This is a genomic window from Nocardiopsis prasina DSM 43845 (assembly GCF_000341265.1).
GTDB lineage: Bacteria > Actinomycetota > Actinomycetes > Streptosporangiales > Streptosporangiaceae > Nocardiopsis > Nocardiopsis prasina.
In genome coordinates, this window is record NZ_ANAE01000181.1 from 57,672 (window position 1) to 115,045 (window position 57,374).

Annotated in this window: 47 protein-coding genes; 21 read left to right on the top strand and 26 right to left on the bottom strand. The window is 71.1% G+C overall.

Going from position 1 to position 57,374, the window contains the following annotated elements; translation table 11 throughout:
* The first annotated feature begins 243 nt into the window (after positions 1-243).
* The gene (locus D452_RS0122215; protein ID WP_017546344.1) at positions 244-2,259 is read left to right on the top strand and encodes a dipeptidyl-peptidase 5; all 2,016 of its coding nucleotides are present in this window, start codon (positions 244-246) and stop codon (positions 2,257-2,259) included.
* 101 nt (positions 2,260-2,360) lie between these two features.
* Here the strand turns inward: D452_RS0122215 and D452_RS0122220 are convergent, their stop codons facing one another.
* From D452_RS0122220 to D452_RS29890, 4 genes are all read right to left on the bottom strand, one after another.
* Positions 2,361-2,993 (bottom strand): class I SAM-dependent methyltransferase, encoded by a 633-nt coding sequence (locus D452_RS0122220; protein ID WP_017546345.1) that lies wholly within the window; start codon positions 2,991-2,993, stop codon positions 2,361-2,363.
* Positions 2,994-3,092: 99 nt separating this feature from the next.
* Positions 3,093-3,686 carry a regulatory protein RecX gene (locus D452_RS0122225; protein WP_017546346.1) on the bottom strand — a complete coding sequence of 198 codons (594 nt, stop codon included), beginning with the start codon at positions 3,684-3,686 and terminating at the stop codon, positions 3,093-3,095.
* Positions 3,679-4,797 carry a recombinase RecA gene (recA, locus tag D452_RS0122230; protein ID WP_017546347.1) on the bottom strand — a complete coding sequence of 373 codons (1,119 nt, stop codon included), beginning with the start codon at positions 4,795-4,797 and terminating at the stop codon, positions 3,679-3,681. The genes D452_RS0122225 and recA overlap by 8 nt, the downstream gene beginning before the upstream one ends.
* Before the next feature lie 181 nt (positions 4,798-4,978).
* Positions 4,979-5,173, bottom strand: coding sequence for a DUF3046 domain-containing protein (locus D452_RS29890; protein WP_026129574.1), 195 nt, complete (start codon positions 5,171-5,173; stop codon positions 4,979-4,981).
* A gap of 121 nt (positions 5,174-5,294) precedes the next feature.
* Between D452_RS29890 and D452_RS0122240 the strand changes: the two genes are divergently transcribed.
* The 3 genes from D452_RS0122240 to D452_RS31120 all read left to right on the top strand — a co-directional run bounded on the left by D452_RS0122240 (position 5,295) and on the right by D452_RS31120 (position 12,173).
* Positions 5,295-9,860 (top strand): ATP-dependent helicase, encoded by a 4,566-nt coding sequence (locus D452_RS0122240; protein WP_017546349.1) that lies wholly within the window; start codon positions 5,295-5,297, stop codon positions 9,858-9,860.
* Positions 9,861-9,965: 105 nt separating this feature from the next.
* Entirely contained in the window at positions 9,966-10,445 is a 480-nt protein-coding gene (locus D452_RS0122245) for a GNAT family N-acetyltransferase (protein WP_017546350.1), read from the top strand.
* Between the two features lie 75 nt (positions 10,446-10,520).
* The gene (locus D452_RS31120) at positions 10,521-12,173 is read left to right on the top strand and encodes a serine/threonine-protein kinase (RefSeq protein ID WP_051061349.1); all 1,653 of its coding nucleotides are present in this window, start codon (positions 10,521-10,523) and stop codon (positions 12,171-12,173) included.
* A gap of 102 nt (positions 12,174-12,275) precedes the next feature.
* Here the strand turns inward: D452_RS31120 and D452_RS0122255 are convergent, their stop codons facing one another.
* The gene (locus D452_RS0122255; protein WP_026129575.1) at positions 12,276-13,490 is read right to left on the bottom strand and encodes an ROK family transcriptional regulator; all 1,215 of its coding nucleotides are present in this window, start codon (positions 13,488-13,490) and stop codon (positions 12,276-12,278) included.
* A 257-nt stretch (positions 13,491-13,747) separates the two neighbouring features.
* Here D452_RS0122255 and D452_RS0122260 point away from each other — a divergent pair, with 257 nt between their 5' ends.
* The 5 genes from D452_RS0122260 (at position 13,748) to D452_RS0122280 (ending at position 19,328) form a co-directional block, all read left to right on the top strand.
* A complete protein-coding gene (locus D452_RS0122260) occupies positions 13,748-15,025 on the top strand; it encodes an extracellular solute-binding protein (RefSeq protein ID WP_017546352.1) in 1,278 nt (425 codons plus the stop codon).
* 91 nt (positions 15,026-15,116) lie between these two features.
* The gene (locus D452_RS0122265) at positions 15,117-16,097 is read left to right on the top strand and encodes a carbohydrate ABC transporter permease (RefSeq protein WP_017546353.1); all 981 of its coding nucleotides are present in this window, start codon (positions 15,117-15,119) and stop codon (positions 16,095-16,097) included.
* Positions 16,094-17,065 carry a carbohydrate ABC transporter permease gene (locus D452_RS0122270; protein WP_017546354.1) on the top strand — a complete coding sequence of 324 codons (972 nt, stop codon included), beginning with the start codon at positions 16,094-16,096 and terminating at the stop codon, positions 17,063-17,065. Before D452_RS0122265 ends, D452_RS0122270 begins: the two co-directional genes overlap by 4 nt.
* A gap of 87 nt (positions 17,066-17,152) precedes the next feature.
* Complete coding sequence (locus D452_RS0122275) at positions 17,153-18,622, top strand: glycoside hydrolase family 3 protein (RefSeq protein ID WP_017546355.1); 1,470 nt, start codon at positions 17,153-17,155, stop codon at positions 18,620-18,622.
* A 241-nt stretch (positions 18,623-18,863) separates the two neighbouring features.
* Positions 18,864-19,328 (top strand): RrF2 family transcriptional regulator, encoded by a 465-nt coding sequence (locus tag D452_RS0122280; RefSeq protein ID WP_026129576.1) that lies wholly within the window; start codon positions 18,864-18,866, stop codon positions 19,326-19,328.
* A 115-nt stretch (positions 19,329-19,443) separates the two neighbouring features.
* Here D452_RS0122280 and D452_RS0122285 read toward each other — a convergent pair whose 3' ends face one another.
* The 9 genes from D452_RS0122285 to D452_RS0122325 form a co-directional block, all read right to left on the bottom strand.
* Positions 19,444-19,800, bottom strand: a complete 357-nt coding sequence (locus D452_RS0122285; RefSeq protein WP_017546357.1) for a helix-turn-helix domain-containing protein — start codon at positions 19,798-19,800, stop codon at positions 19,444-19,446.
* A gap of 158 nt (positions 19,801-19,958) precedes the next feature.
* Positions 19,959-20,495, bottom strand: coding sequence for a CinA family protein (locus D452_RS0122290; RefSeq protein ID WP_017546358.1), 537 nt, complete (start codon positions 20,493-20,495; stop codon positions 19,959-19,961).
* 4 nt (positions 20,496-20,499) lie between these two features.
* Positions 20,500-21,108: a CDP-diacylglycerol--glycerol-3-phosphate 3-phosphatidyltransferase gene (gene pgsA / locus D452_RS0122295; protein WP_017546359.1), complete on the bottom strand. Its 609-nt coding sequence runs from the start codon at positions 21,106-21,108 to the stop codon at positions 20,500-20,502.
* The gene (gene rimO / locus D452_RS0122300) at positions 21,105-22,538 is read right to left on the bottom strand and encodes a 30S ribosomal protein S12 methylthiotransferase RimO (RefSeq protein WP_017546360.1); all 1,434 of its coding nucleotides are present in this window, start codon (positions 22,536-22,538) and stop codon (positions 21,105-21,107) included. The genes pgsA and rimO overlap by 4 nt, the downstream gene beginning before the upstream one ends.
* A gap of 196 nt (positions 22,539-22,734) precedes the next feature.
* Positions 22,735-23,856, bottom strand: a complete 1,122-nt coding sequence (locus tag D452_RS0122305; protein ID WP_193374267.1) for a helix-turn-helix domain-containing protein — start codon at positions 23,854-23,856, stop codon at positions 22,735-22,737.
* Positions 23,857-23,989: 133 nt separating this feature from the next.
* Positions 23,990-26,479 (bottom strand): DNA translocase FtsK, encoded by a 2,490-nt coding sequence (locus D452_RS0122310; RefSeq protein ID WP_026129578.1) that lies wholly within the window; start codon positions 26,477-26,479, stop codon positions 23,990-23,992.
* A gap of 427 nt (positions 26,480-26,906) precedes the next feature.
* Entirely contained in the window at positions 26,907-28,592 is a 1,686-nt protein-coding gene (locus D452_RS0122315; protein ID WP_017546363.1) for a ribonuclease J, read from the bottom strand.
* Positions 28,589-29,560, bottom strand: coding sequence for a 4-hydroxy-tetrahydrodipicolinate synthase (gene dapA / locus D452_RS0122320; protein ID WP_017546364.1), 972 nt, complete (start codon positions 29,558-29,560; stop codon positions 28,589-28,591). Before dapA ends, D452_RS0122315 begins: the two co-directional genes overlap by 4 nt.
* Before the next feature lie 419 nt (positions 29,561-29,979).
* Positions 29,980-30,360, bottom strand: coding sequence for a phage holin family protein (locus D452_RS0122325; RefSeq protein ID WP_017546365.1), 381 nt, complete (start codon positions 30,358-30,360; stop codon positions 29,980-29,982).
* A gap of 116 nt (positions 30,361-30,476) precedes the next feature.
* Between D452_RS0122325 and D452_RS0122330 the strand changes: the two genes are divergently transcribed.
* The 4 genes from D452_RS0122330 to D452_RS0122345 all read left to right on the top strand — a co-directional run bounded on the left by D452_RS0122330 (position 30,477) and on the right by D452_RS0122345 (position 33,243).
* Positions 30,477-31,031, top strand: coding sequence for a GNAT family N-acetyltransferase (locus D452_RS0122330; protein WP_017546366.1), 555 nt, complete (start codon positions 30,477-30,479; stop codon positions 31,029-31,031).
* Positions 31,032-31,121: 90 nt separating this feature from the next.
* Complete coding sequence (locus D452_RS0122335) at positions 31,122-31,994, top strand: 1,4-dihydroxy-2-naphthoate polyprenyltransferase (RefSeq protein ID WP_017546367.1); 873 nt, start codon at positions 31,122-31,124, stop codon at positions 31,992-31,994.
* A gap of 18 nt (positions 31,995-32,012) precedes the next feature.
* Positions 32,013-32,504, top strand: coding sequence for an NUDIX domain-containing protein (locus D452_RS0122340; protein WP_017546368.1), 492 nt, complete (start codon positions 32,013-32,015; stop codon positions 32,502-32,504).
* A gap of 58 nt (positions 32,505-32,562) precedes the next feature.
* Entirely contained in the window at positions 32,563-33,243 is a 681-nt protein-coding gene (locus D452_RS0122345) for a class I SAM-dependent DNA methyltransferase (protein WP_017546369.1), read from the top strand.
* A gap of 651 nt (positions 33,244-33,894) precedes the next feature.
* On the opposite strand, the gene dapB is transcribed toward D452_RS0122345, so the two are convergent.
* Positions 33,895-34,638, bottom strand: coding sequence for a 4-hydroxy-tetrahydrodipicolinate reductase (gene dapB / locus D452_RS0122350; RefSeq protein ID WP_083927591.1), 744 nt, complete (start codon positions 34,636-34,638; stop codon positions 33,895-33,897).
* Positions 34,639-34,707: 69 nt separating this feature from the next.
* On the opposite strand from dapB, the gene D452_RS0122355 reads away from it, so the two are divergent.
* Positions 34,708-35,412 carry a VIT1/CCC1 transporter family protein gene (locus D452_RS0122355; protein WP_017546371.1) on the top strand — a complete coding sequence of 235 codons (705 nt, stop codon included), beginning with the start codon at positions 34,708-34,710 and terminating at the stop codon, positions 35,410-35,412.
* 3 nt (positions 35,413-35,415) lie between these two features.
* On the opposite strand, the gene egtD is transcribed toward D452_RS0122355, so the two are convergent.
* The 10 genes from egtD to D452_RS0122405 all read right to left on the bottom strand — a co-directional run bounded on the left by egtD (position 35,416) and on the right by D452_RS0122405 (position 47,218).
* Complete coding sequence (gene egtD / locus D452_RS0122360) at positions 35,416-36,387, bottom strand: L-histidine N(alpha)-methyltransferase (protein ID WP_017546372.1); 972 nt, start codon at positions 36,385-36,387, stop codon at positions 35,416-35,418.
* 66 nt (positions 36,388-36,453) lie between these two features.
* Positions 36,454-37,194: an ergothioneine biosynthesis protein EgtC gene (egtC, locus tag D452_RS0122365; RefSeq protein WP_017546373.1), complete on the bottom strand. Its 741-nt coding sequence runs from the start codon at positions 37,192-37,194 to the stop codon at positions 36,454-36,456.
* On the bottom strand, positions 37,194-38,537 hold the full coding sequence (egtB, locus tag D452_RS0122370; protein ID WP_017546374.1) for an ergothioneine biosynthesis protein EgtB: 1,344 nt from the start codon (positions 38,535-38,537) through the stop codon (positions 37,194-37,196). Before egtB ends, egtC begins: the two co-directional genes overlap by 1 nt.
* Entirely contained in the window at positions 38,534-39,835 is a 1,302-nt protein-coding gene (egtA, locus tag D452_RS0122375; protein ID WP_017546375.1) for an ergothioneine biosynthesis glutamate--cysteine ligase EgtA, read from the bottom strand. Before egtA ends, egtB begins: the two co-directional genes overlap by 4 nt.
* 211 nt (positions 39,836-40,046) lie before the next feature.
* Positions 40,047-40,973, bottom strand: a complete 927-nt coding sequence (locus tag D452_RS0122380; RefSeq protein ID WP_017546376.1) for an arylamine N-acetyltransferase family protein — start codon at positions 40,971-40,973, stop codon at positions 40,047-40,049.
* A 195-nt stretch (positions 40,974-41,168) separates the two neighbouring features.
* The gene (locus tag D452_RS0122385) at positions 41,169-42,266 is read right to left on the bottom strand and encodes an ABC transporter ATP-binding protein (RefSeq protein WP_040694585.1); all 1,098 of its coding nucleotides are present in this window, start codon (positions 42,264-42,266) and stop codon (positions 41,169-41,171) included.
* On the bottom strand, positions 42,263-43,354 hold the full coding sequence (locus D452_RS0122390; protein WP_017546378.1) for an ABC transporter ATP-binding protein: 1,092 nt from the start codon (positions 43,352-43,354) through the stop codon (positions 42,263-42,265). Before D452_RS0122390 ends, D452_RS0122385 begins: the two co-directional genes overlap by 4 nt.
* Positions 43,351-44,319, bottom strand: a complete 969-nt coding sequence (locus tag D452_RS0122395) for an ABC transporter permease (protein WP_017546379.1) — start codon at positions 44,317-44,319, stop codon at positions 43,351-43,353. Before D452_RS0122395 ends, D452_RS0122390 begins: the two co-directional genes overlap by 4 nt.
* A complete protein-coding gene (locus tag D452_RS0122400) occupies positions 44,316-45,386 on the bottom strand; it encodes an ABC transporter permease (protein ID WP_017546380.1) in 1,071 nt (356 codons plus the stop codon). Before D452_RS0122400 ends, D452_RS0122395 begins: the two co-directional genes overlap by 4 nt.
* A complete protein-coding gene (locus D452_RS0122405; RefSeq protein WP_026129579.1) occupies positions 45,383-47,218 on the bottom strand; it encodes an ABC transporter substrate-binding protein in 1,836 nt (611 codons plus the stop codon). Before D452_RS0122405 ends, D452_RS0122400 begins: the two co-directional genes overlap by 4 nt.
* A gap of 236 nt (positions 47,219-47,454) precedes the next feature.
* Here D452_RS0122405 and D452_RS0122410 point away from each other — a divergent pair, with 236 nt between their 5' ends.
* The 6 genes from D452_RS0122410 to D452_RS0122435 all read left to right on the top strand — a co-directional run bounded on the left by D452_RS0122410 (position 47,455) and on the right by D452_RS0122435 (position 54,206).
* On the top strand, positions 47,455-48,168 hold the full coding sequence (locus D452_RS0122410) for a metal-dependent hydrolase (protein WP_017546382.1): 714 nt from the start codon (positions 47,455-47,457) through the stop codon (positions 48,166-48,168).
* An 88-nt stretch (positions 48,169-48,256) separates the two neighbouring features.
* Positions 48,257-48,916: an O-methyltransferase gene (locus D452_RS0122415; RefSeq protein WP_017546383.1), complete on the top strand. Its 660-nt coding sequence runs from the start codon at positions 48,257-48,259 to the stop codon at positions 48,914-48,916.
* A 74-nt stretch (positions 48,917-48,990) separates the two neighbouring features.
* Complete coding sequence (locus D452_RS0122420) at positions 48,991-50,148, top strand: exonuclease SbcCD subunit D (RefSeq protein ID WP_017546384.1); 1,158 nt, start codon at positions 48,991-48,993, stop codon at positions 50,146-50,148.
* Positions 50,149-53,145 (top strand): AAA family ATPase, encoded by a 2,997-nt coding sequence (locus D452_RS0122425; protein WP_017546385.1) that lies wholly within the window; start codon positions 50,149-50,151, stop codon positions 53,143-53,145.
* Between the two features lie 39 nt (positions 53,146-53,184).
* On the top strand, positions 53,185-53,613 hold the full coding sequence (locus D452_RS0122430) for a hypothetical protein (protein WP_017546386.1): 429 nt from the start codon (positions 53,185-53,187) through the stop codon (positions 53,611-53,613).
* 95 nt (positions 53,614-53,708) lie between these two features.
* Positions 53,709-54,206 carry a DUF3558 family protein gene (locus D452_RS0122435; protein ID WP_017546387.1) on the top strand — a complete coding sequence of 166 codons (498 nt, stop codon included), beginning with the start codon at positions 53,709-53,711 and terminating at the stop codon, positions 54,204-54,206.
* A 668-nt stretch (positions 54,207-54,874) separates the two neighbouring features.
* On the opposite strand, the gene D452_RS0122440 is transcribed toward D452_RS0122435, so the two are convergent.
* A complete protein-coding gene (locus D452_RS0122440) occupies positions 54,875-55,744 on the bottom strand; it encodes an alpha/beta hydrolase (protein ID WP_026129581.1) in 870 nt (289 codons plus the stop codon).
* Between the two features lie 302 nt (positions 55,745-56,046).
* Between D452_RS0122440 and D452_RS0122445 the strand changes: the two genes are divergently transcribed.
* Entirely contained in the window at positions 56,047-56,658 is a 612-nt protein-coding gene (locus D452_RS0122445) for a TetR/AcrR family transcriptional regulator (protein ID WP_017546389.1), read from the top strand.
* The last annotated feature ends 716 nt before the right edge of the window (positions 56,659-57,374 follow it).

A 57,374-nucleotide genomic window follows, 5' to 3' on the forward strand; every position in this document is an offset into this window, starting at 1 on the left:
GGTGTCGTCGAAGGTTCACACCGCTGTCGCCGACGCCCTGCCCGGTGGCGGTGGCGGCGGCGCCGTCTGTCCACAGGCGGCCCCGCCGGGACTGCACATGAAGCCCACGGAGCACTAAGGTCGACATGTCATCTGATCACACCCACGACCCTTCCTGAGCGGGACATGTCTGAACTGTCGAGCCCCCACGGCTCCTGGCCATCACCCATCAGTGCCGGTGACGTCGCCCGAGGAGTGCGCCAGATGGCGTATCCCTCCGTCCTGGGCGACGAGGTCTGGTGGGAGGAGTACCGACCAGTCGAGGAGGGCCGCACCACGCTAGTGCGCCGGGACGCGGACGGCACCGTACGCGACCTGCTGCCCGCACCGTGGAGCGTGGGCACGCGGGTGCACGAGTACGGCGGCCGCTCCCATCTCCCGGTCCCCCGCCGTGATGACAAGGCCATCGCCCGCGTGGGCGTGGTCTTCGCCAACTCCGAGGACCAGCGGCTCTACCTGCTCGAACGCGGAGCCAGGGAGCCCGTCCCGCTGACCCCCGACCCCGCCTCCCCCGGGGCTCTTCGGTACGCCGACCCGGCGCTGGGCGCCGACGGCAAACACCTGCTGTGCGTGCGGGAACAGCACGTCGACGGCACCGTGCGCCGCTCCATCGTGACGGTTCCCCTCTCGGGCCGGGGCGCTCACGACCCGTCCGCGATCCGCGAGCTGGTCTCCGGAGCGCACTTCTACGCCTCCCCCACGGTCTCGCCGGACGGCACCCACCTGGCCTACGTGCGCTGGAACCACCCGAGGATGCCCTGGGACGGCACGGAGCTGCGGGTGGGCGACCTCACCGAGAACGGCCTGATCGGCGAGTACACGCTCAAGGGCGGGGTGGACGAGTCCGTGCTCGCCCCCGTCTGGGCGAACGACTCCACGCTGTACCTGGCCTCGGACTGGCCCGGCTTCTGGAACCTATACCAGGCCGGACTGAAGGGCCAGGCCATCGCCCTCTACCCGGCCGAGGAGGAGTTCCACTCCCCGCCGTGGCGCCTGGGCGACCGCTGTTTCCGTCTGTTGGAAGACGGGCGGATCGTGACCCTGCACGGCGACACCGCGATGCGGCCGAGCGTGTACGATCCCGACACCCTGGACCTGGAGCCGGTCACCACCGAGCTGACCTCGTGGTCCCACCTGGACTCGGACGGCACCAGCGTGGTGGCCATCGCGGCCTCCTCGGACACCGCCGGGTGCCTGGTGCGGCTCGACCCGGACCGCCGTACCGTCGAGGTGCTGGTGCGCGGGGCCGAGGAACCCGTCGACCCCGCCTACCTTCCCGTCCCCCGCCAGGAGACGCTGCCCGGCCGTTACGGGGCGACGGTGCACGCCAACGTGTACCCGCCCACCAACCCCGAGGTCTCCCCGGACGGGCCGGCGCCCTACGTGGTGTGGGCGCACGGCGGGCCGGTGGGGCAGGCCACGCGCTCGCTGGACCTGGTCAAGGCCTACTTCACCAGCCGTGGGATCGGTGTCGTGGACGTGGACTACGGCGGTTCCACGGGTTACGGGCGCTCCTACCGCAAGCGTCTGCACAAGCAGTGGGGCGCGGTGGACGTCGAGGACTGCACCGCGGCCGCTCGGGCCCTGGTGGATCGTGGTCTGGCCGACCCCGAGCGCCTGGCCATCCGGGGCCCGAGCGCGGGCGGCCTCACCGCCCTGCTCGCCCTGACCGGTGACACCTTCGCCTGCGGGGTGTCGTACTTCGGCGTCGCGGACCTGCTGGGGCTGGTCAAGACCACCCACGACTTCGAGTCGCGTTTCACGGACACGCTGGTCGGCACCCTGCCGGGGTTCGTGGAGACCTACCGGGAGCGGTCGCCGATCAACCGGATCAGTGAGATCGGGGTCCCCGTCCTTCTGCTCCAGGGGTTGGAGGACAAGGTGGTCACCCCGGACCAGGCGAGCCGTATGGCCGCCGGGCTGAGCAGGCGCCAGGTGCCCTACGCGCTGCTGGAGTTCGAGGGCGAGGCCCACGGGTTCCGGTCCGAGGGCGCGCGCGTGCGCTCCCTGGAGGCGGAGCTGGCCTTCTACGCGGGGGTGTTCGGTTTCGCGCCGGACGTGGCCCCGTTGGAGCTCACCACCGAACCTCCCGAACCGCGCGCCGAGGACCCCGAGGTCGACATCCCGGTCGCGGAGCAGCTTCCCGAGGTGACCCCGGAGTCCGGTGTGACCGCCGGGACCGGTGAGCCGGTGGTCCGGGAGCACACGGAGCCGTCCTGACCGCCGGAACCCGACCGGGTGCGGGAGGCGCGGTGTTCGCCTCCGCCCCCGCCGGAGCGGGTCCGTCAGGGAGCGGTCCGCCCCCACGGTCGCCTCGGCGATCACCGGTCGAGGCGCGCCAACAGGTGGGCGTCGAGGAAGCCCCGTTCGGAGGCCGGATCATGGATGAGCCGGGCGAACACGGTGAGACCGGCCTCAGCCAGCAGTCCGGCGAACCGGTCCACCGGCCAGCTGTGAGCGGGGGCCACCTTGTGGTCGAAGCGGACCGGCTCGGGCCCGTCGGTGGCGAAGAACGAGACCAGGAGCAGACCCCCGGGCGCCAGTACGCGCACCTGCTCGTCCAGGAGCGCCGGCAGTTCTCCGGGCGGGGTGTGGATCATGGAGTAGTGGGCCAGTACACCGCCGAGCGCGTCGTCCTCGACCGGCAGGGTCTCCATCCGGGCCTCGTCGAACCGCAGGGAGGGGGACGCCCGCCGTGCGTGGGCGACCATGGCCGGGGAGAGGTCCAGGCCGAAGGCGTCCAGTCCCAGGTCGTTCAGCATGGCCGTCAGATGTCCGGGCCCGCACCCGACGTCGGCCGCCAGCGGGTTCCCCGTCCCGCGCACCAGCTCGGCGAAGGTGCCGATCATGTTCCGCGAGAACGGCTGTGTCTCCAACCGCCCCGCGAACATCGACGCGTACAGCTCGACGACCCCGTCGTAGGCGGCCCTGGTCTTGTCCTGGTGTTCCGTCACAGAAGAGGAAGCTAGCACCCGCGTAGCTTCGCGGTGCCCCCGGGCCGAAACGGCCCTGCCCGCCTGTGCCACGGGTTCGGCGGGGTTGCTGAGTGGGCGCTAGAAGTCGGGGTGGTCCGGGTCGGCCTCCAGGCCTTCCTGTTCCATCTCCTCACGGACGATGCGGTAGGACAGGCCCCCCGGGTAGCCCTTGCGGGCCAGGACGCCCAGGGCACGGCGGACGCGGGCCTCCTTCTCCTTGCTGCGGCTCCCGCGCAGGCTCTTGCGGGCCAGCGCGCGGGCGGCCTCCTGCTCGTCCTCGTCGCTGACCTCGGCGACCGCCTCACGGACGGTCTCCTCCTCCACCCCCCGGGTACGCAGCTCCTGGGTCAGGGCACGGCGGGACAGGTGCCTGCCGTACTGCCGGGAGGTGACCCAGGCCTGGGCGAAGGCGGCGTCGTCGATCAGCCCGGCCTCGTCGAGGCCGTTGAGGACCCCCTCCACCACCTCGTCCGGGTACTCCCTGCGGTGCAGGGAGCGCTCCAGCTGGGCCCGGGTGCGCGGTGAGTGGGTGAGCATCCGCAGGACCAGGTTCCTGGCCTTGTTCTCGAGGTCCGCTCCGGGCTGCCCGCCCGGAGCGGTCTCCTCGTCGGCGCTCACCGGATCGGCCTCGGCCGGTCCGGTGCGGTCGGGTGACCGGCGCCGCTCACGCATCCGGGGCGGCGGCCTTGGTGGTCTTGGCCGCGGCGCGCTTGGCGGGGGCCTTGGGCTCCTCGGCCTTGACCGGGTCGGCCTTGGGCTCGGCGGAGCTGGAGGCGCTGTCGTCACCCTGTCCGGGGATGCCCAGCTTCTCCTTGATCTTCTTCTCGATCTCCTTGGCCACGTCCACGTTCTCGCGCAGGAAGTTCCGGGCGTTCTCCTTGCCCTGCCCGAGCTGGGTGCCGTCGTAGGTGTACCAGGCTCCGGACTTGCGCACGATGGCGTGCTCCACGCCCAGGTCGATGAGGCTGCCCTCGCGGGAGACGCCGACACCGTAGAGGATGTCGAACTCCGCCTGCTTGAAGGGCGGCGCGACCTTGTTCTTGACGACCTTGACGCGGGTACGGTTGCCGACCGCGTCGGTGCCGTCCTTGAGCGTCTCGATGCGGCGTACGTCCAGGCGGACCGAGGCGTAGAACTTCAGCGCCTTGCCACCGGTGGTGGTCTCCGGCGAGCCGAACATGACGCCGACCTTCTCGCGGAGCTGGTTGATGAAGATCGCGGTGGTGCCGGTGGAGTGCAGGGCACCGGCGATCTTGCGCAGCGCCTGGGACATGAGCCGGGCCTGGAGGCCGACGTGGCTGTCGCCCATCTCGCCCTCGATCTCGGCGCGGGGCACCAGGGCCGCCACGGAGTCGATCACGATGATCGAGACGGCGCCGGAGCGGATGAGCATGTCGACGATCTCCAGCGCCTGCTCACCGGTGTCCGGCTGGGACAGGAGGAGGTTGTCGGTGTCGACGCCGATCTTCTTGGCGTACTCGGGGTCGAGCGCGTGCTCGGCGTCGACGAAGGCGGCGATGCCGCCCATCTTCTGGGCGCTGGCCACCGCGTGCAGGGCGACGGTGGTCTTACCGCTGGACTCGGGGCCGTAGACCTCGACGACCCGGCCCTTGGGCAGGCCTCCGATGCCCAGGGCGACGTCCAGCGCGATGGCGCCGGTGGGGATCGCCTCGATCGGCGGACGGTCGTCGTCCCCCAGCCGCATGACGGAGCCCTTGCCGAACTGCCGCTCGATCTGCGCGAGCGCTGTTTCGAGAGCCTTGTCTCGGTCTCCAGATGCCACGGGATTCCCCTGTTGGGTTGATGCCTTTTTCTTCATGATGCGCATGACGCTACGCGGTCGGTACGACAATCGCGACGCTCCACGTCCGCCCACCGAGAACCCAGACTACCCGAACTCATGTTCGAAATCCGGTACGAACCCCCGGCGTCTCGGTTTTTACGTGTGTCGGGAGGAGGTCGGCTCAGCGGACGGAGGCGGGAAGGTCGAACGCGTCACACACGGCCCGCCACACCTCCTTGGCCGAGGTCCCGTCGGCCAGCGCCTGGTTGACCGTACGGGAGCCGAGCTTCTCGATGACGTAGTCCTTGGCCAGGCTGTCCGCGTAGGCCTCGCCGAACTGGGCGTGCATGTTGTGCCAGAAAACAGTGAGTCTCATCGGCCCCAGTATGGGTGACCGGGGGGAGCCGCTGGGCCTCGTCCACAGGACGAGTTCCCGCCGGTCCGCGGTCCCGGGTGTCCTGCGGCGATCTGTCGGACCCCTTGGGCAGACTGGTGCGATGAGCGGAGCGACCGATCCCCTGGCACTCTTCGGCACGGCGACCCGGGCCTGGTTCGGTCGGGCCTTCCCGGACGGGCCCACGGCCGCCCAGACCGAGGCCTGGCGGACGGTCGCCTCCGGCCGGGACACGCTGGTGGTGGCGCCGACCGGCTCGGGCAAGACGCTGTCGGCCTTCCTGTGGTCCCTGGACCGGCTCACCCACGCCCCGGTGCCGACGGACCGCTCGAAGCGCTGCCGGGTCCTGTACGTGTCGCCGCTCAAGGCCCTGGCCGTGGACGTGGAGCGCAACCTCCGCCAGCCGCTCGCGGGGATCGCCGCGGCCGCCGAGGACGGTGGGGAGGTCCTGGCACCGGTCACCGTGGGGGTGCGCACCGGCGACACCCCCGCCCAGGAGCGGCGCCGGATGGCCACCCGTCCCCCGGACGTCCTCATCACCACGCCCGAGTCCCTCTTCCTTGTCCTGACCTCCAGGGCCCGTGAGGGCCTCTCCGGGGTGGAGACGGTCATCGTGGACGAGGTGCACGCCCTGGCCGGGACCAAGCGCGGCGCCCACCTGGCACTGAGCCTGGAGCGCCTGTCCGCCCTGCTGGACCGCCCGGCCCAGCGGATCGGCCTGTCCGCCACGGTGCGTCCGCGGGAGACCGTCGCCGCCTACCTGAGCGGCACCGGTCAGGGCGCCACCGGAACCGGCGGCGCCGTGATCGTGGCCCCGCCGGACACCCCCCGCATGGATCTGCGCGTGGAGGCGTCCGTGCCCGATCTGGACGAACCCGGGAGCCCGGCCGCCACGACCGAGGGCCTGCCCCCGGACCCGCGCGCGGGCAACACCATGAGCCGGGGCTCGGTCTGGCCGCACATGGAGCGCCGGGTGCTGGATCTGGTCGAGGCCAACCGCTCCACCATCGTGTTCACCAACGGCCGCCGCACCGCCGAGAAGCTGTGTGCCCGGCTCAACGACCTCCACGCCGAACGCGTCGACGGAACCCTCCCCGACGAGGAGGTGGCCGCCCAGGTGATCGGCCAGTCCGAGCAGAGCCGGGGCGGGGCGCCGGTGATCGCGCGCGCCCACCACGGCTCCGTGTCCAAGGCCGAGCGGGAGCTCATCGAGGACGACCTCAAGGCGGGGCGGCTGCGGTGTGTGGTGGCCACCTCCAGCCTCGAACTCGGGGTGGACATGGGCGCGGTGGACCTGGTGGTGCAGGTGGCCGCTCCCCCGTCGGTGGCCAGCGGCCTCCAGCGGGTCGGCCGCGCGGGCCACCAGGTGGGCGAGACCTCACGCGGGGTGTTCCTGCCGCAGTACCGGGGCGACCTGCTGGCGACCACCGTGGTGACAGAACGCATGCGCGCGGGCGGGATCGAACGGCTGGAGATGCCCCGCGACCCCCTGGACGTGCTGTCGCAGCAGGTCGTGGCCATGGTGGCGATGGACGACTGGACGGTGCCCGGGCTCGCGGCGCTGGTGCGACGCGCGGCGCCCTTCGCGGACCTGAGCGACGCGGTGCTGGAGTCGGTGCTGGACATGCTGTCGGGCCGCTACCCCTCGGACGAGTTCGCCGAGCTGCGCCCGCGCCTGGTGTGGGACCGGGACGAGGACGTGCTGCGGTCGCGGCCGGGCGCTCAGCGGCTGGCGGTGATCAGCGGCGGCACCATCCCGGACCGGGGCTTGTACGGAGTGCACCTGGCCTCGGAGTCGACGAGCAGGGCGCCGACCCGCGTCGGTGAGCTGGACGAGGAGATGGTCTACGAGTCCCGTGTGGGCGACGTGTTCGTGCTGGGTTCGACCTCGTGGCGGATCGAGGCGATCACCGCTGACCGCGTGATGGTCTCCCCCGCACCGGGACGGCCGGGTCGGATGCCGTTCTGGAAGGCGGACGCGCTCGGCCGCCCGGCGGAACTGGGCCGTGCGGTGGGCGCGATGACCCGTGAGCTTGCCGAACGCGGCCAGGTGGCGGGGCGTGAGCTGGCCACGACCGCCGGGCTGGACGACTGGGCCGCCGACAACCTCGTGGAGTACGTGGCCGACCAGCGGGAGGCGACCGGGAGCGTGCCCGACGACCGCACGGTGGTGATCGAGCGCTTCCGCGACCAGGTGGGCGACTGGCGCGCGGTGGTGCACTCACCGCTGGGGGCCCGGGTGCACGCGCCGTGGGCGCTGGCGATCGCCGGTCGGGCCAGGGAACGGTTCGGGACGGACGCCCAGGTGGTGCACGGTGACGACGGGATCGTGCTGCGGCTGCCGGACGTGGAGTCGGGCGGCATTCTGCGGGCGGGTGAGCTGGCCGACCTGGTGTCGTTGGACCCGGAGACCGTGGAGGCCGTGGTCGCCGACGAGCTCACCGGGTCGGCGCTGTTCGCGTCCCGGTTCCGCGAGTGCGCGGCTCGGGCGCTGCTGTTGCCCCGCCAGCGCCCGGACCGGCGGATGCCGTTGTGGCAGCAGCGGTTGCGGTCCCAGCACCTGTTGTCGGTGGCGGGCCGCTACGGGTCGTTCCCGATCGTGTTGGAGACGGTGCGCGAGTGTCTGCGGGACGTGTTCGACGTGCCCGCGCTCGCGGAGGTGCTCACCGACGTCCGGGCGCGCCGGATGAGGGTGGTGGAGGTGGAGACCCCGCAGGCCTCGCCGTTCGCCCGGTCGCTGCTGATGGAGTACACGGCGGCCTTCCTGTACGAGGGGGACGCCCCCGCCGCCGAACTGCGCGCGCAGGCGCTCACCCTGGACGCGTCGCTGTTGGCGGACCTGCTGGGCAGCGCGGACCTGCGGGAGCTGCTGGATCCGGAGGTGGTGGAACACACCGACGCCCTGTTGCAGCGGACCGCCGCACCGGTGCGGGATCTGGAGGGTGCGGCCGACCTGCTGCGGGAGGTGGGGCCGCTGACCACCGCCGAGGCGGTCGAGCGGGGTGCGCTGCGGGAGTGGCTGGAGGAGCTGGAGGGCGCCGGTCGCGTGGTGCGGATGCGGGTGGCCGGGGCCGAGCGGTGGTGCGCGGTGGAGGACGCGGCCCGGCTGCGCGACGCCCTGGGCGCCGAGCCGCCGCCCGGGGTCCCGGAAGTGTTCCTGGAACCGGTGGCGGAGCCGGTGGTGGACCTGGTGTCCCGGTACGCGCGCACGCACGCGCCGTTCACCTCGGCGGAGGCCGCCGGACGGCTGGGGCTGGACCGTGAGGTGGTGGAGGGCGCCCTGCGGGAGCTGTCCGGGCGCGGCCGGGTGGCCCGGGGCGGGTTCCGGCCCGGCGGCAGCGGTACCGAGTGGTGCGACGACGACGTGCTGCGCCGTCTGCGGCGGGGTTCGGTCGCCCGGTTGCGCAGGGAGGTCGAGCCGGTCGAGCCCCGGGCGCTGGCCCGGTTCGCGCCGCTGTGGCAGCGGGCGGTCCCCGACGCGCGCCTGCGCGGACCGGACGCGGTGTTCGAGGCGGTGGAGTCGCTGCGCGGTGCCCCGTTGGTGGCCTCGTCCCTGGAGTCGACGGTGCTGGCCGCCAGGGTGGAGGGTTACGCCCCCGTGGCCCTGGACTCGCTCACCCAGGCCGGGGAGGTCGTGTGGGCGGGGACCGGGGCACTGCCGGGTGAGGACGGCTGGTTGACGCTGGTCCCGGCGGACGAGGCTCCGCTGCTGCTGCCCGATCCGGTCCCGCCGGAGGAGGGCTCGCTCGCCGAGACCGTCCTGGGGGTGCTGCGGGAGGGCGGGGCGCTGTTCTTCCGGGACGTGTCCGACCGCGTCGCCCGCGCCATGGACGGGGCGGTGGTCTCCGACGCGGACCTGGTGGCGGCCGTGTGGCGACTGGTGTGGGCGGGGTGCGTCACCAACGACACCCTGGCCCCGCTGCGTGCCGTGCTGGGAGCGGGCCCCGTCACGCGGCGCGGCTCCTCCCGGGCCCGGCGGCGCCCGGTCATGCCCACGCGGTCCGGTCCCCCCACGGCGGCGGGCCGCTGGTCGGCTCTTCCGGTGCCCGACCCGGACCCGACCCGCCGCACGTTGGCGCGGGTGGAGGCGCGGCTCGAACGTGACGGGATCCTGCTCAAGGGGCAGCAGGGGCGGGGCATCTCCTCGGACGAGTACCGGGTGCTGCGCTCCATGGAGGAGGCGGGTCGGGTGCGCCGCGGCTACTTCGTGGAGGGGTTGGGCGGTGCGCAGTTCGCGCTGCCCGGCGCGGTGGACCGGCTGCGGGCGCTGTCCGATGAGGAGCCCGGCGGACCGACGCCGCCCGTGGTGCTGGCCGCCACGGATCCCGCCAACCCGTTCGGTGCCGCGCTGTCCTGGCCCGCGGGCTCGGCGGGTGTGGAGGCGTCCCACCGGCCGGGCCGGGTGGCGGGCGCGCTGGTGGTGCTGGACGGCGGTCGGCTGACCCTGTTCGTGGGTCGGGGCGGCCGGTCGGTGCTCACCTTCGGTTCCACCCCGGCGCTGCTGGGGCGGGCGGCCCGCACGGTGGCGGAGCTGGTGCTCTCGGGCGGCGTGGAGTCGTTGACGGTGGAACGCGCGGACGGTGCGGAGGTGTTCGGCACCCCGGTGGACACGGCCCTGGTCTCGGCCGGGTTCCACGTCACCCCGAAGGGGCTGCGGCTGCGGCGTTGAGTGCGGAGGAATCCACTGGCCGGGGAGCCGGGTGGTGCGCGAGGATCACCCTCGTTCGCACGAATCCGCACGCAGGAGGTGGCCTTGCCACTCGTCATCCGTCCCATGGGGCCCGAGGACACCAACGCCCTGGTGGAGGTGTCCCTGGCCGCGGACACGCTGTTCGCCCAAGCCGGGCTCGACCTCCCGCCGGACGACCCCCGGGAGATGCTCGACCACGTGGAGCGGGTCCTGGTGGCCGTCACCGGCCAGGGCGTGTGTGGCCTGGCCGCCACGGTCACCCTGGACGGCGCCGTCCACCTCGAACAGCTCGCCGTCCACCCCGACCACGGTCGGCGCGGGATCGGAGGGGCGCTCCTGGAGGCCGTCTGCGCCCGCGCGCGGGAGGACGGGCACGGGCGGGTCACCCTCACCACCTTCCGGGACCTGCCCTGGAACGGCCCCTGGTACGCGCGTCGGGGCTTCGAGGAGCTGCCGCGGGCGGAGTGGGGCCCCGCGCTGGAGCGGCAGTGGGAGGCCGAGGAACGGGCGGGGATCATGGTCCGCCCCAGGCTCGCGATGGCGCGGCCGCTCGGGGACGGCTGACGCGCGGGCCCGCACCTGCCCCGGGAGGACCACCTTCGCTTTCGTCCCGCTTCGCGGTTTTGAGAGAATGGGTCCATGCACCCCACCGATCCCCCGGACCCCTCGGGCCCCACCGCAAACCTCAACCAGCCCTCCCCGCGCGGGTCGGTCGGTCGTTACAGGTTCCTGGGGGAGCTGGGCAGCGGGGCCATGGGCACGGTGTGGCGCGCCCACGACACCGGCCTGAACCGGGAGGTGGCGGTCAAGGAGGTCCACCTCCCCCACGACATGCCCCCTCGTGAGCGTGAACGCGCCCGCGCCCGGATGGTGCGCGAGGCCCAGGCGGCGGCGCGTGTCTCCCACCCGTCGGTGGTGACCGTGCACGACGTCCTGGACGAGGGCGGGATCACCTACATCGTCATGGAGCTGCTGGACGGTGAGTCGCTGCGGGAGCGGCTCAGGCGCGCGGGCCCCCTGCCCGAAGCCGAGGTCGAACGGATCGCCCGCCCCCTGCTGGGCGCTCTGTGGGCCGCCCACCGGGCCGGGGTGATCCACCGCGACGTCAAGCCCGCCAACATCATGCTGAGCGAGGGCGGTGCCCGGCCGGTCCTGACCGACTTCGGCATCGCCAACCTGCCCGACCACGAGGGCACGGCGCTGACCGGCACCGGGACCATCCTCGGCACGGCCGCCTACGCGGCCCCCGAACGGCTGGAGGACGACGAGACCAGCGCGGTCTCGGACCTGTGGAGTCTGGGCGCCACCCTGTTCGCGGCGCTGGCCGGGGATTCCCCGTTCAAACGGGACACGCTCACCTCGACCCTCACCGCGGTGCTCACACAGCCCGTCCCACAGGTGCCCGCCCGGGGCCCGGTGGCCGCCGTGGTGAACGGGCTGCTGGTGCGGGACCCGCGGCGGCGCCTGCTCCCGGAGCGGGCGTTGGCGCTGCTCGACTCCCAGGCTTCCGGCCCCCAGGCACCCCCCGTGCGCCAGGCGCCACCGGTGGCGCCACCGACTCCCCCGGCCGCCCGCCCACGGCGTTCCCGTGCTCCGCTGTGGATCGGCGCCGCCGCGCTCGCGGCCCTGCTGGTGATGGGTGTTCTCACCCTCCCGGCTCTGCTGAACAGCGGGTACGGGCCCGACGCGGGGAGCGCGTCCCTGGAGGAACCGGCACCCGAGCCGAGCGGTGACCCCTCGGACTCCGCCACCGACCACGACCCCGAGCCCGAGTCCCTCTCCGACAACGCTCCCGAGGGGTTCGTCCGCCTCAGCGACGGCGTGGTCGAACTCGTCATGCCGCAGGACTGGGTGGTGCGCGACGGGGACCTCCAGGGCGGCGGCGAGTCGGCCACCCGCCTGTCGTCCTACGAGCTGGGGACCGGTGAGGAGGACGCGACCGCCACGGTCATCGCCACCGAGTACGACTTCCTGGTCCGCGACGCCGAGGGCTCCATGGTGCGGATGGAGGAGCTGCTCCAGGAGGACGAGGACTTCAGCGACGTCCGACAGCAGCGGTTGGAGACCGAGGAGCTGGGGGTCGGCGTCCGGAGCGCCGTCTACGAGGTGCTGTTCCGTCACGAGGAGCGCGACTCCCCCGAGCGGTGGATGTTCACCCGCGAGGTCAGCGACGACAACCGGGGGATCACCTACCGGATCAGCTTCAACTTCCCCGCGGACCTCCGTGGCGACCACCAGGACGAGTTCCAGGCGGTGATCGACTCCTTCGGGCCCGACACCGACGAGGACTGACACGCCGAGGACTGCCGATCCCGAGGCCGCCGCCGCTGGTTGGGACGCGGCCGCGCGCCCCGGCGGGTGAGGGTGCCGGGGCGCGCGGGCGGCGGGCGGAGTTCAGACCGTTGAGGAGAAGACCTCGTCGCGGGCGCGCTCCAGGGCGTGCAGGAGGGCGCCCCGCACCACCGGACTGCCCTCGACGGTGCCCATGGCCACCTCGGTGACGTTGGGTGCTATCCGGGCGGTGGCCGCCTGGACCCGCTCGGCGAGCCTGGGACCGCCCGCCTTCGCGACGTCGCCGCCCAGGACCACCAGCCCCGGGTCGATGATCACGCTGACCGCCGCCACGCCCCGGGCCAGCCGGTCGGCGAAGGCGTCGAGGAAGGCGTCGCTCTCGGGACTGTCGCTGCCCGAAGCGGCCGCCACGACCTCGGTGACGTCGTCGCCGACGATGCCGTGCTCGGCGGCGAGCTGGACCACCTGCTTGGCCTTGACCAGCGCCTGGAAGCCGTGCGGCAGCTCCCGGTCGCCCTGGGCCACATGGGAGTCGTACCCTCCGGACAGGCCGACGTCGACCGGCATGGGGGCGCCGGGCACCGGCAGGTAGCCGATCTCCCCCGCGCCTCCGGAGCGGCCCCGGAGGATGCGGCCGTCGATCATCGTGGACATGCCGACCCCGCCCGCCGCGCTGAGCCAGATCAGCACGAACTCGTCCGCGCCCTCGGCCGCGCCCTCGGAGTACTCGGCCAGCGCGGCCAGGTTCACGTCGTTCTCCAGCATGACCGAGCGCTTGAGGTCGGTGCGCAGAGCCTCCAGGACCCCCTCGTGCCAGGACATGAGGTCGAAGGAGAACCGGATGTCGCCGGTGCGCGGGTCGACCACGCCGGGCGTGCCGATCACACAGGCGCGGACCTTGTCGAGCGGGACCTCGGCGGTCTCGGCCAACCGCATCACGGCGGTGTGCACCAGAGCGACGGGGTCGTCGGAGGCGCTGGGGTCGACCGTGACGTCGCTGATGATCCGGCCGGTGATGTCGGCGATGGTGGCGGTGACCCGCCCCGCGCTGACATCGAGGGCCGCCACGTAGGCGCTCTCCGGAACGACCGCGTAGAGGGCCGCGTTGGGCCCCCTGCCCCCGGCCTGGCTGCCGACGACCCGTACGAGGTCGCGCTCCTCCAGCCGGGAGAGGAGCTGGGAGGCCGTCACCTTGGACAGGCCCGTCCTCGTTCCGAGTTGGGTCCTCGTCAGAGGACCGCCGGACAAGAGGAGTTCCAGTGCCGCGCGATCGTTGAGCTGGCGCAGCAGCCGGGGAGTCCCCGGACGTTGAGACATAACCGTGACACCTCACCCTGTTTTTATTAGGAAAGTTTCCTGTTAATTTAGCTGACAACCTCACAGGAGGTCACGTCCCGGCAGGTCCGAGGCTGTATTCGGGCCACCGGTTCCCGCGCCGGCGGGGCGGCCACAACCAGTGCTGTCCCAGCACACCCCCCATAAGAGACGTCGAGGCGCCCGGGTCCGTTCATGATCCCAGGTCGTTTCGAGCACAGGCGCCGAGCCCGGCGACGTGCGAAGGGAGATACGTTCACATGAGGTTCCCCAAGATCGCCCTGGCCTCGGCCGTGGTGATGCTCGCGGCCGCCTGCGGCGGTGGCGACGGCAACGCTTCCGGCGAGACCCCCGATTCCCTGACCGTGTGGGTCATGGGTACCTCCCAGGACGAGCTGGTCGCCTACTTCGAAGAGGCGGAGAGCCGTTTCCAGGAGCAGTACCCGGACACCTCCGTCAACGTCGAGTTCATCCCGTGGGGCGACGCCCAGGAGTCGATCACCAACGCCATCGCGGGCGGCGACGCTCCCGACGTCCTCGAGGTCGGCAACGACCAGGTCTCCAGCTGGGCCTCCCAGGGTGCCCTGCTCGACATCGGCGACCACGTCGGCGAGTGGGCCCCCGCCGCCGACATGGACCAGGAGGCCCTGGAGTACGGCACCTACAACGGCGTCCAGTACGGCATCCCGTGGTTCTCCGGTGTGCGCACCCTGTACTACCGCGCCGACTGGCTCCAGGAGATCGGCCACGAGGCCCCCGAGACCTGGGACGAGCTCATCGAGGTCTCCGAGGCCATCGAGGAGGAGTACGGCGTCCCCGGTTTCGCCGCGCCCACCGACTTCACCAACGGCATCGCCAGCTTCATCTGGGGCAACGGCGGTGAGATCGCCGAGCAGGAAGGCGAGGAGTGGACCGGCAGGCTCACCGATCCCGCCACCGTCGAGGCCGTCGAGTTCTACGCCGGTCTCACCACGGACGGCGTCTCCCCGCAGAGCTACGTCGGTGAGACCGAGCTGGTCGCGCTGGCCGATATCGCCAACAGCCAGCTCGGCATGTACATCGACGGCGGCTGGGCTCTGGGCTCCATGGAGGAGCAGGCCGAGGACCCGGAGGTCCTGGAGAACATCGCCGCCGCCCCGATCCCCGGCGCCGACGGCATCGCCCCGGTCTTCGCGGGCGGTTCGGCCCTGACCGTCTTCGGCCTCACCTCGTACCCGGACGAGGCCTTCGACCTGCTCGGTGTCCTGGGCGACCAGGAGGGCGGCAAGGCCTACGCCGACGTCGCGGGCTTCTTCCCGGCCTACCCGGAGCTGCTCGAGGCGGACGAGTACCAGAACGACCCCGCCCGCTCCGCCGCGGCCACCAGCATGCAGAACACGCGCTTCTTCCCCAGCACCCCGCGCTGGAACGCCGCCGACCTGGACAACAAGATCCTGCCCGGCGCCGTGCTCGACATCGTGCGGGGCGGCGACCCCGAGGAGGTCCTGGAAGGCGCCAACGAGCAGCTGACCACCATCCTCAACGAGCCGGTCGAGTAAAGAGCCCGTCCCTTCTGTGCACAGCCGTGGAGGGCGGGCGCGGGCACCGCGCCCGCCCTCCACGGTCGAACCCGCCCCGATTGAGAAGCCGATGCCGAGAACCGTCGACAAAGCGTCAGCCGAACCGGACGACGCCGTAGGTCAGGCCCCCGCCCGAACCAGGCGGCCGAAGCCGATCCCGTACCTGCTCATCATCCCGTCGGTGATCCTGCTCGCGGTCGTCCTGCTCTGGCCGATCGTGCAGATGGTCTGGTACTCGTTCACGAGTTTCACCACCCGCAACCTGATGCCCAACCAGCCGGGTCCGGAGTGGAACAACTTCGCTCACTACCAGAGCCTGCTCACCGACCCCTCGTTCTGGTCGATCCTGCGCAACACGGTCGTCGTCTGCGTCCTGATGGTCGGCATCACCATGGTGCTGGGGACGCTCATCGGCATCCTGCTGCACAAGCTGCCCAGGTGGTTCTCCACCTTCGTGGCCATCGGCATGATGCTCGCCTGGTCCACGCCGGCCCTGAGCGCCTCGCTGGTCTTCCGGTGGCTGTTCCTGCCCGAACGCGGCCTGGTCAACGTCGTCCTCGACCGCCTCCCGAACTGGCTGGTCGGCGACGGATGGCTCCAGTACAACTGGTTCCTCGAACCGCTGTCGCTGTTCAGCATCCTCATCATGGTGATCGTCTGGCAGTCGTTCCCGTTCGTCGCGGTGTCGGTGCTCGCGGGGCTCAAGAGCATCCCGTCCGAGCTCTACGAGGCCGCCCGAATGGACGGCGCGAACGCCTGGAAGTCGTTCTGGAACGTCACCTTCCCGATGCTGCGGCCGCTGTTCGCGCTGCTGCTGGTCCTCCAGATCATCTGGGACCTGCGCGTGTTCACGCAGCTGTACATCCTGGCGAACAGCTTCCAGAACAAGGACGTCTACCTGCTCTCCTACTACATCTACCAGCAGGGGTTCAGCGCCAGCCCGGCCAACTACGGCATGGGTTCGGCCATCGCGGTGGTCATGACCGTCATGATCCTCGCCGTCACCGCGTACTACCTGCGCATCATGATCCGCCAGGGGGAGACCCGATGACCGCCGTCGACAAGACAGCCCGGACCACGACCGCCGCCACCCGCGGTTCCTCCTCCGGTGGTTCCCACGGCCCCGGAAGCCCGCGGCGCGTTCACCGCCGCAGCCCCCTGCGCCGTCTGCGCGACCTCCCCCTCTACCTGGCCGGGATCGCCGTCTTCCTGTTCTCGGTCTTCCCCGTCTACTGGATGGTCTCCACGGCCTTCAAGCCGACCGGCGAGATCTTCACGCGGGACCAGCGGCTGTTCCCCCAGGCGCCCACGCTCGACCACTTCGACCGGGTGATCAACGGCCAGCTGATCCCCGGGGTGAACTTCGGGACCTTCCTCGCCAACAGCCTCCTGGTCACCCTCGGCGCCGTGACCATGGGAGCCCTGTTCTCCCTGCTGGCGGCGGTGGCCGTCGCCAGGTTCCGGTTCAAGCTCCGCTCCGCCTTCATCATGCTGCTCATCGTCATCCAGATGGTGCCGATGGAAGCGATGATCATCTCGATCTTCATCAACTTCCGGTCTCTCTCGGAAGCCACCGGGATGCAGCTGCTCGGCAACCTCTCCGGGCTGCTGATCGTCTACACCGCGGTGTCCCTGCCGATCACCATCCTGATGCTGCGGGGCTTCGTCGCCGCGGTCCCCAAGGAGCTGGAGGAGGCCGCGGCCATCGACGGCGCCAGCGGCTGGACCATCTTCTGGCGCATCCTCATGCCGCTCGTCGCACCCGGTCTGGTCGCCGCCAGCATCTTCGCGTTCATCACGGCGTGGAACGAGTTCATCGTCGCCCTGACCTTCCTGGGCCGGAGCACGGACAACTACACGCTGCCGCTGACCCTCTCGTACTACTTCGGCCGGTTCGGCACGGAGTGGGGTCCGATCATGGCCGCCTCGACCCTGCTGACCATCCCGGTGATGATCTTCTTCCTCTTCGTCCAGCGCCGCATGGTCTCCGGCCTGACCATGGGGGCTGTCAAGGGCTGACCGCCCGACACCGGCCGTCACACCACACCATCCCCGCTACGCGTCTGCCCTCCCATGGGCACCCTTGCTCACCGAACGGAGTTCGTCATGCCGCACGACCCGACACTGGAGCGTCTGGCCAACGCCACGCTGCTGGTGCCCTTCGAGTCCCTCCATGCCCCCCGATGGATCCTGGACGGGCTGGCGGACGGGATCTCCGGCGTCTGTCTCTTCCACAACAACCTGGAGAGCCCCGAGCAGGTCACCGCTCTCAACGCGAGCCTGTGCGGGGCCACGGACACCCCGCTGATCTCCCTGGACGAGGAGGGCGGCGACGTCACCCGCATCGGCCAGGCCCGGGGCAGCGACTACCCCGGCAACGCCGCCCTGGGCGCGGTGGACGACCCCGACCTCACCCGGGCCACCCTGCGCGCGCTGGGCCAGCAGCTCTCCGGCCTGGGCTTCAACCTGGACCTGGCCCCCTCAGTGGACGTCAACGTCGCCGACGACAACCCGGTGATCGGCACCCGCTCCTTCGGAGCCGACGCCGAACTGGTCGCCCGCCACGCCGCCGCCTCCGTACGGGGTCTCCAGGAGGCCGGGGTGGCCGCGTGCGCCAAGCACTTCCCCGGCCACGGAGCCACCTCCCAGGACTCGCACCACACCCTGCCCCGTGTGGAGGCCGACGCGGACCTGCTGCACCGTCGCGAACTGCTGCCGTTCCGGGCCGCCATCGACGCGGGTGTGCGCTCCATCCTGACCGCGCACATCGAACTGCCCGGTCTGGGTGGCGGCGACGGCCCGGCCACGCTCAACCAGGCCGTGCTCAACGATCTGCTGCGCGGGGAACTCGGGTTCGACGGGGTCGTGGTCAGCGACGCGATGGACATGCGCGGGGTCAGCGGTGAGATCGGCATCCCCGAGGCCAGCGTGCTCGCCGTGGCCGCCGGGTGCGACCTCCTCTGCCTGGGCCGGTTCGTGTACGCCGACCAGGTCGCCCAGGTCCGCACGGCGCTGGTCGAGGCCGTAGGCGACGGACGCCTGTCCGGTGAGCGTCTGGAGGAGGCGGCCGACCGCAACGCCCGACTGCGCCAGTGGATCCGGAGTTCGGCCGAGAACCGCGCGGACGCCGGGGACACCGAGCGGGTCGGCCTGACCGGGGCCCGCCGCGCCACCCGCGTGGACGGCGACATCCCGCCGCTCGAGAACCCGTACGTGGTCGAGGTGGACGCCCCCGCGGGGGTGGCCGTCGGCGACGTGCCGTGGGGCCTGGGTCCGTGGTTCAGCGACACCGTCCGGGTTGCGCCCGAGGCCGACGAGCCCGCCACCGTGCTGGCCGCCGCCTCCGACCGCGACCTGGTCGTCGTGGTGCGCGACGCGCACCGGTACCCGACCGCCCAGGCGTTCGTCAACGCCCTGCTCAGCGCCCGCCCGAAGGCTGTGGTGGTGGAGATGGGGCTCCCCATCTGGCGCCCCGACTGCGGCGCCTACGTGAGCACCTACGGGGCCGCCCACGTCAACGGGCTCAGCGCCGCCGAACTCCTGGGCTCCACGGGCGCGCTGGAGGCCGCCCGGTAGGACGGCCGTCCGCCGCCCCTCCCACGCGTACCCACCCCGTACGCCCCGCCTCGGCCCGGTCCCCGCCGCTACCAGGGACCGGGCCGAGGGTGTTCTCCGGTTCCGACGCGATGGCGAACATCACCCATGTCCTCGAAAGTCGGTAGGAGAAGTACCCTTGGCGTGTAGCACCCCGGCCGTCGGCAACACTCGTCGGCGCCCGGTGCCCCATTCGCCCTTCTAACCACGGCATAATCACAGCATGCGCCTTTCAGCCCGGGTCGACTACGCGCTTCGCGCGGCCGCAGAGCTCGCTGTCGCCAGCGACGGTCCGGTGACGGCCGAGCAGCTCGCACGCGCGCAGGCCATCCCCGGAAAATTCCTAGAGAACATCCTCACCCAGCTACGGCGTGCCGGTCTGGTACGCAGCCAACGGGGCCCCGTTGGCGGCTACTGGCTCGCCCGACCAGCGGCGGAGATCTCCCTCGCCGACATCATCCGGGCGGTCGACGGACCGCTCGCCAACGTACGCGGGGAACGCCCCGAGCACGTCGACTACGACGGGGCCGCCCGCAGCCTGCAACAGGTGTGGATCGCCCTGCGCGCCAGTGAGCGCTCCATCCTGGAGGGGGTCAACCTCCAGCACCTGGTCACCAACGAACTTCCCGAACAGGTGCGTGTGCTGGCCGAGGACCCCGAGTCCTGGGTCAACCACACCCACCGGTGACGGACGCCCCGCCGGGGCGCCGCCCAGCACACAGGAAGCCGGTCACCCCGAGGGGTGACCGGCTTCCTGAACGAGGACTACGGTCCGCGCTGGTGTGAGCGCGCGGGGCCTGGTGTCACACACCGGCCATGTCGGCGACCTGGGGAACACGATCCGGTACGGGCGCGATGCCGAGGTCCTGCGCGGGAACGGGGTCGTTCGTGACCGCGTCGCCCAGCAGTGCGGCCTCCTGGAGCTCGGCCAGGGCCAGCTGGTCGGAGACCTCCCTGAGGACCTGCGAGAGCGGGACCCCGAGGGCCCCACAGATCGAGGAAAGCAACTCGGAGGAGGCTTCCTTCTGTCCCCGCTCGACCTCGGACAAGTATCCGAGGGAGACCCGTGCATCGGCCGACACCTCACGGAGGGTGCGACCCTGGCGCTGGCGCAGCCGCCTGAGCACGTCACCAAGTAGGTGACGAAGCAGGACCATCATTCGCGCTCCCTCCCACCGGTAACGACCTTCATATACAACACCGTACCTGCCCCACGCCCAATTCGGGCACCTCTTGCCGTCCTGTTCGCTGGAGGGGGAACCTCGTCCGGGGGTGGTTTTGTTCCCGCGCCCCGGGGGAGGTGGACCAGCCGGAGGGATCAGGCCCGGGCGTTTCCCGTCACGTCCCCGCGAACGGCGGTCCTCAGGAGCCTCAGCGCACCCTCGACCGTGTCAAGGCGGATACCCGAACGATCCCCGGTGAAACTGAACCGGAGGACCCGTGTGTGTGAGCCCGGTCCCGCGACCGCGGCGTAGACGGTCCCCACGGGCTGTCCGTCCTGCGGCTCGGGCCCGGCCACACCGGTGACGGCGAGCCCGTAGTCGGCTCCGGTGAGGCGGCGCGCCCCGCGTGCCATGTGGACGGCGACGTCGGGGTGGACGGCTCCGTGCTCGGCGAGGAGGCCCTCGGGGACCCCCAGGACGGAGGACTTGGTGTCCGTGGCGTAGGTGACGGCTCCGCCCCGGTAGGTGGCGGAGGCACCGGGGACCGCGGTCAGGTGGGCGCCGATCAGTCCGCCGGTGAGGGACTCCGCGGTGGCGGCGGTGGCCCCGGCCTCCAGGAGGACGCGGTGGGCGGCCCGCGCGGCCTCCAGCGCCTCTCCCCCGATCCGGGTCTCCTCCCCCGCCGGGTCCACGGCCCTACTCCCCGCCGTTCGCGCCCTTGGCGCGCACGAGGCGGACGGCGTCGGCCACGTAGGTCAGGCCGGTCCAGAGCGTGACGGCCAGGGCGGCCGCCATGACTCCGTGCGCGATCCACGTGAACACGTCGGTGAAGGGCAGCAGTTGCAGCGGGAACAGGTAGATGCTGATCGCCACGATCTGGAGGACGGTCTTCAGCTTGCCGCCGCTGCTGGCGGGCATGACGCCGTAGCGCAGCACCGCGAAGCGCAGGGCGGTGATCCCCCACTCGCGCAGCAGGATGGCGCCGGTGACCCACCACCACAGGTCACCCTGGATGGAGAGCACGATCAGCGCGGCTCCGGTCAGCGCCTTGTCCGCGATGGGGTCGGCGATCTTTCCGAAGTCGGTGACGAGGTTCCGGCGTCGGGCCAGCTCGCCGTCGACGCGGTCCGTGATGGCGGCGACCACGAAGACGGCGAACGCGGCGAGCTGCCAACCGAGCCCGTCCAGGAACATGAACCAGACGAAGACCGGCACCATGACCAGGCGGCTCATCGTGAGGATGTTCGCGATGTTCCACAGTGGAGCTTGGGGGGCGGGCGAGGCCGCGGGGTCGTTGGTGCTCATCTGTCGGCGGCTTCCCCGTCCTGCTCAGCGACGAGGTCGGCCCCCATCGACTGGATGACGGTGGCGCGCACGAGGTCGCCGACGGCCAGGCCCTCGCCGTAGAGGATGGTGCTGCCGTCGACCTCGGGCGCCTGGTGCTCGGCGCGCCCCTCGTAGGCGCCGTCCTCCAGGACGGTCTCCACCAGGACGGTCACCTCGGTACCGATCCGCTCCTCGGCCCGCTGGACCATGAGCTCCTCGGCCAGGCGGTTGAGGGTGTCCACGCGCTCCTGGACGACCTCCTCGGCCACCTTCCCCTCGTGGTTCAGGGCTTCGGTGCCGTCCTCGTCGGAGTAGCCGAACACGCCGATGGCGTCCAGGCGGGCCTCGCTGAGGAAGGCCACCAGCTCCTGGAACTCCTCCTCCGTCTCGCCGGGGAAGCCGACGATGAAGTTGGAGCGCGCTCCGGCTTCCGGGGCGCCCTTGCGGGCGGTCTCCAGCAGCTCCAGGAAGCGCTCGCGGTCACCGAAGCGACGCATGCGGCGCAGCAGCGGGCCGCTGGCGTGCTGGAAGGAGAGATCGAAGTAGGGAACCACACCGGGGGTGGTGGTGAGCACGTCCACCAGGCCGGGGCGCACCTCGGCGGGCTGGAGGTAGCTGACCCGGACCCGCTCCAGGCCCTCGACGGCGGCCAGGCGCGGCAGCAGCTTCTCCAGCGCCCGCACGTCGCCCAGGTCCTTGCCGTAGGAGGTGGAGTTCTCGCTGACGAGGAAGACCTCGCGCACGCCCTCGCTGGCCAGCCACTCGGCCTCGCGGACGATCTCGTCGGGCTGGCGGGAGATGTAGGCGCCCCGGAAGGCGGGGATGGCGCAGAAGGTGCAGCGCCTGTCGCAGCCGGAGGCGATCTTGAGGTTGGCGACCGGGCCGCCGGTCAGGCGGCGGCGCGGGGTGGCCGCACGGTAGGGCAGCTCGGTGCCCTCGGCGCCCTGGGAGTCAGCGAAGGCCGCGTGCCCGGGCACGTGGACCTGGGAGGCGTCGCGCTCGGAGGGGCTGATCGGCAGCAGGGTGCGGCGGTCGCGCGGGTCGTGCGGCACCAGCGTGCGCCCGGCCACGACGTCGTCGAGCCGGTCGGTGATGGCCGCGTAGTCGTCGAACCCGATGACGTTGGCCTCGGGGAGGGCGTCCGCCAGCTCGGAACCGTAGCGCTCGGCCATACAGCCCGCAGCGATGACCTTCCCGCCGCCCTCGGCCGCCTCCAACAGGGTCTCGATCGAGTCCTGTTTGGCGGCGTCGATGAACCCGCAGGTGTTGACGACGGTCACGTCGGCCTTGGTGTCGTCGTCGACGAGGTCCCAGCCGCCAGCGGCAAGGCGTCCGGCGAGCTCTTCGGAGTCGACCTCGTTACGCGCACACCCCAGGGTGACGAGTGAGACAGTACGGCGCGATGACATGGCTTCCAAGCGTGTGGGAGAGCTACGGGTACTGCGGGGCGCGGCGCGGCCGAAGGCCGGGGTACCGGTCGGGTCGTGCTCGCACGAAGGCGTCGAATGTCGCCGCCCGCAGCCCCCCACACTACCGTGGTTGACCTACCCGCCCGTACCCCGGCCTCGTCTCGCGTGGTGCCGAGCCGCGCCGTGGAAGCGCCCGTCAGTCCTCCAGGCCCTCGGCGCCGATGGTGACCTCCCGGACCTCGCCGATCTGTCCGCTGGGGCCGTGGTCCTCGCCGTCCACGGTCACGTTGACCGAGCCCGCGTTGCCGACCCACAGGCTCAGCGGCTCCTCGGTGGTGAATTCCTGGGCCTCGCCCTCGAGGAGGAACCCGGTGAAGAGCGCCTCGCCGTCGACCTCGCTGACCTCGATCCAACTGCGGTCGGCGGCCGAGAGGGAGACGGTGAACTCGACCGGCTCCGCCTCGACGGGTGCCGTGTCCTCGGCGGCCTCGGCGCGCTCGACCGGAACGGGCGGGGCGTCGTTCGGGCGCAGGGCCGAGTCGACCCCGTCCTCACCGCTCGCCCGCGCCGACTCGAAGGCGGTCCGGACGGGGTTGCCCTCGTCCCAGCCCTGCCAGGTGCGGACGCCCACGAACACGGCAGCGATCAGGATGAGTCCGACCACGGCCCAGGGCCAGTGCCTCCGGACGGCCTCCGCGCGGCGTGTCCGGGTGCCGCTGACACCGCTCCGGGGCACGTTGGCGCGGGTGGCTCCCGGCCCAGGGCCGGGAGGCGGGCTCTGCGGTCTGCTGTGCCTGCCGGGCGAGCGCGGCCCCGGTACGGCCCCGGCCGTGGCCGGCACCCCCTTGGGCCGGTTGCGCCGTGGCGGCCGGGCGAGGCGCTGGTTGCGCTCGAAGTGGCCCCAGTTCTCCGCTCGCTGCTCCGGGTCCGCCTCCTCGTCCCCGAAACTGCGGGGGGCGCTCTGGGGCGCCTCGTGTTCGTCGGTCCCGGCGTGGGCCCGTCCCCCTTGTGCGGCGGCGACCCTGGCGGCCTTCGGCTGTGCCGAAGGGTGCCGGGGCAGGGGGATGAAGGCCGCCTTCTCAGGCGAGGCGTGTTCCCGTTCGTACTCCTCCAGGAGCGGTTCGGGATCCAGGCCGAAGAGCTTGCAGATCCTCCGGATGTGCCCGCGAGCGTAGAAGTCCCCACCGCAGGGGACGAAGTCCTCGTTCTCGATACCTCTCAGGACCTGCATACGGATACGTGTACGTGTGCTCAGGTTCTCCAAGGAGCAACCCGCCGCGATTCGTGCGGCGGACAGGGTCTGGCCGATCGTCGCCATGCGCACTCCCCCCGCGACTGTCTGTGCCTACGTCTACCCACTCTGCTACTAGGACACGGACAACGCAGGTCACCACGCCCCATGAAGGCCTCAAGAACGAGCCAAATCGGGCGTCACGGACGGGGATTCGCTCTCATCCGCCCCGGATGTCGGTGAGGACCGCGGCGAGTTCGTCGGGCTGCACGAGGACGTCGCGGGCCTTGGAGCCCTCACTGGGGCCGACGACGTCGCGGCTCTCCATGAGGTCCATCAGGCGGCCCGCCTTGGCGAAGCCGACCCGGAGCTTGCGCTGGAGCATCGACGTGGACCCGAACTGGGTGGTGACGACCAGCTCGACCGCCTGGAGCAGGAGGTCCATGTCGTCGCCGATGTCCTCGTCGATCTCCTTCTTCTTGGTGTCGACGACCGCGACGTCCTCGCGGTAGCTGGGCTCGGACTGCTTCTTGCAGTGGTCGACGATCCCCCGGATCTCCTTCTCCGCCACCCAGGCGTTCTGGAGGCGGATGGGCTTGCCCGCGCCCATCGGGAGGAAGAGCGAGTCGCCCTTGCCGACCAGCTTCTCCGCGCCGGGCTGGTCGAGGATGACGCGGCTGTCGGCGAGGCTGGAGGTGGCGAAGGCCAGCCGCGAGGGCACGTTGGCCTTGATCAGGCCGGTGACGACGTCGACACTGGGTCGCTGGGTCGCCAGGACCAGGTGGATTCCTGCGGCACGGGCCAGCTGGGTGATGCGCACGACCGCGTCCTCGACGTCGCGGGGGGCGACCATCATGAGGTCGGCGAGCTCGTCGACGATCACCAGCAGGTAGGGGTAGGGCTCGTAGACGCGTTCGCTGCCCAGAGGGGCGGTGAGCTCCCCGGTGCGCACGGCGGCGTTGAAGTCGTCGACGTGCCGGTACCCGGAGGCCGCGAGGTCGTCGTAGCGGCGGTCCATCTCCCCCACCACCCACTGGAGGGCCTCGGCGGCCTTCTTCGGGTTGGTGATGATGGGGGTGATCAGGTGGGGGATGCCCTCGTACATGGTCAGCTCGACCCGCTTGGGGTCGACCAGGATCATGCGCACCTCGTCGGGCGTGGCGCGCATCATCAGGGAGGTGATGAGCCCGTTGATGCAGGTGGACTTACCGGCTCCGGTGGCACCCGCGACCAGCACGTGCGGCATCTTGGCCAGGTTGGCCACGACGTTGGTGCCCTCGACGTCCTTGCCCAGGCCCACCAGCATGGGGTGGTCGTCCGAGGTGGCCGCCGAGGAGCGCAGCACGTCGCCCAGACTCACTATGTCCTTGTCGGTGTTGGGGATCTCCACACCGATCGCGGACTTGCCGGGGATGGGCGACTGGATGCGCACGTCGGCGCTCTTGACCGCGAGTGAGATGTTCTTGGACAGCGCCGTGACCTTCTCGACCTTCACCGCCGGGCCGAGCTCGATCTCGTACCGGGTGACGGTCGGCCCCCGGGTGAACCCGGTGACCTCGGCGTCGATCTTGAACTGCTGCATGACCCCGCTCAGGGCCGCGACCACGTCGTCGTTGGCCTGGGTGCGGGGCTTGACCGGGGTGCCCGGCTTGAGCATGGCCGGGGCGGGCAGCTCGTAGTCGCCCTCGACCACACGGGAGGGGATGGAGAGCTGCTCGGTGGTGACCGGCGGCGGCGTGGGGTCGGGGGTCGGGGCCTTGGCCTTCTTGCGGGCGGGCTTCTTCGCCTCGGCGGCCCCCGCCTCCTCCTCGTCGGTGAGGGCGGGGGCGATCGTCCCCTTCTCGGGCTCGCTGGGCAGAACCGGGCTGTCGTAGGGGCGCTCGTGGTCCCCCGCGACGGTCTGGGCCTCGGAGGTCTGCGCCTTGGGCTTGCGCTTGCGCGGCTTGGGCTTGGTCTCCTGGTCCGCACCGAGGAGGCCGATCCCGGCGTCGGGGCCGGCGTCGCGCTCCATGAGGGCGCCGAACAGGGTCTGGAGGCGATCCGGGATGCGACGGATGGGGGTGGCGGTCACCACGAGGATGCCGAAGACCAGGATGAGAGCCAGCAGGAGCCCGGTGATCCAGGGCGTGACCACCGAGCTGAGCGGGCCGGAGGCGACGAAGCCGATGACGCCGCCCGCGTCCTGGAGCCCCTCGATGCCGTCGACGGGCTGCGGGATGCCGTGGGCGATGTGGATGAGCCCGAGCAGGCCGAGCATGATCGCGGTGACCCCGATGAACAGCCGTCCCGCGTCGCCCTCCTTGCTGGTGCTCGGGGTGCGCATGAGCTTGACCGCGATGGGCAGGAAGAGCAGCGGCAGGATCGGGGAGAAGGTGCCGAAGCCACCGACCACCACGAAGCGGGTGGCCTCCAGCAGCGGGCCCTCGCTCTGCCACCACACGGCGGCGGCCACGAGGATCCCCAGGGCCAGCAGGATCAGGCCGATCCCGTCGCGGCGCAGGTCCGGGTCGAGACCGCGCGCGCTGCGTCCGACCGCGCGGGCCGCCCCGCCCACCGTGTGCGCGATGACCTTCCACACCACCAGCAGGAACTGGCCGAAGAGCGTGACCACATAGGCGATGGGCCCGTCGGGCATGCGCTTCTTCGCCGCGGGTTTGCGTGCGGCGGGCTTCTTGCGCCCAGCACCACCTGAGGAGGCACGCGTGGCCATCGGGGGGTCACCTCCACCGGGGACGGGGTCGATTCCGAGGGGCGGGCACAGCTGCCCGGCACGGCGGGAAGCCTACTAAGCCGTCCAACCCGGAGCACGCAGGAGGCACGGCGTGTTCCCTGTTTCCTTGGGGCCTTCGCTGTATCCCTTTGCATCTCCGCTCCGCATCGATGCGTGTTCAGGCGCCCAGAAAGCCAGGGATTCTTCATCGTCGTCCACGCCTGACTCGTTCCTCGCTGACGGCTTGACTCCTCCTGCACAACCCTGGCAGCGCCCGAACAAAAGCACCCCCCTGGCGGCAAAGGTGTTCAGACGGGATGGCCGAGGCATAGTGCAGGGGCTCGCGCCTGGGGCCGAAGCGGAGATGCACAAGGAAACGGCCCGGGAACGCGTACGTTCCCGGGCCGTGTCCCTGCTTCCCCTACGGTCAGACCTCGACCAGGACGGGGATGATCATGGGGCGACGACGGTAGGTCTCGTTGACCCAGCGCCCGGTGCTGCGGCGGATGAGCTGCCGTAGCTGGTGCGGGTCGTTGACCCCGTCGGAGGCCGCCTTGTCGAGAGCGTCCTGGATCTTGTCGATGACGTCGTCGTAGGCCTCGGCGCCCATGCCGGCGCCCCGGGTGTGGATCTCGGGGTCACCGAGGATCTTCCCGGAGTTGGAGTCCACCGCGACGACGACGGAGATGAAGCCCTCCTCGCCGAGGATGCGCCGGTCCTTGAGGGCGGCGTCGGTGACGTCGCCGACCGAGGAGCCGTCCACGTAGACGTATCCGGCCTGCACCGCGCCGACGATCTTCGCGCGGTTCTTGTACACGTCCACCACCACGCCGTCCTCGGCGATGACGATGCGGTCGCTCGGCACACCCGTGAGCTTGGCCAGGTCGGCGTGCGCACGCATGTGCCGCCACTCGCCGTGCACCGGCATGAAGTTGCGCGGACGCACCATGTTGAGCACGTAGAGCAGCTCACCGGCGGAGGCGTGGCCGGACACGTGCACGAGCGCGTTGCCCTTGTGCACGACCTTGGCGCCCCAGCGGGTGAGGCCGTTGATGACCCGGTTGACCGAGTTCTCGTTGCCGGGGATCAGCGACGAGGCGAGCAGGATGGTGTCGCCCTCCTCGATGCGGATCTGGTGGTCCCGGCTGGCCATCCGGCTCAGCGCCGCCATGGGCTCGCCCTGGGAGCCGGTGCAGATCAGCACGACCTCGTCGGCGGGCATCTTGTCGAGCTGCTTGACGTCGACGATCGTGTCGCCGGGGATGCTCAGGTAGCCGAGGTCGCGCGCGATGTTCATGTTGCGGACCATGGAGCGGCCCACGAACGCGATCTTGCGGCCGTGCGCGGTCGCGGAGTCGATGACCTGCTGGACGCGGTGCACGTGCGAGGCGAAGCAGGCCACGACGATGCGCTTCTTGGCCTGCCGGAACACCTTGTCGATGGCCTCGGTCAGGTTGCGCTCGTTGACGACGAACCCGGGCTGCTCCGCGTTGGTGGAGTCCGACAGCAGGATGTCCACGCCCTCGTCACCGAACCGGGCGAACCCGGCCAGGTCGGTGAGGCGGCTGTCCAGCGGCAGCTGGTCCATCTTGAAGTCGCCCGTGTGCAGTACCGTGCCGCCGGGCGTGCGGATGCCCACGGCGAGCGCGTCCGGGATCGAGTGGTTGACCGCGAAGAACTCCAGGTCGAAGGGGCCGAAGTCGTGTCGCTCCCCCTCCTCCACCAGGACGGTCTCCGGCTTGATCCGGTGCTCGCCGAGCTTGGCGCTGATCAGCGCCAGGGTGAGCTTGGAACCGACGATCGGGATGTCGGCCCGCTCGCGGAGCAGGAACGGCACACCACCGATGTGGTCCTCGTGCCCGTGGGTGAGCACGATCGCCTCGATGTCGTCGAGACGGTCCCGGATGTAGTCGAAGTCCGGCAGGATCAGGTCGACGCCGGGCTGCTCCTCCTCGGGGAAGAGCACGCCGCAGTCGACGATGAGCAGACGGCCGTCGTACTCGAAGACCGTCATGTTGCGGCCGATCTCACCGAGCCCGCCGAGCGGGACGATGCGGAGGACGCCCTTGCCCTGGGGCGGGGGCGGGCCGAGTTCGGGGTGCGGGTGACTCATACGGAACCCTCCGTCAGACGTTCGACGCGCACGGCGCTGGCGGGCACGGCCTGGTGCGGGGCGAGCCCGATGGGGCCCTTGACCCCGGCGGCGGCCAGGTCCTCGCGCAGCAGGGCCTGGAGCTCGGAGGACGCGTCGGCGAGCGGTGTGCGGACCGGACCGGAGGGGAGCCCGAAGAGGTTCAGGATCGCCTTGGTCGTGATGACACCCTGGGTGCGGAACATGCCGGTGTAGACCGGGGTGAGGCGGCGGTGGATGGCCAGCGCCTGGCCGACCTCGCCCTCCTCGAACGCGTCGATCATGTCCTTGAGGTCGCTGCCGACGATGTGGCCGACGACGCTCACGAAACCGGCCGCGCCCACGGACAGCAGCGGCAGGTTCAGGATGTCGGTGCCGCAGTAGTAGGCCAGGTCGGTGCGCTCCATGACCCAGGAGCTGGCGCCGACGTTGTCCTTGGCGTCCTTGTTCGCGACGATGCGCGGGTGCTCGGCCAGCCGGACCAGGGTCTCGGAGGCGATCGGCGTCCCGGTGCGGTGCGGGATGTCGTAGAGCATGACCGGCAGGTCGGTGGTGTCGGCGATCTCGGTGAAGTGCCGGATCAGCCCCTCCTGCGGGGGCTTGTTGTAGTAGGGCGTGACCGCCAGCAGGCCGTGCGCGCCCGCCTTCTCGGCGGCCCTCGCCAGCTTGACGCTGTGGCGGGTGTCGTTGGTGCCGACGCCCGCGATGATCTGGGCGCGGTCGCCGACGGCCTCGACCACCGAGCGCAGCAGGCGGTCCTTCTCGTCGTCGCTGGTCGTGGGCGACTCACCGGTCGTGCCGCTGATGACCAGGCCGTCGTTGTGCTGCTCGTCCACCAGGTAGGTGGCGAGTCGGGCGGCGCCGTCGTAGTCGAGTTCCCCGTCTTCGAGCATCGGGGTGACCATCGCGGTCAACATCTTGCCGAACGGGCGGTTCTTGGGTTCCACCATCGTGTCTGAAAGGCTCTCGGGCCCCCGCCGGAAGGCATCGGGGCCCTGGGTTGCCCTTCCTCCTCTCCATGTGCGTGAAACAGGTGCGTGTCCCGAGCCGGGTGCTTTCCTCCGTGCTACGGGTGAAGACGGCGCTGAGCGTCCGTCGCCGCGACCGGTGAACGCGGGCCACCGGAAGCGGGAAAGTCTGTGTGTCCTTCGCACGTGGGAGTGCGCTGGAGCGTGTCCGGTTCGGGCCCCGTCCTCGTGGGTTGAGGTGAGGGACCGTCCCGGTCGTGACCGACCAGGTCACCTGGAGCCTACGCGCTCGACCGGTGCCCGGAAGTGTGAACCTACCCGCACCGGGCCCGCGTCACTCGGACGGGGCCCGGGATCACCGTGGTCGGAAGACGGTGCGCGGGGGTCGTTTCGGGCGTGTCTCAGTCGTCCTTGCCGTCGGGCAGGAACATGCTGACCACCCAGCTCACGATGGTGACGACGATGGCTCCCCAGAAGGCGGGCCAGAACCCGTCCACGTGGAAGGGGACGTTGAACAGCCCGGCGATCCACGCGGTGAGCATGAACAGCAGCGCGTTCACCACCAGCCCGATCAGACCCAGGGTCAGGGCGTAGAACAGGCAGCCGACCGTTTTGACGATCGGTTTGATGACCGCGTTGACCACGCCGAAGATCGCGCCGACCACGAGGTAGACGACGACCTGACCGACGGTGTCCTGCGCCGTGACGTCGATCCCGTCGACAAGGAGGACAGCGGCCCAAAGGGCCAGCGCGTTCGCGATAACTCTGATAATGAGGCTCACAACGTAGATGTTCCCATGCCGGTGCAAGGTCCGGAAACTCCGGCGTGGGTGATCTTTTCGTCCGGCGTGTCGCACACCCGCGCACGTCGGTCCGGATCCAACCGAGAGGCCCCCTCGTGTCCAGTGCGCAGTTCGTCCGTCCCGCCCGTGCCGCCGACGTGGAGAGGGTGGTCGACCTCCAGGTCGCGTCGTGGCGGTCCGTGTACGGGGAGCTGTTGCCCGCCGAGGTGGCCGAGGAGCTCTCGGGTGCGCAGGCTCGGGAGAGTTTCCGTGAGCAGTGGACGGCGGCGCTGGAGTCGCCGCCCACCTCCAGGCACCGGCTGGTGGTGGCGACCGACGAGGACGGCGGGGTGCGCACGGTGGTCGGGTTCGCGGCGTTCGGCCCGGCCGGGGACCCGGACCTGTGGCCCGCCAAGGACGCGGAGGTGTTCGCCCTGCACGTGGACCCGGAGAGGGTGCGGCAGGGGCACGGCAGCCGCCTGGTGAACGCGTGCGTGGACCACCTGGTGGAGGGCGGGTTCGGCACCGTGCACGTGTGGGTCCCGGAGGAGGAGAACGCGCTGCGGACGTTCTTCGAGGCCTCGGGGTGGCGAGCGGACGGGGCCAGGCGGGAGATCGACATGGGTCGGCTGCTTCCGATGGTGCGGCTGCACGCGACCGTCTCCGAGTAGTTCGGCGGCGCGGCGGCCAGGCACTACCGTTGGGTAGTTGTCCGGCGCGCCCCTCGGCGTGTCACCGTCTCGAATCTGGAGGACCGGCGCGTGGCCACGGTCAGTGAATGGGTCTCGGGGCTACGCCCCCGCACGCTTCCGAACTCGATCGTCCCGGTGGCGGTCGGCACCGCGCTGGCCTTCTCCCTGGGCGGGTTCGTGTGGTGGAAGGCCCTGCTCGCCCTGGTGGTGTCCATGGCGCTCCAGGTGGGCGTGAACTTCGCCAACGACTACAGCGACGGGGTCAAGGGGACCGACACCGAGGAGCGCACCGGCCCCACCCGGTTGACCGCGAGCGGCCTCGCCTCTCCGAATCAGGTGCTGGCCGCCGCGCTGGGGAGCTTCGCGTTCGCCGGTGTGGTCGGCCTGGTGCTGGTGGCGACCAGTTCGTGGTGGCTGCTGTTGATCGGCGCGGCCGCGATCGCCGCCGCCTGGTACTACACCGGCGGGCGCTCCCCCTACGGATACCGGGGCCTGGGCGAGGTCTCCGTGTTCGTGTTCTTCGGTGTGGTGGCCGTGGTGGGCACGGTGTTCGTGCAGATGGGGACGCTGCCCTGGCAGGCCTGGGTGGCGTCGGTGCCGGTGGGTCTGCTCTCCTGCGCGGTGCTGGTGATCAACAACCTGCGCGACATCCCCACGGACCGGGAGACCGGCAAGATCACCCTGGCTGTGCGCCTGGGCGAGAGCGGCACCCGCCGCCTCTACGCGGGGATGATCGTGGCGTCCTTCGTGGTCGCCCTCGTGCTGACCACGGTGTCCTGGTGGGTGCCGCTGGTCCTGCTGGCCGCGCCGCTCGCGGTGCCCCCGCTGCGCCGGGTCCTGGGCGGCCAGGTCGGCCGTGACCTGGTGCTGGGCCTGGGCGAGACCGGGAAGCTCCAGATGGCCTTCGGCGTGCTGTTCTCGGTGGCGCTCGCCCTGGGCTAGGCGGGTTAGGGTCGTCGGGTGGACCAGAGCGACGAGGACTTCTTCGCGAACCTGCCCGCGACCCGGGGAGCGGCCGGCGGACTCATCCGTTCGGCCTCGGGCGACGTACTCCTGGTACGGCGCGTGTACGACCCCGAGAGGCCCTGGGGCGTTCCCGGCGGGATCATGGAGGCCGAGGAGTCACCGGTGGCCGCCTGCCGCAGGGAGATCGCCGAGGAGCTGGGAGTGACCGCCCACGTGCGGGCCCCGCTGGTGGTGGACTGGGTGCCGCCCCGGCCACCCCGTACGGCCGCCTACCAGTGGCTGTTCCGGGTGGACGTCCCGCACACCGGCTTCCGGCTGCCGCCCGACGAACTGTCCGGCTGGGAGTGGGTTCCGCCCGAGCGGCTCTTCGACTACCTCGCCGAAGGGACGGCCCGGCGTATGCGGGCGGCGGTCTCGGTGGACGACCACGGTGGAGGTCTGGTCTACCTGGAACACGGACACGCCGTCCTGCCTGGGCCGACCTGAGCGCGGACGCCACTCCGGTTACGATGCCTGCCCCGCCTATGTACCCCCTTGGAGAACCGTGCCGAGCGACCACCCCACCGATCCCCTCGAGCTCGCCCCTGACCCGGTGGCCTGGGCCGAACGCAACGCCCGCCAGGCGAACGCGTTCGACACGATCGGAGAACGCTACGACGAGGCCTTTCCCAACAAGGAAGGCCAGGAGGACTGCGTCCGTCGGCTGTTGAGTCTGCTGCCACCGAACGCGCAGGTCCTCGACCTCGGCTCGGGGACCGGCCTGCCCACGGCCCGCCAGCTGGTCAGCTCCGGAGCCCAGGTGACCGGCTTCGAGATCTCCGAGGAGATGATCGCGCTCGCCCGCCAGAACGTTCCCGAGGCGAGGTTCCGCCGGGCCGACATCGTCGACCTGGACCCGGTGGAGTGCTCGTACGACGCCATCGTGGCGTTCTTCTCGCTGCTCTGCCTGCCCAAAGAGCGCATCCCGCAGGCCCTGGGCCGCGTGCGCGCCTCGCTGGCGCCCGGCGGCCTGGTGTGCCTGTCGATGGTCGAGGCAGACCTGGACGACCAGCCCATCTCCTTCCTGGGAAACGAGATCCGGGTGTCCGCCTACCCCCGTGATGAACTGAGAGAGGTCGTGGAGCGGGCCGGGCTCATCATCGAGGACGAGCGCGTGGTCTCCTACAACCCCGACGGCGCCCACCCCGAGGTGCAGATCTTCCTCACTTGCCGCCGAGGCGCGTAGCCGCAAGGAAGGTGGAAATGTCCGTTTCTCGGGAAGTTGGAAAAATGGACCCTTGCCACCGGTAAGTTCCCAGGTGAAAGAGTGTGCTCCCCGCGCATGCGGGGATGGTCCGGAAAAGAGAAGTTCCATGGGAATGCGCAAGGTGTGCTCCCCGCGCACGCGGGGATGGTCCCATTCATATCCGTCAGAAGGCAGCTTTTCCTTTGTGCTCCCCGCGCACGCGGGGATGGTCCCCGACCCCACGCCTGCCCCTGCGTCGGCACACTGTGCTCCCCGCGCACGCGGGGATGGTCCCCGGCTACGGGTGGCCACCACCCACCCCCACGAGTGCTCCCCGCGCATGCGGGGATGGTCCCCGCCGTGGCCGTGAGTCCTCCCATGCGGGCGGGTGCTCCCCGCGCACGCGGGGATGGTCCCATGGCCACGACGTCGCACGCCTCGAACGCGGAGTGCTCCCCGCGCACGCGGGGATGGTCCCCACTGTGACGGCTACGTGTGGTCTCGGCTGATGTGCTCCCCGCGCGCACGCGGGTATGGTCCCCTTCGCACTCTGGCGACGGTCGCTCGGCATCCGTGCTCCCCGCACACGCGGGGACGGGACATGACTGAGGGGGACCGCCTTCGTGGCGGTCCCCCTCATTGGTCAGATGGCTAGTCCAGGCCCAGGATCGGCTCCAGGCCCAGGGTGAGGGCCTCGGGAAGCTCCGCGGTCCTGCGGATGCCAAGGAGGACTCCGGGCATGAACGAGGTGCGGTTCATCGAGTCGTGGCGGATCTTCAGGGTCTCGCCGTCGGTGCCGAACACGACTTCCTGGTGGGCGATGAGGCCCTGGATGCGCAGGGCGTGCACGCGGACGCCCTCGACGTCCGCGCCACGGGCCCCGGGGATCTCCGAGGTGGTGGCGTCGGGCATCGGCTGGGTCCCGGCCTCACGGCGGGCCTCAGCGACGAGCTCGGCGGTCCGGTAGGCGGTGCCGCTGGGGGCGTCGGCCTTGTTCGGGTGGTGCAGCTCGATGATCTCCGTGGAGTCGAAGTAGGGCGCGGCCTTCTTCGCGAAGTGCATCATCAGGACGGCCGCGATGCCGAAGTTGGGCGCGATGAGCACCTTCGCCCCCGGCTTGGCCTCCTGGAGGGCGCGCACCTTCGCCAGGCGGGCCTCGTCGAAGCCGCTGGTCCCGACGACGGCGTGGATCCCGTGGTCGATCAGCCACGCGAGGTTGTCCATCACCACGTCGGGGTGTGTGAAGTCGACGACGTAGTCGGCCCCCAGCACCGCTTCACGGTCGTCGGCGCTGTCCACGCCCGCGACGAGTTCCATGTCGTCGGCGGCCTGAACCGCCTTGACGACCTCTGACCCCATGCGCCCATCGGCGCCGAAAACTCCTACCTTGAACACGGCACGAGCGTAGCGGAATCCGGCGTGGTGAGGCGGGTCGGGGCTAGTCACACGTGTCACTCTGACCCCATGGAGCAGAACACGGAACGCTCGCAGAAGCGGCTGGGGTCGCTGTTGAACGGGCTTCGTGCGGCTGTTCTCGGCGCCAACGACGGCATCGTCTCCACGGCGGGTCTCGTGGTGGGCGTGGCGGGTGCCACCCCGCACCGGGAGACCCTGTTGGTCGCGGGAGTGGCCGGGACCCTCGCGGGCGCCCTGTCGATGGCGGCGGGCGAGTACGTCTCGGTCAGCACCCAGCGGGACACCGAGAGGGCGGCGATCGCCCGTGAGCGGCGGGAGCTCTCCGACGACCCCGAGGGCGAGCTGGAGGAACTGGCGGGGATGTACCGGGAGCGCGGGCTCAGCGAGGAGCTGTCCCGCAGGGTCGCCCGTGAGCTCACCGACCACGACGCCCTGAGCGCCCACGTGGAGGTGGAGCTGGGGCTGAACCGGTACCGGGCCAACCCCTGGCAGGCCGCGTTCGCGAGCATGTTCTCCTTCCTGTTGGGTGCGATGATCCCGCTGTTGGCCATGCTGCTGAGCCCGGACGCCTGGCGTCTGACGGTGACGGTGGTCGCGGTGCTGGTGGCCACGGGTCTGCTGGGCGCGGTCAGCGCGAGAATGGGTGGCGCCCTGCCGTTGCGCGCCGCGCTTCGGTGCGTGCTCGGTGGGTCGTTCGCCATGCTGGTGACCTACACGGTGGGCTCGCTGGTCGGCGGCCTGGCGGGCTCCTGACGCTCAGCGCACGGTGGCCAGGGTGAGCGCGAAGTCCCCCTGCGCATCGGTCCACCAGTGGGTGAGGTCGAATCCCGCGGCGTCGAGTTCGGCGGCCAGTCCCTCGCGGCGGAACTTGGCGGAGATCTCCGTGCGCATCTCCTCACCCTCGGCGAAGTTCACCTCCAGGTCGAGGTCGGCGACGCGCACGCGCTGCGCGGAGCGGGCGCGCAGGCGCATCTCGATCCACTCGCACTCGGCGTTCCACACCGCGAGGTGCTCGTAGGCGGTGGGGTCGAAGTCGCCGCCCAGCTGCTGGTTGATCACCGAGAGCACGTTGCGGTTGAAGGCGGCGGTCACCCCCTGGGAGTCGTCGTAGGCGGCCACCAGGCGTGCGGGGTCCTTGACCAGGTCGGCGCCGAGCAGTAGGGAGTCGCCCCGGTGCAGCACGTCGTGGATGTCGCGGAGGAAGGAGTCGCGGGGGCCGGGTTCCTGGTTGCCGATGGTGGAGCCGAGCACCGCCAGGAGCTGGCGCCCGCTCTCGCTGACCGGTAGGAGGCCCAGGTGGTGCTCGAAGTCCCCCACCACCGCGTGCACGTCCAGGCCGGGGTAGTCGTCGGCGACAGGGCGCGCGGACGCGGCGAGGAACTCCCCGCTGACGTCGACGGGCACGAACCGGGTCAGCTCGCCCTGGCGTCGCATGGCGTCCAGGAGGAGCCGGGTCTTGACCCCGGCCCCGGAGCCGAGCTCGATGAGGGCGACGGCGCCCGAGGCCTCGGCGATCTCGTCGGCGTGCGTCTCCAGGATGGAGCGTTCGGCGCGGGTCGGGTAGTACTCCGGAAGCCGCGTGATGTCCTCGAAGAGCCCGCTGCCGCGTTCGTCGTAGAACCACTTGGGCGGCAGTTGTTTGGGGCGTGTGGTGAGGCCCTCGGCGACGTCGGTGCGCAGGGCCTTGTCGAGCTCGTCAGCGGTCAGGTTGCGGTCAATCCGGAACATGGTGCCTCCTGTGTCCCTTACGGATGTACCCGGGGCGGGTGATACCAGTGGGGTGCGTACCTGGGCTCAGCCGAGGGGCCGGACGTCGGTGCCCTCGCGGGTGGCCGCGACCACGGAGTTCTCGGGGACCTGTCGCCAGCCGCGCCCGTCGTCGAAGGGCTCGGAGGCCAGCCAGACCCCCTCGTCCCGGCGCAGGGAGTACAGGGTGTCCCCCGCGGTGGTCCCGACGATCGCCTCTCCGTCGCTGGCCAGCAGGTTGTACCGCCCCTCGGAGAGTTCGCGGGCGCGGTGCACCGCCGACGCGAGCGCGCCGGTCAGGTCGCCGGAGGTCCGCCAGGCCCGCACGGCGTGCGCGAAGAGCGGGGCGGAGTCCACCGGCGCGCGGGCGTCCAGGGCGTCCGGCGGGAAGGGCGCCGCCATTCCGGTCAGGAGCGCCTGGTCGTCCCGGGCCGCCCCGTTGTGGCTGAACAGCAGGCGGTCAGCGCGGAAGGGCTGGGCCCCGGACTCCTCGGACCCGAACCCGACGGTGGCGTCGCGGACCGCGGCGACCACGCACCCGGACCTGATCGCCCGGGCGGCGTCGGCGAAGGAGGAGTCGCCCCAGATCGGCATGGCGCGCCGGTACCGGAGCGGCTCGGGGGTCCCGATCCCCTCCGGGTACCAGCCGACTCCGAACCCGTCGGCGTTGACGGTCCCGTAGCGCTGCTGTCGCGGGGCCCAGGACTGCACGTGGAGTGAGTGGGGCGCCGCGTACAGGAGTTCGTGCAGGGTACGCGGCGGCCCCAGGTAGGCGAGGTGACGGCACATCAGTCGCGGCCCGCGTCGCGCGCGCAGCGGAACCCGCTGAAGATCTGCCGCCGGATCGGGTGGTCCCAGTTGCGGAAGGTGGAGCGGACCGCCGTGGGGTGGGTGGCCCAGGAGCCCCCGCGCAGGACCTTGTAACCGTCGTCGAAGAAGACCTCCGAGTACTCGCGGTAGGGGAACGCGGAGAACCCGGGGTAGCCGTGGAACGTCGTGGAGGTCCACTCCCACACGTCACCGATCAGCTGTCGTACCCCCAGCGGTGAGGTGCCCTCGGGGTGGCTGCCGACCGGGTGCGGCCCGAGCGTCCGCTGGCCGAGGTTGGCGTGGTGTCCGGTGGGTTCCGCGTCGCCCCAAGGGAAGCGGAGTGAGCGCCCGGTGGCGGGGTCGAAGCGGGCGGCCTTCTCCCACTCGGCCTCGGTGGGGAGACGTTTGCCCGCCCAGCGGGCATAGGCCTGGGCCTCGTGGAAGGACACGTGCTGGACGGGTTGGTCCGGCGGCACCTCCTCGACCCGGCCGAAGCGGCGCCGGGACCAGCCGTCCCCGTCCCGGCTCCAGAACGCGGGCGCCTCGGCGTCGCGCCGCTGGCACCACTCCCACCCCTCCTCGGTCCACCAGCGTGGGTCGCGGTAGCCGCCGTCAGCCACGAACCGCAGGTAGGCGGCGTTGGTGACCGGGTCGGTGTCGATCCAGTAGGCGGCCAGGTCCACGGTGTGGGCGGAGCGCTCGTTGTCGTAGGACCAGGGGTCGTCGTCCGTGCCCATGGTGAAGGGCCCGGCGGGGACCAGGATCTCCTCCGCCGGGGGCGGGCTCGACAGCGCGAACCCGGGCTCCTCCTCCAGCAACACGGGGGCGCCGCGGCGGAGCTGGTGGGTGGCGAGCATGGTCTCGTCGTGCATGTGCTCGTGCTGGATCACCATGTGGAACACGAAACCGGCCTCCAGCAGGGACCGCTCCCCCGCGTTCCGAGGGGCGGGCACCGTCTCCAGGTTCACCGATTCGAGGGTGTCCAGGACCTCCCTGCGCACCCGGTCGTTGTACGCACGGGCCTCGTCCGGGCGCAGCAGGGGCAGGGCGACCCGGTCGGCCCTGGGGTTCTCGAAGGCGTCGTACAGACCGTCGATGTCGGGACGCAGCGCCTCGCGTCCCCCCGCGGCCCTGAGCAGCCACTGCTCCTCGTAGTTGCCGATGTGCGCCAGGTCCCAGACCAGCGGTGACATCAGCGGGGAGTGCTGGGTGAGCAGGCCCTCGTCGTCCAGGGAGTCCAGGGTCAGCCCGTTGCTGCGCCGCCTGCTCCGGTCGAGTTCGGCGGCGATGCGCTCCTTGGCGCGGTCCTGTTCGTGGCTCATGACGAACCTCCCCTGTGCGCGGCGCGGACGCCGCTCTGGCCGTGCGTCGGGTGCTCGGCGCCGTCACGCGGCTCGGGCACCAGCTCCCCGAGCGCCGCGTCCGCCGGGCACTGTCCGCGTCGGACGTACCGGTCCGCGTACGCGTCCACCAGGTGGGCGAGTCCGCCAGCGCCCATCCTCGGCAACGCCTCCACGGCGGCGTCGAAGCACACCCGCGCACAGGCGTCGATCTCGGGGTCGGCCGGACCGAGACTGGCCGAGCGCCGCCACAGTTGCGGGGAGGGGAGGCGGTCCCGGCAGAGCCGTTCGGTGGCCTCCTCCGCGACGGCGCGGGCGCGGGGTTCGTCGAGCAGCGCGGCGGCGAGCGCCACCGGGACCGGCCACCAGCGCAGCGGCAGGGCGTCGATCATGCGCAGTTCCCACCAGCCGCGCGGGCGCACGGGAGGGAAGAGCGTGGACAGGTGGAACTCCAGGTCGGCGAGGGTGATCGGGCGGGCTCCCCGCCCGGCGATCCAGTCGGCCAGGGTGATGCCCGGGTCGGCCGTCCACTCCCCGCCCCCGCCGGGGACCTCCGGCACGGCCAGGACGTTGGCCGCGAGGGCGTACTCGGCCCAGGCGGTGGCGGGGTCCGGGTGGCTGTGGGACTCCAGGGCCGGTCGGGTGCGGGTGCCGTCCGTGGCCGCCCAGATGGCCCAGCGGGTGGACTTCCAGCCGGTGGGCCGACCGCGCCACACTGCGGAGTTGGCGAACGCCGCCACCAGGACGGGTCCGAGCCGGTGCACGAGTTCCCAGCGGGCGCGTGCGTCGGCGGCGTCGGCCCCGGTGTCCAGGCACACCTGGAGCGACGCGGTGCTGCACATCATGGTGCGCCCGCTGGGCTCGCGCCGGTTGGTGAAGAACTGCTCCATGGCCGTGTAGCGGGGCAGGCGGAGCTGGCGGACGGGGGGCCGTACCGGGTCGAGAGCGGTCTCGGCCAGGTGCAGTCCGGCGTCGGCGAGGGTCTTGCGGATGTGGTCCAGGTCCCGGGCCAGGGCCTCGTGGGCGCGTGCGGGTCCCGGGAGGGCGGCCGAGCTGAGCTCGATCTGGCCGCCGGGTTCGAAGGTGATCCGGCTTCCCGCGGGCGGGGGGCCACAGGCCTCCATGAGGTCCGCGAGGCGGTCGATGGTGACGGGTTCGGTGGGGTGCTCGGGGTCGGTGACCAGCCATTCGGTCTCGGCCCCGACCTTTCCGGGTGGTCCGGTCTTGAAGCAGACACCGTTGATGTAGTCGTGGACGTCTTCGGTGGTCATGTGCGCCATGGGCTGCTCCCTCGGGTCGCGCCCCACAGGTCCTGCCCAGACACTCACGGTCACGAACGTGTGTGATCACCCCAATTCATCGCAACCGGCGCGAACCCGTGCGCGGGCGTGCCACCCCGTGAATGACACGCCGGTTGGCGTCGGGCTTCGCGACGGGACCGCACCAGCGAGCCAGCCAAACGTGACGACGATCACATGACGCGGGCTGGGTTCAGGCCTCCAGGAACTCCCGCACACGTCCTTCGACGATCCGGCGTTCCTCCTGGTCAAGAGCGATGTCGAACACCTCGTGCAACACTGTTCCCACCTCTCCCGGAGTCAACTCCCGTGTCTTCCCGGTGCCGTCCACCCTCTCCACGGACAGGGTCGTGTCGTTGAGCGCGTACCGGGTCCCGCCAACGCTCCGCGCGACCATCAGACGGTTGCGGAAGGGTGACCGCGGGTGGGTGGTGAGGTAGTGGCTGTACACCGCGTAGTCCTGCGGGAGTACACCCGCGGCGGCGAACAGGTACAGGTTCCGCCACCGCCCGCCGGCGAACCCGCGCAGCAGCCACTCCTCGTCGCCGATCTCCGACACCCGGTCCAGCCGCAGGTTCCAACCGCCCTGCGAGACCTGGTGGCCGTCCACGAACGGGAAGGGCTCCACGAGGCCCCCGCCGCCGAAACCGACGTCGGCCAGCCAGGGCTCACCGTCCACCAGGACCCGCAGGAGCGCGTGGGTGGAGGGCCGGGGACGGCCGTCACCACCCACCAGGACCCGGGCGGTGAAGGCGGTCAGCGTGAACCCGATCCGGTCCAGGGCGGCGGCCAACAACAGGTTCTGTTCGTAGCAGTAGCCTCCCCGGCGCTGGTGGACCATCTTGTCCGTCAGCGAGGGGACGTCCAGCGGGACCGGGCGGCCCAGGAGCAGTTGGAGGTTCTCGAAGGGAATCGCCGCCAGGTGGGCGCGGTGCACGGCGGTGAGGGTGCCCAGGGTGGGCGGCGGCTCGCCGGACAGGCCCAGACGCGCCAGGTAGGCGTCCAGATCGAGGTCGGTTCCGTGCCAGAGGTCGCGCTCGGTGAGGACGCGCTCCGGGGCTGGCGCCGGTCCCGGCGGCTTCGCTGGTACGGGTTCCTCGGGGTGCTCGTTGGTCCGCATGTCCGTGCCAACGGGGCCCACGCCGGGAGTGTTCCGGCGCGGGCCCCTCCTTAGCCCCGCACCGGACGGGAGAGCAGTTGTGGGTGACGAGGGCGGACGTCCGGGATCGACGGGCCGGTCGGCGCCCCGCGCGAGGACGCGCCGCCCGCGGCCCACCGGGACGCGGACCACGTGGTGCCCACCGGTCGGGACGCCCTACACGGTCACGGGTCCGGGCGGACCGTCCGCGCGCAGGCGGCCGGTCGCGTCCTCGGCCGCCCAGTGGCAGGCCACCCGGCGCTCGGCGCCGCCGCCCAGGACCTCCGGGTCCACGGTGGTGCACAGGTCGGCCACCCCGGCACGCTCGGCCTCACCTGAGGCCAGCACCGGACAGCGCGGGTGGAACCGGCAGCCAGCGGGGACCTGTTTGGGGTCCGGCGGCTCGCCGGAGAGCACCACGGGGCCCTCCTCCATCCCGGAGTCGGGCAGGACCGACAAGAGGGCCCGCGTGTACGGGTGGGCGGGCGCGGACAGGACCTCCTCCACGGTGCCCAGTTCCACCACGCGCCCGAGGTACATCACGGCGACCCTGTCGGCGATGTTCCACGCCAGGCCGAGGTCGTGGGTGGCCACCAGCGCGGACAGGCCCAGTTCGTCGCGCAGTTCCAGCAGCAACCGCAGGATCTCGCCGCGCACCGACGCGTCCAGGGACGCCACCGGCTCGTCGGCCACCAGCACCTCCGGGTCCAGGACCAGGGCTCCGGCGATCACCACGCGCTGGCGCTGTCCACCGGAGAGCTCGTGCGGGTAGCGGGTGAAGAACCGCTCGGGCGGGCGCAGACCGGCCTGGGACAGGGCCCGGGAGACCCGCTCCGTCTCATCGACGGCGGTTCCCTCGTGGATGCGCAGCCCCTCCACGACCGACTCGTAGACGGTGCGGCGGGGGTTGAGCGACCCCATCGGGTCCTGCTGCACGAGCTGGACCCGGCGCCGGTAGGTGCGCAGGTCGCGCGAGCGGTAGCCCAGTGGCGCCCCCTCGAACAGGACCCGGCCGCCCGTGGGCCGCTCCAGCCCGAGCAGGGCCCGGGCCAGGGTGGTCTTGCCACAGCCGGACTCCCCCACGAGGGCGACGATCTCCCCCGCCGCCACGTCCAGGTTGACCCCGTCCACGGCGCGGGCGGTACCCCGGCCGCCGCCCGGGGCGAACCCGGCGGCGAAGGCGACCCTCACGTCGTCGGCCCGCAGGATGGGCCCGGTCACCTGCTGAGGCCCGGACCGGGAGGAGGGCTGTCGTGAGTCAGTGTCGGCGCTCAACGGCTCGTCTCCTCTGTGTTGGCGGTCCCGCTCTCGTCACTCGCGCCGCCCGGTCCGCTCATGCCACCGGAGCCGCTCGCCGCGCCTGCGTGGCCGAGCGACCCCGGGCCCGTGCCCACGTGCACGCACGCGGCGTACCGGTCCGCGTGGCCGTCGCGGTCGGGGCGGACCGGCCACAGCGGCGGGTCCACGGTGGCGCACACCGTCTCGGCGACCGCGCAGCGCGGCCGGAACACACAGCCCGAGGGCGGGTCTGCGGGGTCCGGCGGGTCTCCGGGCAGTCCCCGGGGCGCCAGGCGCGAGCCCGGGTCACCGATCTTCGGGAAGGCCGCGCTGAGCGCGCTCGCGTAGGGGTGCGCGGGTTCGTGCACGACCTCCCGCGCGGGACCGTGTTCGACGATCCGCCCGGAGTACATGACCGCGACCCGGTCGCAGGTGGCCGCCAGGACGGACAGGTCGTGGCTGATCATCAGCATGCCGATCCCGGTCTCGCGCACCAGCCGCCCCAGCAGGGCCAGGATCTGCGCCTGGATCATCACGTCCAGCGCGGTGGTGGCCTCGTCCGCGATGATCAGGCGCGGCTCGCACGCCAGCGCCATCGCGATCATCACCCGCTGGCGCTGACCGCCGGAGAGTTGGTGGGGGTAGTCGCGCCGACGCGAGGCGGGCAGCCCCACCTGTTCGAGGAGCTCGGACACGCGCGCGTCCACCCGGGCCGGACCGACCAGTTCGTGGATGAGCAGGGGCTCGGCGATCTGGTCCCCGATCCGCTTCACCGGGTTGAGCGAGTGCATGGCGCCCTGGAACACCACCGACGCTCCCACCCAGCGCACGGCGCGCAGGCGGCCCCACTTCATCTGGAGGACGTCCTCGCCCTCCAGCAGGATGCGTCCGGTGACCTTCGCGCTGGCGGGCAGCAGGCGCAGCAGTGCCAGGGCCACCGTGGACTTGCCGCTGCCGGACTCCCCCGCCACCCCGAGGGTGTCCCCGGGGTCCAGGGCCAGGTCGACCCCGCGGACGGCGGGGACGTCCCCAGCGCTGCCGGAGTACGTGACGCGGAGGTCGCTGACGTCGAGAAGGCTGGTCAACTCTGCCCCTTGAGCCGTGGGTTGATGACGGACTCGACCGCGCGCCCGCACAGGGTGAAGGAGAGCGCGACCACGGCGATGGCCAGGCCGGGCGGGACGATGTACCACCAGATCCCGGCGCTGATCGCCCCGGCGGTGCGGGCCGCCTCCAGGATGCCGCCCCAGGAGATGGTGGTGGGGTCGCCCATGCCCAGGAAGGCCAGGGTGGACTCCGCGATGATGGAGGTGGCCACCAGCAGCGTGGTCTGCGCGAGCACGACCGGCATGACGTTCGGCAGCACGTGCCAGCCCATCACGTGGGCGTGGCCGCCGCCCAGGGCGCGGGCGCGCTCCACGAACGGGCGGGCCTCCACGGCGAGGGTCTGGGCGCGCACCAGGCGTGCGGTGGGCGGCCAGACGGTGAGGCCGATCGCGATGATGATGGTGCCGGTGCCGCGCGGCAGGACGGCGGCCAGCGCCACCGCCAGGACCAGGGTGGGCAGGACCAGGAACCAGTCCGTGACCCGCATGAGCACCGTGGACACGATCCGGCCGCCGACGCCGCCGGAGGAACCGAAGTGCCCGGCGGTGACTCCCACGAGGGTGCCGAGGGTGACCGACACGAAGGTGGCCAGCAGGCCGACCGTCAACGAGACCCGCGCGCCCCAGATCACCAGGTCCAGGATCGAGCGGCCGAAGTTGTCGGTCCCCAGGGGGAACTGCCAGCTCGGCGGCTCGTGGGACTCGCCCGGGGCGCCGGTGATGGTCAGGTGGGTCTGGTCGATGAACAGCGGGGCCGTCACGGCGAGCAGACCGATGGCGAGCAGCAGGCCCAGGCCGAGGAGACCGGCCCGGTTGCGGGCGTACTCGCGGGCGAAGCCGACCAGGGCCTCACGGCGGCGTCTGCGGGCCAGCGCGCGGCTGGAGAGCGCGGGGTCCGGCGGCGCCGCCGGGGCGGCCGGGGCGGGTCCGGTGGGTGAGTTCATGGGCGCACCCTCGGGTCGAGCAGCGGATACACCAGGTCGGCCAGCAGGTTCATGAGGATCACCGAGGCCGCGAACACCACGAACAGCCCCTGGACGAGGCCGAGGTCGGGCACGCGCAGACCGGAGTAGAAGAGCTGGCCGAGTCCGGGCCAGGAGAAGACCGTCTCCACGAGGATGACCCCGGAGACGACCTGCCCGAGGTTCAGGAAGATGAGCGTCACTGTGGGCAGGAGCGCGTTGGGCACGGCGTGCCTGCGGCGCACGAGGGCGTCGCGCAGTCCCTTGGCGCGGGCCGTGACCAGGTAGTCGGCGCCCTTCTCGTCCATCAGTGAGGAACGCATGATCATGAGGTACTGCGCGTAGATCACCGCGACCATGGTCAGGACCGGCAGCACCATGTGCCGGGCGGTGCTCAGAGCGGTCTCCACCGGTCCGGTGGCACTGGGCGAGACCATGCCGCCGGTCGGGAACAGGCCGGGCATGAACCCGCGCCCCGAGGCGAGCAGCACGATCAGCAGCAGGCCGAGCCAGAACGTGGGCACCGACCAGAAGAACAGCGCGACCGCCGTGTTGATCCGGTCCCCGCGTCCACCCGGCCGCCACCCGGCGCGGGCGCCGAGGAAGAGGCCGAGGAGCGCGGCGATGACCGTGCCGGTCCCGGCGAGCAGGATCGTCGGGCCCAGGCGTTCGAGGATGAGGTCGACCACCGGCTCGCGGTACTGGAAGGAGATCCCGAGGTCGAGCCGCACCAGACCGGCCGCGTAGTCGAGGAACTGCTGCCAGAGCGGCTGGTCGAGGCCGAACTGGCGACGCAGCTCCTCACGTTGTTCGGCCGAGACCTCGCGGCCCTCGGTCATGGCGCGGACGGGGTCGCCGGGCAGGATCCGGAAGAGGAAGAACCCGGCGACGATCACGGCGAACAGGGAGACCACGGCGGTGGTCAGGCGGCCGAGCACGTAGGTGGCCACGGGGGCCGCTCGGCCCAACCCCGTGGGGCCCGCCGGGGCGGGGACGTCGGTGGTCCCCGCCCCGGTCGGTTCGTCCGCCTCGGTGGGCGTTGTCGTCACTCGCGGTCCTCCACGGTGGAGCGTCGTCGGAAGAAGACGAAGGCACCCGCGACCACCAGCACCAGCACGCCGGCACCGATGCCGATGAGCACCCCGGTGGACGGCCCGGAGCCGCCGCCGGACGCGCCCTCCGCGGGCTCGGCCGACCACCAGGCCCAGTAGCCGTCCTGGCCCCAGATGTTGCCGCCCTCGGCGGGCTCCAACTGGAGGCTGGCGATGTGGTCGGTCCGGTAGGCCTCCATGATGTTCGGGTAGGCCAGGACGTTGACCACGGCCTCCCGGTACAGGACCTCCTGGAGCTGGTGGATGATCTCGGCGCGGGCCTCGCGGTCGTACTCGGCCAGCTGCGCGGCGTAGAGCTCGTCGTACTCCTCGTCACAGAAGTACGCGTCGCCCTGCATGGTGCCCGGTTCGGTGGGCAGCGCGTCGCAGGTGTGGATGCTGAACACGTAGTCGGGGTCGGGGTTGACCGTCCACCCGGTGAAGATGAGGTCGTACTCGGCGTCGTAGAGGGCGTCGCTCAGGATGCCCGGGTCGACGGTCTGGTTGTCGATCTCGATGCCGATGTCGGCGAGGCGCTCGTCGATGACCTGCCCGGCCTGGACGTTGTCCGGGCGGTCGGCGTGGACGTGCATGCGCAGTTCGAGGCGGTCGCCGTCGGGCGAGACCCGCACGCCGTCGCCGCCCCTCTCGTACCCGGCCTCGTCGAGCATCGCGTTGGCGGCGTCCGGGTCGAAGTCGAGGATGGCCTCGTCGCCCTCGGGGGCCCAGTGGAAGTCCGTGTAGCGGGGCGGGACGTAGCCGCCCGCGGCGACGGCCTGGCCGTTGGCGCCCTGTTGGACGATCTCCTCGTTGTCGATGCCCATGACGATGGCCTGGCGCAGGGTGCGGTCCTCCAGCGCCGGGTGTCCGTCACCGAACTCCTCGCCGTCCTGGGTGACGGCGCCGGGGTTGATGGTGAAGGCCTGGAACCGCTTGCCGTCGGCGACGTTGACGGCGACGTTGTCCAGCGTCTCCAGGGAGGTGATCTGGGCGTCGGTGAGCTCGTAGACGAAGGAGACCTCGCCGCTGCGCAGGGCCTCGACGGCGGCGTCCTTCTCCGAGTAGTAGCGGAAGTACAGCTCGTCGAAACCGGGGGCGCCGCGCCAGTGATCGGGGTTGGCTTGGAGGCGGATGTGCTCGCCGCGCGAGTGCTCGGTGAGGACGAAGGGGCCGCTGCCGACGGTGGGGAGGTCGTCTGCGGTGTAGTCGGAGAAGGCGTCGCCCTCCTCCTCGATGATCGGCTCCCAGACGTGTCGGGGGACGATCGGCACGCGCAGGGACTCCATGGTGGCCTGCGGTTCGTCCAACTCGATGACGACGGTCGTGTCGTCCTCGGCCGTGACGTCCTCGAACCCGGAGACGTAGTTGCCGTTGGCGACGGCGGCGGCGTCGTTCTCCATCATCGTGGTGAACGTCCACGCCACGTCGTCGGCGGTGAGCTGCTCGCCGTCGCTGAAGAGGGCGTCGTCACGGAGGTTGAACGTCCAGGTGAGGCCGTCGTCGGAGGTCTCCCAGCTCTCCGCGAGCGAGGGCTCGGGCTCGCCGGTCTCCGGGTTCACCGTGGTGAGGCTGTCGTAGACGTGCCGGAGGATGTTCGTGGTGACCGCGAGCTGCGCGGTGAAGGGGTTGAAGGAGTCGACCTGCTGGGCGATGGCGACGGTGAGGGTGTTGCCGCTCGCCTCGTCGGCGGCCGCCGGGGCCACCGTGAGGCCTCCGAGAAGGAGGAGCGCGCTGCCGGACGCCGCCGTCCGCCGGAGAAGGGTGCCGGAGGGAGGATGTTGGGTTTTCATAACGGCCCCTGTCAGGTTTCGTGGGGTTGGTGGCATTGCCACCTGGGGGTTGTTGGTTGTCTACCAACTCGCCGCGACGAGCGTCAACGATCTTCGAGGTGAGGCGGAATATCGCAACACATTCGACTCCTGTGTCGGAGGCGTTCGTGTTTCCTGGGGATGAAGTGGCTTTTGTTCCCTGTCCGAAACGCATCTCTGATTCGCGGCGATTGGCAGACTCCGCTACGGTTCCCGCCATGATGGGGCACTCGCACGCACTCAGTGGCGTGGTCGGCTGGATGGCGGTAGTACCGCTGGTCCAGGGCACGGAATTCCTTGGACTCAGCTTCGACCTGGGCCCCGGTGAGATCATCGCCGGTTCCCTGGTGTGCGCTGGCGCGGCCCTGTTGCCGGACGTGGACCACAAGAGCGCGACGGTGACCAAGACCTACGGCAAGGCCACCGAGATCCTCAGCGACATTCTCAACTGGGCGTTCGGCGGGCACCGGATGGGCACCCACTCGTTCTTCTTCGCCATCCTGATGGGCGTCCTGGTCCAGGCCCTGGCCCTGTGGTCGGAACTGGCCGTGCAGATCTTCGTGTTCCTGCTGGTCGGAATCGCTCTCCAGGGGCTGGGTTTCGGCATGGACAAGAACCGGACGGCCTCGGGGATCATCAACGCGCTGGCAACGGCGGCGATCACCCTCACCCTGTACTCCGTGGGCGTGAACTACACGTGGCTGGGTCTGGCGGTGGCCTTCGGTGTCGTCCTGCACTTCTTCGGCGACATGATCACCAAGATGGGTGTGCCGATCTTCTGGCCGTTCTGGAAGAAGCGCGTCGGCCAGGGCAAGGGCTTCGTCACCAACGGCCCGGTGGAGCAGAAGGTGGTCACCCCGCTGCTCACCATCGGCGTCATCATCGGTTCGGTGTACCTCTTCGACTGGCCCACCATCCTCCCGGACCACTAGGTCGTGTCCGCCGAACACGCCCTGGCACCGGCCCGATCGCGGGCGAGGCCGCTGGCCCGGCGGGGCGAAGCCTCCTAGGGTGGCGGGCGTGACTCGAACCACAGAGGGCATCAGCCCGGAACTGCACGCCTACGTCGTCGCCCACAGCCAGCCGGTGGACCCGGTCCTGTCGGACCTGGCCGCGGAGACCGCCGATCTGTTCCCCGAGTCCCAGGGGATGCAAATCGGCCCCGAACAGGGCGTCTTCTCCACGCTCCTCACCCAGCTGTCGGGGGCGCGGAACGCGGTGGAGATCGGCACCTTCACCGGGTACTCGTCCATCTGCTTCGCCCGGGGCCTGCCCGAGGACGGCACCCTGCTCGCGCTGGACATCAGCGAGGAGTGGACGTCGGTGGCCAGGAGGTACTGGGAGCGGGCCGGGGTCGCACGGAAGATCACCCTGCGGATCGGCCCGGCCCTGGACTCGCTGCGGGCGCTGCCGAGGGAACCCCAGTTCGACCTGGCCTTCCTGGACGCGGACAAGACCGGCTACGTGGACTACTGGGAGGAACTGGTCCCCCGTATGCGCCCCGGCGGGCTGCTGTTGGCCGACAACACGCTGTCCCACGGGCGTGTGGTGGACCCCGAACAGACCGCCCCGCACGTGCAGGGCATCCGTGACTTCAACGACAGGCTCGTCGCGGACGACCGCGTCGAACAGGTCCTGCTCCCCATCGGAGACGGCCTGACGCTGGCCCGCAGGCTCTGAGCCCTCCGCTCCGCCCGCCGGAGTTGTCCACAGGCCACACGGTTCTCCCGGCGGGGACGGAGTGATCCCGGGTAATGTCCAGTTCCATGCGCCTGCTGCACACTTCGGACTGGCACCTGGGTCGCTCCTTCCACCGGGAGAACCTCATCGAGGCCCAGGCCGCCTTCCTCGACCACCTCGTCGACACCATCCACGCGGAACGGATCGACGTGGTGGTGGTCGCCGGTGACCTCTACGACCGCGCTCTTCCGCCGGTCGACGCCGTGCGCCTGTTCGACCGCGCCCTCGGCCGCATCCGGGAGACCGGGGCCAGAGCGGTGCTGATCAGCGGCAACCACGACTCCATGGCGCGGATGTCCTTCGCCACGGACCTGATCGACGCCTCCGGGGTGCACCTGCGCAGTTCCCTGGACGGGATCGGCACCCCCGTGGTGATCGAGGACGAGCACGGTCCGGTGGCCTTCTACGGCATCCCCTACCTGGAACCGGAGATCGCCCGCCACCACTGGGACCTGCCCGAACGCGGCCACCCGGCGGCGATCGGCCACGCGATGGACCTGGTCAGGGCCGATCTCGCCCAACGTCCGGGCGCCCGCTCCGTGGTGCTCTCCCACGCCTTCGTCACCGGCGGGGAGCCCTCCGACAGCGAGCGCGACATCTCCGTGGGCGGCGCCTCGCACGTGCCCGCCTCGGTCTACGACGGCGTGGACTACGTGGCCCTGGGCCACCTGCACGGCCGCCAGACCATCACGCCGTCGGTGCGCTACCCGGGCAGCCCGCTGGCCTACTCCTTCTCCGAGGAGCACCACCGCAAGGGGTTCTGGCTGGTGGACCTGGACGCGGACGGCTTCGCCGGAGCGGAGTTCGCCGACGCCCCGGTCCCCCGGCCGCTCTCCCGTGTCAGGGGCCGCCTCGACGACCTGCTCACCGATGACCGGTGGGAGCGCCACACGGGGCACTGGCTCCACGTCACCCTCACCGACCCCCGTCGCCCCGCCCAGCCCATGGACCGGCTCCGAGAGCGCTTCCCGCACACCCTGATGCTGGAGTTCGACCCCGACGACGGCGACGCGGAGCGGCGGCCGGTCACCGTCGCCGTCGCGGACCGGCCCGAACGCGAGGTGGTCGCCGACTTCGTCGAGTGGGCCCGGGGCAGCGCCGCGACCCCGGAGGAACGCGCGCTGGTGGACCGCGCGGTCGAAGAGGTCCGCGTCCAGGAAGGGACTCGCTAGATGCGGCTGCACACCCTCACCATGACCGCCTTCGGGCCCTTCGCCGGGACCGAGACGGTCGACTTCGACCGGCTCGGCGGAGGCGGGCTGTTCCTGATCCACGGGCCGACGGGCGCGGGCAAGACCTCCGTGCTGGACGCGGTCTGCTTCGCGCTCTACGGCGACGTGCCGGGTGCGCGCGGCAAGGACCGCTCCCCCAGGAGCGACCACGCCGCGCCCGGGGTCCGGCCGGAGGTCGCCCTGGAGTTCACCGTCCGGGGACGCCGCGTGCGAATCGAGCGCAACCCTCGGTGGGAGCGGCCCAAGAAGCGTGGAAGCGGCACCGTCGCGGAGAACCAGAAGGTGCGCGTCCTCGACTGGCGGGGCGACCGCTGGGAGGGCGTGACCACCCGCCCGGACGAGGCCGGGCAGTTCGTGGGCGACCTGGTCGGGCTCACCATCACCCAGTTCTGCCAGATCGTCATGCTGCCCCAGGGCGACTTCGCCCGGTTCCTGCGGGCCAAGTCCGACGACCGGCGCAAGTCCCTGGAGCGCATCTTCAACACCCGGGTGTTCCGGGACGTGGAGGAGTGGTTCGGCGGGCACGCCCGGAAGCTGGAGCGCGAGGTGCGCGCCGCCGACGAGCGGGTGCGGGCGGTCTCCGGAAGGATCGCGGAGGTCGGCGGGTCCGCCGCCCCGCAGGACCCGGAGGAGCTCACCGCCTGGGCCGCCGAGCTGGCCTCGGTGCAGGCCGCCACCGCCCGCGACGCGGAGGCGGTCACCGCCGGGTTCACGCGAGCCCGGGACGAGGCCAGGGAGGCCCTGGCTGCCGGTCGCGAACTGCTCTCCCGCAGGGAACGGCTGGCCAGCGCCCGGGAGCGCCGCGCGGAACTGGCCGAGCGGCGCGAGTGGCGGACCGGGATCGACACTCGCCTGGCCGCCGCCGAGCGGGCCGACGCGGTGCTCCCGTCCCTGCGCGCCCGCGACCACCGCCGTACCGAACTGGACAAGGCCGAGTTGGCCGTCACCGACCGCCTGGCGCTGGTCAACGGGATCACGGACGTCGACGCCGCCGAACTCGCGGACCTCAGCACCGGTCTCCCCTCGACGCTGCGAGCCGCCGAGAGGTCCCGCCACGACGAACTCGCCCGCTTGGACCACCTGCGCGGAGACGCCGAGCGCCGCCGCTCCCTCCACCGCGACCTGGCCGGGCTCGACCGGCGGATCGCCGCCGTGCGCACCGAGGCGGCCCGGGCCCGCGAACGGGTGACGGCACTGCCCGCCCGGGTCGGGACGATCACCGAGGAGCTGCGCCGGGCCCAGGAGCAGTCCGGACTCACCGACCCCGCGAAGGCCGCTCTCGACCTGGCCGAACGGCGCCGCACGGCCGCCGAGGAGCACCGGCGTCTGGGTGGCGAGGTGGAAAGAGCCGAGGAGGAGCGGCGGCGCGTGGTCGACACCGCCCAGACCGCCCGCGACCGGTCCCAGGACCTGCGGGAGCGGCGGATCGCCCACATGGCCGCCGAGCTCGCCGCCGACCTGGCCGACGGCACGCCCTGCACGGTGTGCGGGTCCACCGAGCACCCCTCCCCCGCCGAACCGAGCGCGCGGGGACTGGTCTCGGCCGAGGAGGAGCGAGCCGCCCAGCAGGCGGCGGACACCGCCGCCGCCCAGCGCACCGAGGCGGAGAACACCCTGGTGGCGCTAAGGGAACGGCACACGGCTTCCGCCGAGCGGGCCGAGGGCCGCACCGTGGAGGCCGCCGCCGAGGAGGTGGCCGCCCGCAAACGGGAACTGGCCGACGCCCGCGCCGCCGCCCGTGAGCTGCACCGTCTGGAGGAGGAGCTGGCCCAGGCCACGGCGGACCTGGAGCGGGCCCGTCAGCGCGAGGGTGAGCTGGTGCGCGAGGAGAGCGAACTGGCCGCCCGCCGCGAGGAGGGCGCCAGAGAACACGAGCGATTGACCGCGCTGCTGGACCGGGCACGCGGTGAGGACGCCGGACTGGCCGAGCGGATCGCCCGCCTGCGCGGTGAGGCCGAGGTGCTGCGCGACGCCGCGGACGCCGTCGAGCTGCGCTCCCGGGCTGCCGAGGAGCTGAGCGCCGCCGTCACCGAGGCCGGACGCTCCCTGACCGAGGCGGGTTTCGAGGACGAGGCCCAGGTGGTGAATGCCGCCCTGGACGAGCGTGGACGCGCGGGCCTCAGGTCCCGGGCGCGCGACTTCGACGACCAGTGGGCGGCGGTCGAGGCCCGGCTCAAGGACCCCGAACTGACCGCCGCCGAGCTCGCGAAGGCGCCGGACCTCGCCGCGTTGGAGGCCGGCGCCCAGGCTTCGGACCGCGCGGCCGATCAGGCCGTGGCCTGGCAGGGCATGCTCTCGGACCGGGCCCGCCGTCTGGCGACCCTGCGCGTGGAACTCGATGGACAACTGTCCGGTTCGGAACCCGTCCTGCGCCGCTACGCGGTGGCCCAGGGGCTGAGCACCCTGGCGGCGGGAACCTCACCGGACAACACCGACAGCGTCCGGCTGTCCGCCTACGTACTGGCGGCCCGCCTGGAACAGGTGGTGGAAGCGGCCAACCACCGGCTGCTGACCATGTCCGACGGCCGCTACGAGCTGCGCTACACGGTGGACAAGGCAGCGGGCGACGGCAGGGCCCGCTCCGCCGGGGGCCTGGGCATGCGCGTGGTGGACGCCTGGACGGGGGTGGAACGCGACCCGGCGACGCTCTCCGGAGGGGAGACCTTCTTCAGCTCCCTGGCCCTCGCGCTGGGCCTGGGTGACGTGGCCACCGCCGAGGCGGGTGGGACGGAGATCGACACCCTGTTCGTGGACGAGGGCTTCGGGACCCTGGACGAGGACACCCTGGAGGAGGTCCTGGACGTGCTGGACCGGCTCCGTGACGGCGGCCGCGCCGTGGGAGTGGTGAGCCACGTCGCGGACCTCCGCCAACGCGTGACGACCCGCCTCCGTGTCGTGAAGGCCGCTGGCGGGTCCAGACTGGAGCACCACGGCTGAGCCCACCCCGGGTTGGGGCCGCTGCCGGTCGGTGCGACAATGACCAGCGTGAATTCGCTGGTCAACATCGCCGTGTTCGGAATCGGGGGCGCCATCATGGTGGCGGCCCTGATCGGTCTTCTCCTCGTGGTCTCAGGGAGCGCGCGCGGGTCCTCGCCCCGGTTGCTCACCGCCTTCGGTGCCGCTTCGGTGCTGCTCCTGGTGATGCTTCCGTCGCTGGCCGCGTTCAACGTGATGTCCGGCGGCGGTGGTTTCTGGGTGGGTTTCGCCACCGCGAGCTTCGTGGCCGCCGTCATGTATGCGGTCAACGTCGCCCTTCTGCCCGTCCTGGCGCGCCGTCAGGCCATGGTGAGCGGGCGCGCTGGTCTGGGCGACCTGCGCCCTTCTGCGTCGGTCCTGCTCGGCGGGCTGGTGATCTGCCTGGGCGTGGGTCTGCTCGTCACGGGCGTGACCGCCTTCGTCGTCTGACCGTTTCCGGCCACCCTCCCCCACCCCACGACGCCGCTCTGTAGCTTCGTGCCGGGGCCCCACTGGGCTCCGGCACCCAGCGAACGGAGCGGCGTATGCGTGTACGGGCCACCGTGGTGGTGGCGCTTCTGCTCAGTGGGTGCGCGGTGGATCTGGAGGAACGCGACTCCATCAGGCAGTTCGAAGTGGCCGCGCTGGACCCCACCCACACGCACCCTTGTGCTTTGCTCCCCGATGCCGCCGCCGTCGAACTCGGCATCCTGGATGAGGAGGGCGAGGGCAGCCCCCAGTCCGACGCGAACTGCTTCTACACGAACCGGGTCGATGCCAGCGTGGACCTCCGCGTGGAGGTTCATGAGGAGAAGGACGCCGTCGAGACCACCGTCGCCGCCGCTTTCTCTGGCGCCGACGACCAGGAGTTCGTCAGCGTGGAGGGGTATCCGGGCGTGACCACGGAGTTCCCAGACTCCTGCAACCTCACCGTGGGAGTTTCCGACGAGCACTCGTTCTACGTGCAGGTGAGTGCCGACGAGGCGTGTGAGGTGGCTGTCGAGGTGGCACGCACCGCGATCACCAACGCCCAGGACGCCTGATGCCGGGCCTCGGGTTCTGTCATCCTGTGCCCAGGAGTGGATCAATTCAAAGGTCAAGCGGAGATAACGGCCCACGTTTCCGCAGGTCGTGAACTGTAAGCCCCGCGCACGCGGGGATGGACCGAAGCCCGTGAATTTCCTCATCGACACGGTCTAGTAAGCCCCGCGCACGCGGGGATGGACCGTGCCTCGTCGTCGGCGCCCCGACCTGCCAGTACGCTCCGCACACGACGAAGCTGTGCGGAGCGGCGACGTCCAGCTCAAAGCAGACCGCTGGACTCTCCCGCTACTCGTGCTCGCACGATGTTCCTGGAGGGCAGTGTCACGACTGGAAAGGCCTCCAAGCCAAGGGCGGTTCCACCCCAGCGAGGTCGGTCGAGGCCTGGTGGCATCATCTTCGAGGATCTTGACCTCCACGAAGACCCCCGCACTCGCCACGGTGTCGTTGGCGACCGTGGTGTGGTCCCGGTCCGGGTGCCGCCGGACGGAGCGAGCCTTGTCGCCGTGGGCACCAGCCTCTTGATCTTTCACGGTCGCGACTTTCCTGCATGCGGCCACGCGGGGGGGCGACCTTCCGGCCGAGATCGCCAGACTCCCACCTGACGTCCGTGCGGCGCGATGCCGTCGAGCCCTACCGCTCGCGTGGCCGTAGGCATGCGACCCGGCCTTCAGCGCCCGTGGGAGGTCTTCAGGTAGCTGAGGAACGACGGTTGCAAACCGGTGACGTGCGTCCCCTGCAACAACGCCTTCGACAGCTGCTCCGAACGTCCCTTGGCGTGCAGCCGTTCCAGCGTGGTGAGAACGTGACGGGCCATCCCGCGATAGAACGGAACCTCTCCCAACAGTTCGGCTTCGTTCAGCGTGACGTGCAGCCGGGGAGCGGCTGCGTCCTCACCGAGTTCGGGCAGGGCGTCCACGAGGGTGAAGATCTGGCTGTCCGCGCTGGCCACACCCGGGCTGCCCGCACCGATGCTCGTGAAGAGCCCCGTGTCACGCAGCCATGCGTAGAGGGCGAAGAGACCTCCGTAGGAGTATCCGAAGAGGCCGTGCCCGGACTCGCTGACACGCAGCTTCGACCGCAGGTGAGGGTGGAGTTCGTTGGTCAGGAAGTCGAGGAAGACATCGGCCTGGGTCTGCTCCAGCTCCGCGAGGTAGGCCTCCACCTGCTCCTCGGTCATCGCACCCGACTCGCGAGCCGCGTTGAGGGTGGCCAGCATGTCGTCACCGATGGGCTCCCCCGGCGGCACGAGGTCGCGGTTGCGGATCTGTGCCCAGTTCGCGGCCTCCTCACCCGTGTAGCCGATGCTGACCTGGATGTACGGGGCGATGGTCAGATATGGGTCCGACTGGGTGACGATGAGGGGCGCGGTCAGGCCGACGGTCCAGTTGCCGTCCAGCACGTAGATGAGCGGCAGCGGTTCCGTGGAGTCCGCGTAGCCGGGGGGTGTGGTCACCCAGACGGCGTAGCGGCGTCCTGACTTCGCGGTCACCTCCAGGTACTCCGTGTCCTGCAAGCAACCGTGCAACAACTCGCTCATCGAGTCTCCCCCTTTGTGATACGGCCACCCTCGATGACGAGGGCGGCCAGGTCTGGATCACCGAACACCTTGGAGCCGTGGGACGGGCCCTGTCGTCAGGGACCTGTCGGCCCGCGTCCTGAAACGGATCGTCCCGACGCCGTCTCGGCCAGACCGGTGATGTCGGCGTTGACGCTGGTGACTGAGACCAGCCACGTACCGACCATCGGGCCTCCCGAGGCCCCGGACCTGCGTCCTCAACAGTGGTGAATTGGATATGCGGTAACGTACTCAACAGTGGTGAAACTGTCAACGGAGGCAACGTGAGATCGCCGGTCGGGGAAGGGAAGCAGCGTCTCCTGGAGTCGCTGTTCAACGAGTTCGGAGAGAACGGACCCAGCCCGAACCTGTCGATGCGCCAGGTGGCGGAGCGGCTCGGCGTGCACCACACGTTGCTGACGTATCACTTCGGATCGCGGCCGGGCCTGCTGCGTGCGGTGCTGCTGGAGGCGCGCCGCCGCGACAACCTCGCGATAGCCGCGACCGGGAACGAACTAGGGTTCGTGGCCCTGTGCAGAGCCGTCTGGAACTTCTACTCGGACCCCGCGCACGAAGACCGCATCCATGCCTTCTTCCACCTGGTCGGGCTCGCGGTCTACGAGCGGGACGCGTTCCAGGAGCTCGTCGTCGACATCGACCACCTGGCGCAGCTCCTCGAAGCTGCGGCGCTGCGCGACGGAGCTACTGCGACCGAGGCCAGGCAACACAGCATCATCGCGACCGCGTGTCTGCGAGGACTCCTGCTCCAAAGGCTGCTGAGCCCGACCGCCGAGGTCGACGCCGCGGCAGAGCGCTTCATCACCTCGTTCGCGGATTTCGGGAGTGAGAGTCACGCGTCGTCAACCGCCGTGGACCCGGGGCCGACCGGACAATAGGTCGCGCCGTGCAGCCTCCCGAGAATACGCAGTCATTCCAGAACCGGAAAACTCCGCATCCCAGGCATCAACGCCGACTGGGGTTGGGCGTCGTTGGTCGCTCTAGGGGTTGGGGTTGCTGCGGGTGGGTGGGTTCTGCGGTTGTGGTTGCTGTCCCGCGAGGGTTCTACGGCTTGGGTTGCTGTGGCGCAGCCTTTCTACGGCCAACCCGTTTTTCCCATTAGCTAAAGGCGGTCGGGTGCCGCTTACACCGTACCCCTTGGGGTTTCTCGGTCCATTCAGGGCGGGGTGGGTGGATGGTGCTGTGCCCGCACCGCACTTGGCGGATGAGCAGAACGGTGCACGACTGGTAGTTCAAGGCCAAGTACGGACACGGGCCACCCCCCAGGACTACTGACGTGTTCTAGAGATGCGTGTCCCCACCTCTGGCGAAAACCCCTGCCGTCTGAGCGCCGACCACCGCACTCCGGCCAACCCGCGCAACCCAGCGAAGCGCGTACCTGCACCTCTGCACCCCGCTGTGTCTGAGGGGATTTGCGCCGTGCGGGTTCAACCAGCACGGACGAGGCTTCAAGCACACCCCCTGGGGCTGAGGCAGCTACACACCTGCACGCGCACACCCCCTGGGGCTGAGGGGGTTGGTGCCGTGCGGGCTACTACGGCGAGTGGCTGGGGCGCCAACCTCCTGGGGGTGAAGGTGGCGCCGAACCGCCGGG

Coding starts and splice junctions, on each gene's coding strand:
- egtA (WP_017546375.1), bottom strand. CDS start 39,835: ATGGCGCACATGACCACCGAAGACGTCCACGACTACATCAACGGTGTC.
- D452_RS0122260 (WP_017546352.1), top strand. CDS start 13,748: ATGAGGTTCCCCAAGATCGCCCTGGCCTCGGCCGTGGTGATGCTCGCG.
- D452_RS0122420 (WP_017546384.1), top strand. CDS start 48,991: ATGTCCAGTTCCATGCGCCTGCTGCACACTTCGGACTGGCACCTGGGT.
- D452_RS0122440 (WP_026129581.1), bottom strand. CDS start 55,744: ATGAGCGAGTTGTTGCACGGTTGCTTGCAGGACACGGAGTACCTGGAG.
- D452_RS0122355 (WP_017546371.1), top strand. CDS start 34,708: ATGGAGCAGAACACGGAACGCTCGCAGAAGCGGCTGGGGTCGCTGTTG.
- pgsA (WP_017546359.1), bottom strand. CDS start 21,108: ATGAGCACCAACGACCCCGCGGCCTCGCCCGCCCCCCAAGCTCCACTG.
- egtD (WP_017546372.1), bottom strand. CDS start 36,387: ATGTTCCGGATTGACCGCAACCTGACCGCTGACGAGCTCGACAAGGCC.
- D452_RS0122245 (WP_017546350.1), top strand. CDS start 9,966: ATGGGGCCCGAGGACACCAACGCCCTGGTGGAGGTGTCCCTGGCCGCG.
- D452_RS0122425 (WP_017546385.1), top strand. CDS start 50,149: ATGCGGCTGCACACCCTCACCATGACCGCCTTCGGGCCCTTCGCCGGG.
- D452_RS0122310 (WP_026129578.1), bottom strand. CDS start 26,479: ATGGCCACGCGTGCCTCCTCAGGTGGTGCTGGGCGCAAGAAGCCCGCC.
- D452_RS0122315 (WP_017546363.1), bottom strand. CDS start 28,592: ATGAGTCACCCGCACCCCGAACTCGGCCCGCCCCCGCCCCAGGGCAAG.
- D452_RS0122405 (WP_026129579.1), bottom strand. CDS start 47,218: ATGAAAACCCAACATCCTCCCTCCGGCACCCTTCTCCGGCGGACGGCG.
- D452_RS0122285 (WP_017546357.1), bottom strand. CDS start 19,800: ATGATGGTCCTGCTTCGTCACCTACTTGGTGACGTGCTCAGGCGGCTG.
- egtB (WP_017546374.1), bottom strand. CDS start 38,537: ATGAGCCACGAACAGGACCGCGCCAAGGAGCGCATCGCCGCCGAACTC.
- D452_RS0122240 (WP_017546349.1), top strand. CDS start 5,295: ATGAGCGGAGCGACCGATCCCCTGGCACTCTTCGGCACGGCGACCCGG.
- D452_RS0122225 (WP_017546346.1), bottom strand. CDS start 3,686: ATGCGTGAGCGGCGCCGGTCACCCGACCGCACCGGACCGGCCGAGGCC.
- D452_RS0122395 (WP_017546379.1), bottom strand. CDS start 44,319: ATGAACTCACCCACCGGACCCGCCCCGGCCGCCCCGGCGGCGCCGCCG.
- D452_RS31120 (WP_051061349.1), top strand. CDS start 10,521: ATGCACCCCACCGATCCCCCGGACCCCTCGGGCCCCACCGCAAACCTC.
- D452_RS0122275 (WP_017546355.1), top strand. CDS start 17,153: ATGCCGCACGACCCGACACTGGAGCGTCTGGCCAACGCCACGCTGCTG.
- rimO (WP_017546360.1), bottom strand. CDS start 22,538: ATGTCATCGCGCCGTACTGTCTCACTCGTCACCCTGGGGTGTGCGCGT.
- D452_RS0122380 (WP_017546376.1), bottom strand. CDS start 40,973: ATGCGGACCAACGAGCACCCCGAGGAACCCGTACCAGCGAAGCCGCCG.
- D452_RS0122410 (WP_017546382.1), top strand. CDS start 47,455: ATGATGGGGCACTCGCACGCACTCAGTGGCGTGGTCGGCTGGATGGCG.
- D452_RS0122265 (WP_017546353.1), top strand. CDS start 15,117: ATGCCGAGAACCGTCGACAAAGCGTCAGCCGAACCGGACGACGCCGTA.
- D452_RS0122215 (WP_017546344.1), top strand. CDS start 244: ATGGCGTATCCCTCCGTCCTGGGCGACGAGGTCTGGTGGGAGGAGTAC.
- D452_RS0122255 (WP_026129575.1), bottom strand. CDS start 13,490: ATGTCTCAACGTCCGGGGACTCCCCGGCTGCTGCGCCAGCTCAACGAT.
- D452_RS0122280 (WP_026129576.1), top strand. CDS start 18,864: ATGCGCCTTTCAGCCCGGGTCGACTACGCGCTTCGCGCGGCCGCAGAG.
- D452_RS0122270 (WP_017546354.1), top strand. CDS start 16,094: ATGACCGCCGTCGACAAGACAGCCCGGACCACGACCGCCGCCACCCGC.
- D452_RS29890 (WP_026129574.1), bottom strand. CDS start 5,173: ATGAGACTCACTGTTTTCTGGCACAACATGCACGCCCAGTTCGGCGAG.
- D452_RS0122305 (WP_193374267.1), bottom strand. CDS start 23,856: ATGGCGACGATCGGCCAGACCCTGTCCGCCGCACGAATCGCGGCGGGT.
- egtC (WP_017546373.1), bottom strand. CDS start 37,194: ATGTGCCGTCACCTCGCCTACCTGGGGCCGCCGCGTACCCTGCACGAA.
- D452_RS0122435 (WP_017546387.1), top strand. CDS start 53,709: ATGCGTGTACGGGCCACCGTGGTGGTGGCGCTTCTGCTCAGTGGGTGC.
- dapA (WP_017546364.1), bottom strand. CDS start 29,560: ATGGTGGAACCCAAGAACCGCCCGTTCGGCAAGATGTTGACCGCGATG.
- D452_RS0122430 (WP_017546386.1), top strand. CDS start 53,185: ATGACCAGCGTGAATTCGCTGGTCAACATCGCCGTGTTCGGAATCGGG.